At 50.6% G+C, this 56,502-nt stretch carries 51 protein-coding genes and 1 tRNA gene; 24 read left to right on the forward strand and 28 right to left on the reverse strand.

The window, feature by feature from the left end; genetic code table 11:
• Positions 1–273: 273 nt before the first annotated feature.
• A complete protein-coding gene (locus NTV65_03405) occupies positions 274–1,380 on the forward strand; it encodes a saccharopine dehydrogenase NADP-binding domain-containing protein (protein MCX6114251.1) in 1,107 nt (368 codons plus the stop codon).
• 11 nt (positions 1,381–1,391) lie between these two features.
• On the opposite strand, the gene rocD is transcribed toward NTV65_03405, so the two are convergent.
• The 3 genes from rocD to NTV65_03420 form a co-directional block, all read right to left on the reverse strand.
• On the reverse strand, positions 1,392–2,588 hold the full coding sequence (gene rocD, locus NTV65_03410; GenBank protein ID MCX6114252.1) for an ornithine--oxo-acid transaminase: 1,197 nt from the start codon (positions 2,586–2,588) through the stop codon (positions 1,392–1,394).
• A gap of 19 nt (positions 2,589–2,607) precedes the next feature.
• On the reverse strand, positions 2,608–4,005 hold the full coding sequence (gene asnS / locus NTV65_03415; protein MCX6114253.1) for an asparagine--tRNA ligase: 1,398 nt from the start codon (positions 4,003–4,005) through the stop codon (positions 2,608–2,610).
• A gap of 29 nt (positions 4,006–4,034) precedes the next feature.
• Positions 4,035–4,109, reverse strand: a tRNA-Pro gene (locus NTV65_03420).
• Between the two features lie 148 nt (positions 4,110–4,257).
• On the opposite strand from NTV65_03420, the gene NTV65_03425 reads away from it, so the two are divergent.
• Positions 4,258–4,830 (forward strand): hypothetical protein, encoded by a 573-nt coding sequence (locus NTV65_03425; GenBank protein ID MCX6114254.1) that lies wholly within the window; start codon positions 4,258–4,260, stop codon positions 4,828–4,830.
• Here the strand turns inward: NTV65_03425 and NTV65_03430 are convergent.
• Positions 4,822–6,411 (reverse strand): YifB family Mg chelatase-like AAA ATPase, encoded by a 1,590-nt coding sequence (locus tag NTV65_03430; protein ID MCX6114255.1) that lies wholly within the window; start codon positions 6,409–6,411, stop codon positions 4,822–4,824. The two genes, NTV65_03425 and NTV65_03430, sit on opposite strands and share 9 nt — an antisense overlap.
• A 171-nt stretch (positions 6,412–6,582) precedes the next feature.
• Here NTV65_03430 and NTV65_03435 point away from each other — a divergent pair, with 171 nt between their 5' ends.
• The 3 genes from NTV65_03435 to NTV65_03445 all read left to right on the forward strand — a co-directional run bounded on the left by NTV65_03435 (position 6,583) and on the right by NTV65_03445 (position 9,687).
• Positions 6,583–7,344, forward strand: a complete 762-nt coding sequence (locus NTV65_03435) for a hypothetical protein (protein ID MCX6114256.1) — start codon at positions 6,583–6,585, stop codon at positions 7,342–7,344.
• A gap of 102 nt (positions 7,345–7,446) precedes the next feature.
• Positions 7,447–8,652: an AMIN domain-containing protein gene (locus NTV65_03440; protein MCX6114257.1), complete on the forward strand. Its 1,206-nt coding sequence runs from the start codon at positions 7,447–7,449 to the stop codon at positions 8,650–8,652.
• A 255-nt stretch (positions 8,653–8,907) separates the two neighbouring features.
• The gene (locus tag NTV65_03445; GenBank protein ID MCX6114258.1) at positions 8,908–9,687 is read left to right on the forward strand and encodes a carbon-nitrogen family hydrolase; all 780 of its coding nucleotides are present in this window, start codon (positions 8,908–8,910) and stop codon (positions 9,685–9,687) included.
• A gap of 484 nt (positions 9,688–10,171) precedes the next feature.
• Here the strand turns inward: NTV65_03445 and NTV65_03450 are convergent, their stop codons facing one another.
• From NTV65_03450 to NTV65_03460, 3 genes are read right to left on the reverse strand one after another with little or no spacing between them, the layout of a single operon-like run.
• A complete protein-coding gene (locus tag NTV65_03450) occupies positions 10,172–11,629 on the reverse strand; it encodes a SpoVR family protein (protein ID MCX6114259.1) in 1,458 nt (485 codons plus the stop codon).
• A gap of 6 nt (positions 11,630–11,635) precedes the next feature.
• Positions 11,636–12,868: a DUF444 family protein gene (locus NTV65_03455; protein MCX6114260.1), complete on the reverse strand. Its 1,233-nt coding sequence runs from the start codon at positions 12,866–12,868 to the stop codon at positions 11,636–11,638.
• Positions 12,869–12,896: 28 nt separating this feature from the next.
• A complete protein-coding gene (locus tag NTV65_03460; protein MCX6114261.1) occupies positions 12,897–14,837 on the reverse strand; it encodes a serine protein kinase in 1,941 nt (646 codons plus the stop codon).
• A gap of 679 nt (positions 14,838–15,516) precedes the next feature.
• Between NTV65_03460 and purL the strand changes: the two genes are divergently transcribed.
• The 3 genes from purL to NTV65_03475 all read left to right on the forward strand — a co-directional run bounded on the left by purL (position 15,517) and on the right by NTV65_03475 (position 20,288).
• A complete protein-coding gene (gene purL, locus NTV65_03465) occupies positions 15,517–17,793 on the forward strand; it encodes a phosphoribosylformylglycinamidine synthase subunit PurL (GenBank protein ID MCX6114262.1) in 2,277 nt (758 codons plus the stop codon).
• A gap of 1 nt (position 17,794) precedes the next feature.
• The gene (purF, locus tag NTV65_03470) at positions 17,795–19,228 is read left to right on the forward strand and encodes an amidophosphoribosyltransferase (protein MCX6114263.1); all 1,434 of its coding nucleotides are present in this window, start codon (positions 17,795–17,797) and stop codon (positions 19,226–19,228) included.
• Positions 19,229–19,475: 247 nt separating this feature from the next.
• Positions 19,476–20,288: a hypothetical protein gene (locus NTV65_03475; protein MCX6114264.1), complete on the forward strand. Its 813-nt coding sequence runs from the start codon at positions 19,476–19,478 to the stop codon at positions 20,286–20,288.
• A gap of 9 nt (positions 20,289–20,297) precedes the next feature.
• Here NTV65_03475 and NTV65_03480 read toward each other — a convergent pair whose 3' ends face one another.
• Complete coding sequence (locus NTV65_03480) at positions 20,298–21,068, reverse strand: endonuclease/exonuclease/phosphatase family protein (GenBank protein MCX6114265.1); 771 nt, start codon at positions 21,066–21,068, stop codon at positions 20,298–20,300.
• A gap of 6 nt (positions 21,069–21,074) precedes the next feature.
• On the reverse strand, positions 21,075–22,253 hold the full coding sequence (locus NTV65_03485; GenBank protein MCX6114266.1) for a cardiolipin synthase B: 1,179 nt from the start codon (positions 22,251–22,253) through the stop codon (positions 21,075–21,077).
• Positions 22,254–22,653: 400 nt separating this feature from the next.
• On the opposite strand from NTV65_03485, the gene NTV65_03490 reads away from it, so the two are divergent.
• Both NTV65_03490 and NTV65_03495 read left to right on the forward strand, forming a co-directional pair.
• Positions 22,654–22,989, forward strand: a complete 336-nt coding sequence (locus NTV65_03490) for a hypothetical protein (protein ID MCX6114267.1) — start codon at positions 22,654–22,656, stop codon at positions 22,987–22,989.
• 85 nt (positions 22,990–23,074) lie between these two features.
• A complete protein-coding gene (locus NTV65_03495; GenBank protein ID MCX6114268.1) occupies positions 23,075–23,761 on the forward strand; it encodes an FHA domain-containing protein in 687 nt (228 codons plus the stop codon).
• Here the strand turns inward: NTV65_03495 and lpxC are convergent.
• Positions 23,751–25,115 carry a UDP-3-O-acyl-N-acetylglucosamine deacetylase gene (gene lpxC / locus NTV65_03500; GenBank protein ID MCX6114269.1) on the reverse strand — a complete coding sequence of 455 codons (1,365 nt, stop codon included), beginning with the start codon at positions 25,113–25,115 and terminating at the stop codon, positions 23,751–23,753. The two genes, NTV65_03495 and lpxC, sit on opposite strands and share 11 nt — an antisense overlap.
• A 197-nt stretch (positions 25,116–25,312) precedes the next feature.
• Here lpxC and NTV65_03505 point away from each other — a divergent pair, with 197 nt between their 5' ends.
• From NTV65_03505 to NTV65_03515, 3 genes are all read left to right on the forward strand, one after another.
• The gene (locus tag NTV65_03505) at positions 25,313–26,239 is read left to right on the forward strand and encodes an HDOD domain-containing protein (GenBank protein ID MCX6114270.1); all 927 of its coding nucleotides are present in this window, start codon (positions 25,313–25,315) and stop codon (positions 26,237–26,239) included.
• The gene (locus tag NTV65_03510) at positions 26,239–27,549 is read left to right on the forward strand and encodes an ATP-binding protein (GenBank protein MCX6114271.1); all 1,311 of its coding nucleotides are present in this window, start codon (positions 26,239–26,241) and stop codon (positions 27,547–27,549) included. Before NTV65_03505 ends, NTV65_03510 begins: the two co-directional genes overlap by 1 nt.
• A gap of 121 nt (positions 27,550–27,670) precedes the next feature.
• A complete protein-coding gene (locus NTV65_03515; protein ID MCX6114272.1) occupies positions 27,671–32,518 on the forward strand; it encodes a hypothetical protein in 4,848 nt (1,615 codons plus the stop codon).
• A 7-nt stretch (positions 32,519–32,525) separates the two neighbouring features.
• Here NTV65_03515 and NTV65_03520 read toward each other — a convergent pair whose 3' ends face one another.
• The 3 genes from NTV65_03520 to NTV65_03530 are packed head-to-tail and all read right to left on the reverse strand — an operon-like array spanning position 32,526 to position 34,767.
• Positions 32,526–33,302: a hypothetical protein gene (locus NTV65_03520; protein ID MCX6114273.1), complete on the reverse strand. Its 777-nt coding sequence runs from the start codon at positions 33,300–33,302 to the stop codon at positions 32,526–32,528.
• On the reverse strand, positions 33,299–34,066 hold the full coding sequence (locus NTV65_03525) for a hypothetical protein (GenBank protein ID MCX6114274.1): 768 nt from the start codon (positions 34,064–34,066) through the stop codon (positions 33,299–33,301). The genes NTV65_03520 and NTV65_03525 overlap by 4 nt, the downstream gene beginning before the upstream one ends.
• A gap of 20 nt (positions 34,067–34,086) precedes the next feature.
• The gene (locus NTV65_03530) at positions 34,087–34,767 is read right to left on the reverse strand and encodes a hypothetical protein (protein ID MCX6114275.1); all 681 of its coding nucleotides are present in this window, start codon (positions 34,765–34,767) and stop codon (positions 34,087–34,089) included.
• Between the two features lie 227 nt (positions 34,768–34,994).
• On the opposite strand from NTV65_03530, the gene NTV65_03535 reads away from it, so the two are divergent.
• The gene (locus tag NTV65_03535) at positions 34,995–35,294 is read left to right on the forward strand and encodes a hypothetical protein (protein MCX6114276.1); all 300 of its coding nucleotides are present in this window, start codon (positions 34,995–34,997) and stop codon (positions 35,292–35,294) included.
• A gap of 26 nt (positions 35,295–35,320) precedes the next feature.
• On the opposite strand, the gene NTV65_03540 is transcribed toward NTV65_03535, so the two are convergent.
• Positions 35,321–36,217, reverse strand: a complete 897-nt coding sequence (locus NTV65_03540; GenBank protein ID MCX6114277.1) for a FlgO family outer membrane protein — start codon at positions 36,215–36,217, stop codon at positions 35,321–35,323.
• A gap of 21 nt (positions 36,218–36,238) precedes the next feature.
• On the opposite strand from NTV65_03540, the gene NTV65_03545 reads away from it, so the two are divergent.
• A complete protein-coding gene (locus tag NTV65_03545) occupies positions 36,239–36,919 on the forward strand; it encodes a hypothetical protein (protein ID MCX6114278.1) in 681 nt (226 codons plus the stop codon).
• A 10-nt stretch (positions 36,920–36,929) separates the two neighbouring features.
• On the opposite strand, the gene NTV65_03550 is transcribed toward NTV65_03545, so the two are convergent.
• Positions 36,930–37,412: a peroxiredoxin gene (locus NTV65_03550; protein MCX6114279.1), complete on the reverse strand. Its 483-nt coding sequence runs from the start codon at positions 37,410–37,412 to the stop codon at positions 36,930–36,932.
• Between the two features lie 135 nt (positions 37,413–37,547).
• On the opposite strand from NTV65_03550, the gene NTV65_03555 reads away from it, so the two are divergent.
• Both NTV65_03555 and NTV65_03560 read left to right on the forward strand, forming a co-directional pair.
• Positions 37,548–38,348, forward strand: coding sequence for a hypothetical protein (locus NTV65_03555; protein MCX6114280.1), 801 nt, complete (start codon positions 37,548–37,550; stop codon positions 38,346–38,348).
• Between the two features lie 61 nt (positions 38,349–38,409).
• On the forward strand, positions 38,410–39,366 hold the full coding sequence (locus NTV65_03560) for an aldolase/citrate lyase family protein (GenBank protein ID MCX6114281.1): 957 nt from the start codon (positions 38,410–38,412) through the stop codon (positions 39,364–39,366).
• On the opposite strand, the gene NTV65_03565 is transcribed toward NTV65_03560, so the two are convergent.
• Positions 39,355–40,320: a hypothetical protein gene (locus NTV65_03565; GenBank protein ID MCX6114282.1), complete on the reverse strand. Its 966-nt coding sequence runs from the start codon at positions 40,318–40,320 to the stop codon at positions 39,355–39,357. The genes NTV65_03560 and NTV65_03565 overlap by 12 nt on opposite strands.
• Positions 40,321–40,716: 396 nt before the next feature.
• On the opposite strand from NTV65_03565, the gene NTV65_03570 reads away from it, so the two are divergent.
• Positions 40,717–41,724: a lysylphosphatidylglycerol synthase transmembrane domain-containing protein gene (locus NTV65_03570; GenBank protein MCX6114283.1), complete on the forward strand. Its 1,008-nt coding sequence runs from the start codon at positions 40,717–40,719 to the stop codon at positions 41,722–41,724.
• Here NTV65_03570 and NTV65_03575 read toward each other — a convergent pair.
• The 9 genes from NTV65_03575 to NTV65_03615 all read right to left on the reverse strand — a co-directional run bounded on the left by NTV65_03575 (position 41,721) and on the right by NTV65_03615 (position 48,514).
• Positions 41,721–42,464 (reverse strand): response regulator, encoded by a 744-nt coding sequence (locus NTV65_03575; GenBank protein ID MCX6114284.1) that lies wholly within the window; start codon positions 42,462–42,464, stop codon positions 41,721–41,723. The genes NTV65_03570 and NTV65_03575 overlap by 4 nt on opposite strands.
• 32 nt (positions 42,465–42,496) lie before the next feature.
• Complete coding sequence (locus tag NTV65_03580) at positions 42,497–42,826, reverse strand: hypothetical protein (protein MCX6114285.1); 330 nt, start codon at positions 42,824–42,826, stop codon at positions 42,497–42,499.
• A 17-nt stretch (positions 42,827–42,843) separates the two neighbouring features.
• Positions 42,844–43,452 carry a hypothetical protein gene (locus NTV65_03585; protein MCX6114286.1) on the reverse strand — a complete coding sequence of 203 codons (609 nt, stop codon included), beginning with the start codon at positions 43,450–43,452 and terminating at the stop codon, positions 42,844–42,846.
• 15 nt (positions 43,453–43,467) lie between these two features.
• Positions 43,468–45,336: a flagellar biosynthesis protein FlhA gene (locus NTV65_03590; protein ID MCX6114287.1), complete on the reverse strand. Its 1,869-nt coding sequence runs from the start codon at positions 45,334–45,336 to the stop codon at positions 43,468–43,470.
• A 44-nt stretch (positions 45,337–45,380) separates the two neighbouring features.
• Complete coding sequence (locus tag NTV65_03595) at positions 45,381–45,701, reverse strand: hypothetical protein (protein ID MCX6114288.1); 321 nt, start codon at positions 45,699–45,701, stop codon at positions 45,381–45,383.
• 88 nt (positions 45,702–45,789) lie between these two features.
• Positions 45,790–46,605 carry a FliM/FliN family flagellar motor switch protein gene (locus NTV65_03600; GenBank protein ID MCX6114289.1) on the reverse strand — a complete coding sequence of 272 codons (816 nt, stop codon included), beginning with the start codon at positions 46,603–46,605 and terminating at the stop codon, positions 45,790–45,792.
• Positions 46,602–46,907: a hypothetical protein gene (locus tag NTV65_03605; protein ID MCX6114290.1), complete on the reverse strand. Its 306-nt coding sequence runs from the start codon at positions 46,905–46,907 to the stop codon at positions 46,602–46,604. Before NTV65_03605 ends, NTV65_03600 begins: the two co-directional genes overlap by 4 nt.
• 19 nt (positions 46,908–46,926) lie before the next feature.
• Positions 46,927–47,751 carry a hypothetical protein gene (locus tag NTV65_03610; protein MCX6114291.1) on the reverse strand — a complete coding sequence of 275 codons (825 nt, stop codon included), beginning with the start codon at positions 47,749–47,751 and terminating at the stop codon, positions 46,927–46,929.
• Positions 47,723–48,514, reverse strand: coding sequence for a sigma-70 family RNA polymerase sigma factor (locus tag NTV65_03615; GenBank protein ID MCX6114292.1), 792 nt, complete (start codon positions 48,512–48,514; stop codon positions 47,723–47,725). Before NTV65_03615 ends, NTV65_03610 begins: the two co-directional genes overlap by 29 nt.
• A gap of 172 nt (positions 48,515–48,686) precedes the next feature.
• Between NTV65_03615 and hemB the strand changes: the two genes are divergently transcribed.
• Positions 48,687–49,670: a porphobilinogen synthase gene (hemB, locus tag NTV65_03620; GenBank protein MCX6114293.1), complete on the forward strand. Its 984-nt coding sequence runs from the start codon at positions 48,687–48,689 to the stop codon at positions 49,668–49,670.
• A gap of 29 nt (positions 49,671–49,699) precedes the next feature.
• On the opposite strand, the gene NTV65_03625 is transcribed toward hemB, so the two are convergent.
• A complete protein-coding gene (locus NTV65_03625; protein ID MCX6114294.1) occupies positions 49,700–50,317 on the reverse strand; it encodes an HAD family phosphatase in 618 nt (205 codons plus the stop codon).
• A 107-nt stretch (positions 50,318–50,424) separates the two neighbouring features.
• Here NTV65_03625 and bioB point away from each other — a divergent pair, with 107 nt between their 5' ends.
• On the forward strand, positions 50,425–51,417 hold the full coding sequence (gene bioB, locus NTV65_03630; protein ID MCX6114295.1) for a biotin synthase BioB: 993 nt from the start codon (positions 50,425–50,427) through the stop codon (positions 51,415–51,417).
• A gap of 155 nt (positions 51,418–51,572) precedes the next feature.
• Positions 51,573–52,031 (forward strand): hypothetical protein, encoded by a 459-nt coding sequence (locus tag NTV65_03635; protein MCX6114296.1) that lies wholly within the window; start codon positions 51,573–51,575, stop codon positions 52,029–52,031.
• A 3-nt stretch (positions 52,032–52,034) separates the two neighbouring features.
• Here NTV65_03635 and NTV65_03640 read toward each other — a convergent pair whose 3' ends face one another.
• Complete coding sequence (locus tag NTV65_03640) at positions 52,035–53,246, reverse strand: hypothetical protein (GenBank protein MCX6114297.1); 1,212 nt, start codon at positions 53,244–53,246, stop codon at positions 52,035–52,037.
• 75 nt (positions 53,247–53,321) lie between these two features.
• Positions 53,322–54,125, reverse strand: coding sequence for an NADPH-dependent 7-cyano-7-deazaguanine reductase QueF (locus NTV65_03645; protein ID MCX6114298.1), 804 nt, complete (start codon positions 54,123–54,125; stop codon positions 53,322–53,324).
• 574 nt (positions 54,126–54,699) lie between these two features.
• Between NTV65_03645 and NTV65_03650 the strand changes: the two genes are divergently transcribed.
• The 3 genes from NTV65_03650 to NTV65_03660 form a co-directional block, all read left to right on the forward strand.
• The gene (locus tag NTV65_03650) at positions 54,700–55,188 is read left to right on the forward strand and encodes a pilus assembly protein (GenBank protein MCX6114299.1); all 489 of its coding nucleotides are present in this window, start codon (positions 54,700–54,702) and stop codon (positions 55,186–55,188) included.
• A complete protein-coding gene (locus NTV65_03655; GenBank protein MCX6114300.1) occupies positions 55,185–55,850 on the forward strand; it encodes a pilus assembly protein in 666 nt (221 codons plus the stop codon). The genes NTV65_03650 and NTV65_03655 overlap by 4 nt, the downstream gene beginning before the upstream one ends.
• On the forward strand, positions 55,831–56,502 hold a 672-nt coding region (locus NTV65_03660), incomplete at its 3' end, for a Tad domain-containing protein (GenBank protein ID MCX6114301.1). The genes NTV65_03655 and NTV65_03660, both read left to right, overlap by 20 nt.

Below are 56,502 nucleotides of genomic sequence, written 5' to 3' on the forward strand. Positions count from 1 at the left end.
GCTCCGCAAATCGACCCCTGAGGGGTTGTTATCACCCCCACCGCATTGCTGCGCCAGCAGCTTGCGCTGCTGGACGGGCTCCGCAAATCGGCCCCTTAGGGGCTATTGAGTGTCATTACCGTAAGCGCACCTTTATGGCTCCCATCGCCCGAGCTACACCGGCGTTCTATTTATAGCCAGTTGATCATCCGCAATGCGCAGCGAAATGCCTGCGAGAGGAATCTATAGTAAGGGGAGGTCAACTTTTGGCCCCTTCTGTTTGGAACTAGCAGCATGCACACCGTCGCACTCTTTGGAGCAGGAAAGATCGGAGAGGCCATCTCGGCTCTTCTCGGCTCGTCAGGCCGTTATACCATCAGGGTGTGCGACGGCAGCCTTGCGCGCGCGCAATTGGTTGCCAAGGGCTGGGGTGCCTGCGAAGCGCATCAACTACAGCTCTCAGATCCAGCAGCTCTAAAGCAGCTTCTTAGTGGGTGCTCTCTTGTAATCAGCGCGCTTCCATTCTCCTGCAATAAAACGGTTGCACAGGCCGCTGCCGATCTCGGTATTCATTACGCCGACCTGACCGAGGACGTTGATGCCTCGCACTTTATCGCCAAGTTATCGACTAATTCCAACTCATGCTTTATCCCACAATGTGGAATAGCACCCGGTTTTATCAGTATTGCTGCTGCGCACCTCGCTAAGCTCTTCGATACCCTCGACACCCTGAAGATGCGGGTCGGAGCGCTTCCGATCTATCCAACCAATCGCCTTAAATACAACCTGACCTGGTCAACCGACGGACTTATTAACGAGTACTGCAATCCATGCGAGGTAATTCAGGATGGAAAGATGCTCATGGTTCCGCCCCTTGAGGGATACGAACACTTCTCACTCGATGGAGATGAGTACGAGACCTTTCACACATCAGGGGGGCTTGGCACCCTCTGCCAAACCTTAAACGGGAAGGTGCGCGAGCTTAACTATAAAACCATTCGCTATCCTGGACACCGAGATCTGATGGCGTTTCTCCTAGAGGATCTGAGATTTCATGACGACCGCGACACTTTGAAAAAAATTCTGGAACGAAGCCTTTCAACCACCACTCAGGACAAGTGTATGATCCTAGTAGAGGCAACCGGCATGGATGGTGGTCGATTCCGCCAGAAGACCTATGCCAGCACCGTCTACAACCAGAGCATCGCCGGACGACACTTCGGCGCGATCCAAGCGACCACCGCTGCTGGCATCTGTGGTGTAATAGATCTCTTACTGGAGGGGCGCTTTAAAGGAAGAACTGGCCTAATCAAAGCCGAAGATATCTCCCTAACAGATTTTCTTAATAATGAATTCGGAAAGATCTTCCGCGACGATAAAGCTTTACAGGGGATCTCCTAAACAACTACCCCCTATCCCAACACCCTGGCAATCTTGTCCAGCGCAAAATCAAGATCTTGGCGTGAGATTACAAGGGGCGGAGCAAATCTAATGGTCTGTGTGCGGGTATCCTTGCAAAGCACCCCTTCGTACTTAAGCTTCTTACAAAAATCCTTCGCAGTACCGTCTGCTGGATTGATATCGATGCCGATCATTAGTCCACGTCCTCGCACCTCTTTTATAGTGCGGGAGTTTATAGCTTTGAGTCGCTCGATAAAATAAGCACCCTGCTCTGCTGCATGCTCGTGCGGCTTCTCTTCATTTATAATCGCAATAACCTCGCGAGCTATCGCGCAGGCAAACGGATTCCCACCAAAGGTGCTGCCGTGAGTTCCAGGGGTAAAGACCTGCATAATGTTGCGGTTGGCTGCGATGCAGGAGATCGGGATAATTCCCCCTCCAAGCGACTTGCCGAGGATGTAGATGTCCGGATGAACCTCTTCGTGCTCACACGCAAAAACCTTACCGGTACGGCATAGTCCAGTTTGAATCTCATCTGCTACCATCAGGACGTTTTTACGGGTACAGATCTCTCGAAGCTGTCGAATAAACCCGTCTGGCGGAATAATAATGCCCCCCTCTCCAAGGATCGGCTCAAAGATAACTCCCGCCGTGTTCTCGTTTATGGCCTCCTCAACGGCACTCGCATTGCCGTACTCGAGGATCTTAAACCCCCCGGCGAATGGCCCAAACCCACGCTGGCTATCAACAGAGGAGCTAAAACCAACTATGGTTGTCGTTCGTCCGTGAAAGTTATTTTTAAACACAACTATCTCGGCATGGTTCTCTTGTATGCCCTTTACCTCGTAGCCCCACTTACGCACAGCTTTAACAGCGGTCTCGACAGCCTCCGCTCCTGAGTTCATGAGGAGCACCTTATCCATGCCGCACAGCTGCGCCAACTCCTTACAGAGATGGGCTACTGGCTCGGCATAAAAGGCGCGGCTGACAAGGGTTAGTGTATCAAGCTGTTGATGCGCCACCTTTGTAATGCGCGCATTACAGTGCCCAAAGTTAATTGCGCTATAGGCACTTAATAGATCGATGTAACGCTTACCATCAACATCCTCAACCCAGGCCCCATTACCGGATCTTATCACTACCTCAATCGGGGCATAGTTCTGCGCCGAGTAGGTTTCAGTCATCTCAATTAGCTCTTTGTAATACATAGCAATCGTTACTGCTTATTTAAAACTTCGCAAATCCTGGATAACGTGGGAACGGAATTACATCACGGACATTCTGCATCCCGGTGATGTACATTAGGAGTCGTTCAAAACCCAATCCGAAACCAGAGTGTGGCACCGTTCCGAATTTTCTTAGATCTAGGTACCACCAATACGATGCCTCATCGAGCCCCATAGCACGTATCTTGTGCAGCAACACATCGTGTCGCTCCTCCCTCTGCGAGCCTCCAATGATCTCTCCTAGCCGCGGTACAAGCACATCCATGGCACGCACGGTTTTTTCATCCTGATTGAGGCGCATGTAGAAGGCCTTTATATCCTTGGGATAGTTCGCAACTATAACTGGCCCCCGCACATGCTCGTCTGTTAGGAAACGCTCGTGCTCAGACTGCAGGTCTATGCCCCACGAAACTGGATACTCAAAAACCTTGCCACTGCCCTGAAGAATAGATATAGCTTCGGTATAGTCAATTATAGCAAATTTTGATTCCGATACAGTCTGAAGATTTTCAATGTGTCCAGGTTGCACCCACTCCTGGCTCGCCAGAAACTCGATCTCACTTGAGCACGTTGCTAGCGTCTGTTGAATCACGCTCTGCACGAACTCCTGTGCAAGCGCCATGTTGTCCTCTAGCTCATAGAAAGCCATCTCAGGCTCAATCATCCAGAACTCAGCGAGGTGGCGCGTTGTATTTGAATTTTCAGCGCGAAAGGTCGGTCCAAATGTATAGATCCTTGAGAGGCCGGTCGCGCACACCTCACCCTCAAGTTGTCCCGATACGGTCAGGCTCGCTGGCTCTTTAAAGAAATCCTGTGCGTAATCAACCTTGCCGTTTAATATCGGAGGAGCGCTTGGATCGAGCGTTGTAACGCGAAACATCTCGCCCGCCCCTTCGCAATCCGCAGTGCTGATAATAGGGGCGTTAATGTAAAAGAATCCGCGCTCCTGAAAGAATTTATGAACTGCAAAGGCTGCCGCAGACCTAACGCGCAGCACCGCACCTATAGTAGCTGTGCGTGGACGGAGGTGCAGCACCTCGCGCAGAAATTCAAGGGAGTGCTGCTTTTTTTGTAGTGGAAATTGCTCTGGGTCAGACTCGCCGATTAACTGCAGGGATTCGACCTGGAACTCGTACTTCTGGCCCTTGGCTGGAGAGAGTATTAACTGCCCTGAAACACGAATTGAAGCTCCGGTCGAGAGCTTGGCAGCAACCTCCTGGTATCCAGCGAGGTTCGGATCTATAACGAGCTGCAAGTTTCCAACAGAGGTGCCGTCAGACAGCTCTATAAACGAGACCCTCTTCGACTGGCGGTGGGTCTTTATCCAGCCACCTAACTCCAGCGCGCCCACTGGGATACGATCCTCAAGGATCTCTCGAACAGCTATTAACCTTGCCATATAGAATCCTGACAATATGGAAAAAAGAATCGGGGTGACAAGATTCGAACTTGCGACCCCTAGTTCCCAAAACTAGTGCTCTAGCCGGGCTGAGCTACACCCCGATACGTCTTTCCATTAGATTAGATTATATGCTCTTACGTTTAGAATCAAGTTACTATTGTGGTATTTAGGGGGTTTACGAAACATCCTGGGCTGAACTTCGATTATCACACCAATCTATTACGTTCATTATCAGCCTGCAAAAGCACCATGACACCAAAAAGCCTGGGCATCACCCTAACCTGCTTCGCCATCCTGTTGATTGGCTACCTCTTACAACAGCCTGAGCCGCCGATAACCGCGGTACAAAAAAGAGCTCCGGGCAAGCGATCAGAGCTAAAAAAAGCCGTGAACAGCGAGAAACAGGCCCCCGAGATCGAGCACGCCGCAGTCAAGCCTCCCCGACCACCCCTGCGACCGCCCATCCAGCCACAAAATACGAAGGAGCTGCGCGATCCCTTCCAGCCAAATCGTTATCGATCATTAAACCAGAACACCTCCACACTGCCTGCCCTTGAGCGCCTTGAACTCTCAGAGCTACGACTCGTTGCGATCATAAAAGATATTGAGGGGGTGAGTGCGGCGTCGGTCGAGAATAGCTCTGGACTCGGATTTATGATTAGAGAGGGCACTAAGATCGGCCCACGGGGCGGATACGTTAAACATATCGGTCGTGATATAGTCACCGTTCTTGAGCCGGTCAGTCCTCAAGATCCTTTATCAAGAGAGATAAAGGAGCATCAACTAGCTCTTCGTTCAGTCGCAGTCTCTCCCCTACCGTAACCCTCGGACCGGCTCTTGTGAACGTCCGACCGGCTGATCATGCGAGCGCACAAATGCGCCACCCTCATGAATGATATTGCTCAGTCTATCTAGGGAGCGATAAGAGACCGCCTCAGCCACTATCTCCTCATTTAACTCATCCTGCTCGATCAGATCTGCTATGGTAATAGCAACCCGCAACACGCGGGTGTAACCACGTGCACTCATTCCCAAACGCTTCATCGCCTCACCTAGGAGCGCTCGTGCCCCTTGAGTTATCCTTGTCTGCGTACGCAGCGTCGCATCGTGCACCTCGCTGTTAAGGACCCCATTGCGTGCTATCTGCCTATCGCGAGCAGCAAATACCGCTGCTGGTGCGATCGCTTGGCTGCGCATCTGTCTCGCATCTGTCCAGACAAGATCGTCAACATCAACCGCTTCAAGCTCTACGTGCAGATCAATTCGGTCCAAAATGGGCTGCGATAGCTTAGCTAAATAATCCCGGATAGCGCGATGCGAGCACCGGCACCCCCCAGCCTTTGTACCGAACCGTCCGCATGGACAGGGATTCATCGCGGCTATTAGCTGAAATCGGGCTGGATAATTAATAGACGCTTTGGCGCGCGCCACCTGGACCCACCCCGTTTCAAGAGGGGAACGCATCGCCTCAACCGTGCTACGCTTAAACTCAGGAAACTCATCTAGGAAGAGCACTCCACGGTGCGCCAAGCTAACCTCCCCAGGCCGTGGCATACCTCCCCCACCGATCAAGCCCGCATCGCTTATAATATAGTGTGGCGAGCGAAAGGGGCGCAGGCCAGAGAGCACCGGCGCCGTGGCCTGTCCAGCGATGCTATGAATTCTAAGCACCTCCAGCAGCTCGTTCGGATTCAGGGGCGGGAGAAGCGACGAGAGTCGCTCGGCCAACATACTCTTGCCACACCCTGGGGGTCCAATCATAAGGAGGTTGTGGTTTCCCGCTGCCGCGATCGCCAGAGCTCGTTTCGCCGCGCCCTGCCCAAGCACATCATCTAGGGTTTTTACTGCAACCTGAGCCTCAAAGGGCGCACGCACCTTATAGCATGGCTCTTCATCCCCCTTAAGGATTCGGATTGCCTGCGCCAGAGATCGTACCCCAATAACCTTAATCCCACCTACAACCGCCGCCTCTCCACTATTTTCTTCAGGCACAATAATACAAGAAATTCCCGACTGAACCGCCGCAAGCGCGTGCGCCGTTACACCCGGACTCCTCTTGACCTCTCCAGTAAGGGAGAGCTCCCCAACTATAGCAACATTTTCTAAAGCCCCTTGTGGAAGGGCTCCGAACGCCCTCGCCAACGCCAATGCAATTGGAAGATCGAACGCCGCGCTCTCCTTCTTAATCTCTGCTGGGGCGAGGTTTACCAGAATAATTCCGGGGGGATTGAAGCCGGCGTGTTCAAGCGCCGTAAGGATACGCTCTCGGGATTCCCTCACAGCCGCCCCTCCAAGCCCAAGGATAGTGAATCTGGGAGGAGCCCCATCTCTAACGTGAACCTCCACCTCAACCGGAACGGCGTCTAGACCTACGATACAACTTGAATGTGCACTAGCGAACATATCCTCTCTATTCGAAGTATTGTCTAAGTTGTTGCGCCACGAGAAACAAACACAGTCCCTAACATGAGAATAGCTACGGTACGGCTTGTGCTACCTTTACGGGACACCCCCAACCGGGGCTCTGTATTAGTTAGTTAGAGCCTTATTGCGGCAATATTTTCCACGAGTTGCATGGCATCTGAGATAGAAAGTAACGATTCCATTAGTGAGATCTGGCAGAGAATTCCCCCTGAGGAGCGGCTTGAGGTGCTGGCCTCTGCCCAGGCCAGGGGGATCCAGGCCTCCCTTTTACTACTTATTATGACGGGCAGCGCTGCCCTTGGTCTACGCGTGCCATGGGTCTTTTTCGGCAGCTTTCTGCTGCTTCCATTTGTATTCCAGATCGCAACGGCAAAGGCCTGGCACATCCTTAAACCACGCTCGATGCTTGAGTACATTACAGCTCGCTCGACCGCTCGAATCTATGCTTCATTTGCACAGGCCAGAGATCTCGATCTGAGCATTATCTTGCGGGGTGAGCTTGAACCGGTGAGCTCAGCCGAGACTATTGAGGGCCCTCTAGATGCAACCCTTGAGAGCCCTAGCCCAGTACCGGTCTGGGTTTCTCTCTTTCCGGACACTATGGTGATCGCCTCAGAGAGCCCTAGCGGAGCTATCCTTGAACTATCACATTCGATCCTCAATAACTTTACGATCTCAGCCGAGGGCTTCGATCTCTCTGAAGGGGGTACTAGGCGACTTATCATTGAGATCGAGGGGCACCCAGGCAAGATCTCTAAATGGCACCTTACAGGCCCCCATCCATCTGCGTTGCTGGCGTGTGAGAGACGGGCACACGGTTTTATTGCAAAGCATAAAAAAACCGTAGATGCGAAGGGGCTTACACACCAACGGAAAACAGCACCTCTTGGTCTTAGCGCGGCGCTAGCGTAACGGCGTTTCCATAAAAAAGATGCCCTATACCGTTACTAAGAAGCCTTTTTAGACATCCTAACTTCAGGCTATAATTTGCCAATTCTTAGGCGTATTCTATTTATGAAATTATTCAGCGATTTATTTAAGAGAACAAGCTCTTTTGTACGAACCACCGCAGCTGTGCTGCTCTGCACAATTGCGCCCCTAAGTTTTATTGTACTTATCAACTCCGCTCAGGCTGAGCGCCAACTTACAGGTGCAACAACCCTCTCCTCCAAAGATCGTGTCAGCATTATCCTCGATCGCGAACGGGCCGATGATGGTACCTACGTCGTTCTTAAGGTCGTACTTCCCAAGGATGTTAAGATAGATGCCTTTATGCTCCCTAGCCCGCCCAGGATCGTGCTCGATCTGGATGGTGCTAGCGTAAGAAAAAGCGAGACATTTTTGGCCCCTACTAACGGGATCGTTAAGCAGGTACGACTCGGATCGCACCCGGGCAAGTTACGAATAGTAGTCGATCTACTGCGGGCCGAGGCTCCAAAGTATGACTGGAAGGCAGGCAAGCGTCAGGTGATCCTGCGCATGCTAGAGGAGGCAGCTGAGTCAGTGCCTGCTCCTATTGCACCATTAGTTCAAGCCTTATCTCAAATCGAACAATCTGAGGCCCTACCCGCCAAAGACTCCGGAGCTCTAGATAGCTTAGCAGTTTTACCGCAACTCCCTGCGGGGGCTGATGTCGCTAGCGCTCCATCAGAAACACTTGGTTTAACCGAGCAGATAGCTACTATTGAGACGCCTGCGTCAGATAAAAAAGTCTCTGAACTAACTGCTCCAAAACAGGATGAGGTCGTACTTGAAAAAGAGGTGCTACCTGAGCCAATTAAGGAGCAAGCTCTGGATCTAGGCGGCGCGAAGCCTGTGGTAGATAGTAAAGCTGCCGCTTCTAACCTTGCTGCAATAGAGAAAAACGCCGCTGCTCCGCAAGCTCCAGCTGCAGCCATAAAGATAATCGGCTACCGCTTCGAGTACATGGAGCCGAACAAAACCCCGGTACTTAAGATCTCCCTTAATTCAGACAAGGCCAAAGCACAGATCAGTAAGGTCGATGGCATGACCTATAAGATAGTTATTCCAACCAGCAAGCTTGCCAACGAGGATCTAGTTTTGCCGCAATTTCCACCCGCAGATTTTGTCGGGTTTATTATGGTTGTAACTGAGGAGGTGTCGGACTCGGTTGAAATTACCGTTAGCGTTGAGGAGGGCACCTCAATTACAACCCTTGTACGGGGTGATGAAATCTGGGTGCAGCCCCCCGGCGTATAGCGTATCGATGCTCGTAAAGGGTAGCCTCCCTTTGTTCTAAAGGGTATCGTAACTATTCATCCAATCAGATACGTGTACGTTAGTCCCTATCAAGGGGCGAGTTTGCGGAGCAAACTGGGGTGAAAACAATAACTATTCACCCCTAAAATAAGCGTCCCCGATCAGGGAACGTCAAGAAAGGTGGTGTCCTTAGGGCCGATCGCAAGATCGAATCCTTTTAACTCTCGACAAGTTGATACTGGGGTGAATAGTTACATGAAGATTGCACTGATCCAAACTGATATCGCCTGGAATGATCCTGCTAAGAATGTAGGGGCATGTACTGAACTAGCAATTCAAGCGGTCAGTCAAGGGGCGGAGCTCCTCATCTTTCCAGAGATGTTTACCTGTGGGTTCTCACTTCCAGAGGGCGAACTGGCTCAGGCTAGCGCCGCAAGCGGCCGCTCCTTTCTACTCTCAACTGCTAAAGAACATGCTGTCTTTACGGTCGGCTCACTTCCAGAGGTTAGCGCAGAGGGCGCGCTTTTCAACACCGCTTATCTCTATCGACCAGATGGTTCGTTTGAAAGCTACCGCAAGATGCACCTCTTCTCCTACGGAGATGAAAGCCCCAGATACTCCCCCGGAGATCAAACCCTTTCGGTAGAGATCGGTAACCTACGTTGCTCAATCTTTATCTGCTACGATCTGCGCTTCCCCGTTCCATTCCACCAACTCGCCTCAAAAACTGACCTATATATCGTTGTGGCTAATTGGCCCGCAGCGCGGCGCGAACATTGGCTTACGCTCCTAAAGGCGCGCGCCATCGAAAATCAAGCATTCGTTGCCGGCGTTAATCGTGTTGGTGAGGGTAATGGACTTCAGTATAGCGGTGATTCGGTGCTCTTTGCTCCCGATGGTAGCGCTCTTACAGAGCTCTCCTCAGCTCAATCCGCAATCGTACACGAGCTAGATCTAAATCAGCTCTTATCGTTGAGAGAGAGATTTCCTGTGCTCCGAGATCGACGTTCAGATCTATATGAAAAGTTGTCGTAATGGTTACCACAAAAACCACTCACCCTACCCCCCTTTCATGGAAAGGGGTTCCTCATCCAATAAGTGTGGGTGGGAAGCTACTGGATGATGGCATAACTATGGGCGGCAGTTGGAAGAAAAGCCGGTCGAAGAATGTAAGATAATGGATGCTGAATCCCTACGCCGGAACGTGAACCGCTTCCCGCGCAGGGGTTTTCCAACTAATGTACCCACACTTATCGGTGAGGAACCAAAACTCCTACGAGTTTTTTGAGCAGCTTGACGGCCATGCTGTCAAAGCTGGTTTTTAAGGGTTAACCGGTATCGGAGCGGGAGCAGGTAACGGGAAGCGGTTCACGTTCCCGCGCAGGGGTTTTCCATCTAATGTACCCACACTTATAGGTGAGGAACCCGTTTCTTTGGCCCCTCATCCAAGCCCCTTACGGCACAAGATTCTAGGCTCTATTCTAGCCCCATATTTTATGGAGAATACTCTGTAGCTGCGCTATATCCGCTCAATCTTTAGCGACTCGCCAACGAGCTTAAGGAGTGATCCTTTGCCGTTAATACTTGTTTCAAGCACGACGTCCTTCTCCCATAACTTGGCCACATGCCGCAGGGTTTGCTCCGCGTACTCTAGTTGTAGATCTCGACTGTCGTGGTAGTGCTTAAGGTACAGGATTCTGTTCTTACCGAAATCTGCATCCTCCACCTTAATACATGGAATAGATCCGGTGCCCACACTCTTAATAAGGGTCTCGCGCATATCCTTCCAACTCCCCTCATCAGCAACCTTCGTTACGATCCGCTCCTTGCCACGGCGCTCATGCTGAAAGAGGTTAAGCTCCTCCATAATATCGCGTGTAAGAAAGCGCCTGAGGAAGGATTGATCACGATCCGCCTCACGAACCTCAAAGATCTTTCGTCTGCCTGGGGTATCGTTCTCATCCTGGCCCTCTGTTTTTACGGGAGGCGCGCTATCATCCCACTCGCGCCCGGTTTCCCCTGCATTCCAGCGCCGCTCAATTTCATGCCACAGTACAAACCCTAAATGGTATGGATTGAGCCCGCCAGGATGTGGGCGTAGCACCTGATTATGGCGCACAAGAAACTCAAGATGCATACCCTGCGGCAACTTAAGTTCGTTTAAGAGCTTATGATGCCAATAGCTGGCCCAGCCCTCATTCATGATCTTTGTCTCCATCTGGGGCATGAAGTAGCGGGTCTGATTATCTACAATCTGAAGGATGTCTTTCTTCCACTCACTCAGGTAGGGATTATACTTAGCGATAAACTGCAGTAAATTCTCCTGGGGTTCTATCGGAGTTTTGGAAAGATCCGGCGCGATATACTGTTGTGGTGTATGAATCTCTCGCCAAGGATCGGGGGTGCGCTGCGCACGCTCCCAGGCCGCCGTGCGCTGCTCCTCCTCTGAAAGCTGCTGAATTGCAAGATTACGCGATCGTTGATAGCAAACAGCATGCGCATGATCGAGAACAGCCTCAACCTGCTCAACTCCAATTGAGGGATCCTCCATATAGCCGCTAATGCGCCTGGCCTGATTCTTAAAGGTCTCAAGCACGTGGTGCGCCTCTGTGCCGGATGTAAATGTAAAGTTATTGGCGAAAAAATCGTTATGCCCATAGACGTGCGCAATAGTGAGAACCTGCAGCAGTAAGGTATTATCCCGCATCAGATACGCTAGACAGGGATTAGAGTTGATCACCATCTCGTAGGGAAGACCCGACACTCCGTAGTCATACATGGTCTTTTGTCGCTCGTAAGATTTACCGTACGACCAATGTGGATAGTGCGACGGCATGCCGGTATACGCCATGTATCCAAGCATCTCATTGTGATCGCAGATCTCGAACTCCTGCGGATAGCAACGCAGCCCAAAACGCTCTACAAGCGCCTTAATTTTCTCATCCCACTCTGCAAGCTCTTCTACGTTAAATGACATAAGCTCCTACGGTGCAGCCGATGCGGCGCCTTCACTTTCACCAAAGACCTTACCGTGCGCCGAAACGCCGCTGGCCCTGTCCTTCATAAGAAAGCTCCTAAAGCCCTCCCAGAGGTCCTCTTTCTTCTCAATTGTTATCATGTGAAAGTTCGGTGCCTTAATCTGACCAAACACCTCCAGCATGCTGCCGCTGTAATAAGCGCTTCCAGAGGGCTTAATCTCTCCATACCCGAAGAGGTTACAGACCTTACAAAGCTCCTCTGCTGCTTGCAGCGCACGCTCGTTATCTGAGTAGAAGTTATCACCATCCGAGCAGTGAAACGCATAGATGTTCCATAGCGAGGGGTGATACCTATCGTTGATAATATCAAGAGCCTTACGATAGCCAGAGGAGATATAGGTTCCTCCAGATTCTACCTTATGGAAGAAGTCCCCCTCGGTAACCTCCTTGGCTTCAGTATGGTGCGCGATAAATACGACCTCTACATTCGTGTATTTCTGCCGTACGAATTGAAACAGAAGAAAATAGAAACTTCTCGCTAGGTACTTCTTTACGGTCCCCATCGAGCCCGATGTATCCATGATACAGAACACCACCGCGTTTGAGGTCTCTTTACTAGTTGGCGCGATATGGAAGTAGCTCATATCGTCCTTATGGAATGGAAAGCGCTGCTCCTCATCCTCCATATCGATTTCGCGACTGCCCTTAATGGCGCGCAATCGCCGCACCCGGTTACGAGCCGTGGCGCGTTTGTCGAGGCGTGGTTTGATTCCTGCTTTTCTGTGCCCTTTGCGCTTACGAGCATCATCTGAGATGATCTCTTTAAGGGATTTCTTCTCAAGCTCTGGCAGCTCAAGATCGTCGAACATAATAGCGATTAGCTCCTCTAGGGTGATATCGGTTTCAAACGCGTCGACACCAGCCTGACTACCGGCGCCCTGCCCTGGTCCCTGCCCCTCCTGTCCAGAATCGACCACATCACCAGGCTTCTGATTGCCATCTCCCTGAGCTGCTCCAGGAGAGTTATCGCCATATATAAAGCGATACTCCTTTATGGAGCGGATCGGCACCTTGATGATCTTGTCTCTATCGCGGCCAATAATCGACTCTTCAGCGAGAATATCGCCGATATTATCGCGAATAGAGTCCTTAATCTTCTGGCGATGCCTGAGGCGATCGCGCGCGCTCCTGTCAGAGCGCTGAGATGTTGGCGTGTAAGATCTAAAGATCGTGGACATCAGCTATGCGAGTCCTCTCTATGCCTTGCTAATCTTTCCAGAGGTTGTTAGCAGCGTACTTCAAAATGATATCCACGCAGCTTGCTGGATATCCATTCTTCATAAGTTGCTCAACCATGCGGCCATATTTCTTGTACTGCTCATCATCACGGGTGCGAGCTTTGGTGATGATTCGAGAAACATCTCGAACGCTCGCCATAAGCTTCTTCTCAATCGCCTCCTTCAGAGGCTCGTAGCTCTCGTAGCATACCTTCTCGTTACGACGCCCAGCAGACCACAGGAAGGCGATCACCTCCTGTCGGAATCCATCACACGCCGTACCGATAATGGCTATCTGCTCCTCAATCGACTTCATAAAGCCTTCATCGGGCTCAAGCACCTCGCCGGTACTGCGGTCTTTAAACTTCTTCTTAGTTACATAAGACTCGGCGTGATCGAGGTAGTTCTGAAAGAGCGACTCTGCCTGCTCCTGATAGGAGTAAACAAAGGCCTTGGTAATCTCTTTTTCAAGCACCTCAAGATACTCTTTGTGCAGGGTATCCTGCAGGAATTCGAGATAGCGCTTCTTAACATCGTCCGCGAAGTCGCCCTCTTTTACCATTTGAACGAGGGACTCTCGTACCGAGATGGGATGAATCGCGTTGATCTCCATATTATCAGAGAGCGCGTTATCGAGCGCCTTCATAATAAATCGGGTTGAGATACCGTTCATGCCCTCGCTCTTTGCTTCCTCACGTAACTCAATGACATCGATCTTCTTAGTCTTACCCTTCTCAACGACCTCTTCTCCGTTGTAGAGCTTGAGCTTCGTCATAAGATCGCATTTGTTAGTTGGCTCTAACCTGGAGAGGATCGCAAACATAGAGACGAGCTCAATCGTATGCGGCGCTATGTCAGCAGTAAACTGAGATTGGCGAATAATTTTCTTGTAGATCTTGACCTCTTCAGAGAGCCGCAAATTGTACGGAACCTTCACGGTTACAATACGGTCAAGGATAGCTTCATTAGTGTGGTCGCTTTTAAACTTCTTCCACTCGGCCTCGTTTGAATGCGCTAGGATGCAGGTATCGACATAGATCATGCCGTGCCGCCCTGGTGCTGGAATTGACTTCTCCTGTGTGGCCGTAATCATCGCATGCAGGTACTCGGTCTCGTTCTTAAATACCTCGATAAACTCAACCATGCCGCGATTACCGACGTTCAAAGCTCCCGATAGGTCTAGAACACGTGGGTCGCCCTCTGAATATAGATCGAGTTTTGAAATATCCTCGCCGCCAATAAGCACGCTGGTATCCTGGTTATTGGGATCTACCGGAGGAACAACCCCGATGCCCCGTTTTGCGCGGATACTGAGCTCAAACGTTTTAACGGGAACATCCTCCCATTTGCCCTGGAAATCTTCTTTCAGTCGGTAACGACAAACTGGACAGAGGTCGCCCTCGATCTCAACACCGAGCATCTTTGAGAACTCCTTGCGTAGATGCCGCGGTACTAGATGCAGCGGCTCCTCGTACATCGGGCACCCCTCAATCGCAAAGATCGGCTCAAGCTGCTCTAACCCCTTTTTGATCCTCTCAACAAGGGAGCTCTTTCCTGAGCCCACCGGCCCAACTAGATAAAGCACCTGACGACTCTCCTCTCCCTTAAGAGAGGCGGAGTGAAAGTAACGCACGATTTGGTTAATTGTCTTCTCCATGCCGAAAAATTCGTCGGCAAAGAAATTAAATACTTTGAGTTTCTCGCCCTTAAATATGCGCTTGAGACGGGGGTTCTGTTCGAGATCGACCTCGACCATGCCCTGCTCAGAGATCATGTCATAGAGTCGTTTGTGAGAGAGTTTATGACCCGTCGGGCTCTCGCGTACCTGCTCAAGATACTCGAGCATGTTTCCCTTCCATGCTGATTTTTTGCGAATCTCTCGATCTTCCTGAATAAGTTTTTGAAAGTCATTATTGTTATCGCTGCTCATTGAACCTTCTCCTCAAATTCTTGAGACGCCTTAGCTCTAGGGTAATCGATCTGCGCCTTAACCGACAATCGGAATAACCTGGGGGTATCCGACCACCTAAGATAGCTTTGTGCCTCTTGTTTTGATGCCCAAAGACCCTAATTGGATGGCCTAGTAGGTTATTTCGGTAGAAAAGCTGCTTATCTTTAGGAAAAGTCGCTAAATTCCTCCATAATCAAACTCAATCGCAGAAAGAGGGTAAGCTCACCTTCACTGCACTTACCCGTTGGAATCCACCCTGAGTAATCTGCCTAATCTGGCGAACTGTCTAACTTCGCATAAAACTTGCCCCTATAGTCGCCAATTTAGTGACGCCGTTCCATTGTTATCGAGATGCCGTATCTATAATCTTGGTGCCTCTGCATTGAGTGCAAGCGTTTAGAAGTATACACTTTCTGTAACTAGTCAGCATATTACAGAAATATTCGCATACGGTAATGACACTCAATAGCCCCTCAGGGGTCGATTTGCGGAGCAAATCGGGGGTGATAACATTAACTGGTCACAAAATCTGCCGTCCCTGATCAGGGGACGACCAATCGAATTATCTATGAAACTTCGCCGTAATTTCAGTAGCTTGAATCGCGACATTAAACTACGGTGACCAGTTACCACTTTCCGTGTTTTTAGGAGTCCGACTATGAGTAGTATCCCGTTGAGTGATATCCCCACGTGGAAGCGCGTTGCGACGGCTGCTGATGCCACGCAGCACGGCCTAAGACAAAACGAATTTGAAGCGGTTACCAAGGCGCTAGGACGTGCCATCAATATAGTGGAGCTCGGTATCTGCTCGGCTCTTTTTTCAGAACACTGTTCATACAAGAGTACCAAGGTTCATCTCCGCACACTGCCAACAAAGGGAGCACGGGTTATAGTAGGCCCCGGCGAAAATGCATGTGTAGTCGACATCGGTGATAATGAGGCCGTTGTCTTTAAAGTTGAGAGTCATAACCACCCTTCGTTTATCGAGCCGTTTCAGGGTGCCGCAACCGGCGTGGGTGGAATTCTGCGTGATATTTTTACGATGGGGGCGCGTCCGATAGCGCTCTTAAATTCATTGCGCTTCGGCGACCCCGCTCTCGCTAAGAGTCGCTACTTACTGCGTCGTGCTGTAAACGGTATCGGATTTTACGGCAACTGCATGGGTATTCCAACCGTAGGTGGCGAGCTCTCCTTTCACCCATCCTTTAACGGCAACTGCCTCGTTAACGCATTTGCGCTCGGAACGGTAAAGCAGGATGAGGTATTTCTCGGTAAGGCCGCTGGTGTTGGCAACGTCGTGCTTTACGTCGGATCAAAGACCGGGCGCGATGGTATACATGGTGCGAGCATGTCCTCTGAAGCTTTCGGTGATGATTCCGAGGCTAAGCGCCCAACCGTTCAGGTTGGCGATCCATTTCAGGAGAAGCTGTTGCTTGAGGCCTGCCTTGAGGCTTTTAAGAGCGGTCGCGTTGTCGGTGTTCAGGACATGGGTGCAGCTGGACTTACGAGCTCCTCCTTTGAGATGGCCGATCGCGGCGGTAACGGTGTCAGGATGCATCTAGACCGAGTACCGCAGCGCGAGAGCGGGATGAACCCGTACGAGATTATGTTGTCCGAGTCTCAGGAGCGGATGCTCTTTATCGTTGAGGCTGGGTACGAGTCGACCTTAATCGAAATATTCAACCGCTGGGAGCTTGATGCCGTTGCCATCGGTGAGGTTATTACGGAGGGTAACGTTGAGCTGTACTGGCATGCAGAGCTTGTCTCATCCATACCGGCGCATCTTCTTACCAGTGCGGTGCCTGAGTATAACTGGCCTAGCATAGAGCCATCAGATAAATCGCTTACTGCGCAGATCGAGCTTGCCTCTCTACCGCTTCCACAAGATCTCGCGCACACATGGCTAACGTTATTAGAAGATCCGAACCTGTGCTCACGTCACGCCGTCTATAATCAATACGACTCAACGGTTAGGGGTGACACCGTTGTTCATCCGGGGAGCGATGCCGGGGTAGTTCGTCTTAAGTCCTCGAGTGGTCGTGAAAAAGGAATCGCGATCTCACTTGATTGCAACTCGCGCTACTGCGCTATCGATGCTCAGCGTGGTACGGCGCTCTCGCTGGCGGAGGGGTGTCGAAATATCGCGGCAACCGGTGCCACTCCGATCGGCATCTCGGATTGTTTAAATATGCCGAGCCCTGAGAATCCAGAAACGATGTGGCAGATAGCACACAGCATCGCAGGTCTTGGAGAGGCTGCGCGGGCCTTCGATATCCCGGTCGTAAGTGGTAACGTGAGTCTTTACAATCAAACTCGTAGTCAGGGGCAAACTCACGACCAGGGCATTCAGCCCACACCTTTACTGGCTGTGGTTGGACTTCTTGATGATGTGAGCAGGGCGCGCCCCGCTCAGTTTAACGCCCCCCTGGACGTTGTATTTCTGATAGGCACGACCTCAGAGAACGATCTCGGGGGCAGCGCCTACCTAGCTCAGATACATAAGATAGAGAAAGGTGCCCTACCCGCCCTGGATTACGCCCTTGAGCAGCGCACCTGTAACTGCGTCCGTAAGTTGATTGCACAGGAGCTTTTAGTTTCGTGCCACGACATCTCTCAGGGTGGGCTAGCTTTAGCCCTTGCTGAGAGTTGCTTTAAGGATTACGAAGCACCCCTTGGTGTTTCGTTAGAGCTCTTTCAAAAAAACCAACGCCCAGACGTTACGCTCTTTGCAGAGAGTGGTGCGCGCTTTCTTGTAAGCGTCTCACCAAAGGACGCTGCCACTGTACGTAGCGTTATAGCAGCAGCGGGGCTTACTATCTCAGGTGAGGGGGTTGTTGGGGGCTCGCTAATAAATATTGAGGGGGTCGCTCAGATCCCTAAAGATACTGCGTTTAAGTGCTGGTTTAATGGGCTAGATCAACTCTTTGAGGCATAAGATGAACGTTTCTGATAAATTTCATGATGAGTGTGGCCTTATGGCGGTGTGGAATCACCCGGAGGCTGCGAATTTAACTTACCTGGGGCTATACGCACAGCAGCACCGTGGCCAGGAGGGCGCAGGAGTCGTCTCTATTGAAAGAAACAGCGCCGATGAGCCAAAATTCTCAGTACATAAGGGCTTGGGCCTGGTGGCGGATGTATTCGGTAATTTTGATTTTAGTCGGCTCCCTGGAAGCACTGCTATCGGGCATGTCCGATACACAACGGCTGGTGGCAACAAGCTAGCTAACGTTCAGCCCTTCGTTGCTGATATCGCACTAGGTTATACAGCGGTTGCTCATAACGGGAATCTTATTAACGCAGATGAGCTTCGGCGTAACCTAATCGATCAGGGCTCCATATTTGCCACGACCTCAGATACCGAGACGATCCTGCACCTCCTTGCACGCGGGGATAAAAGCCAACCCCGAGTTGAAGCGGTAATAAGCACGGTTCAGCGCATCATGGGGGCCTTCTCACTCCTACTACTCTTTGAAGACCGCCTAATGGTAGTGCGCGACAGGCATGGCTTGCGCCCCCTTGCGATGGGAAAGCTAAACGGCGCTACGGTGTTTGCTTCAGAGACCTGCGCATTTGATCTTATCGGTGCTACCTATATTCGTGATATTGCGCCAGGGGAGCTACTTGAAGTATTTCGCGACGGCACAACGAAGAGCTACTTTCCATTTGGATTTGCGCGTGAAGCTCCCTGCATCTTTGAGTTCGTATATTTCGCCCGTCCAGATTCGAACGTATTTGGTAAGAACGTCTACCAGCTCCGCAAAAACATGGGAGCAGAGCTAGCAAAGGAGAGCCATATTGCGGCAGACCTGGTAACGGCGGTTCCTGATTCCGGTGTAGCCGCTGCGATCGGATACGCCGAGGCTTCCAAGGTCCCATTTGAGATGGGGCTAATACGGAATCACTATGTAGGGCGTACCTTTATCGAGCCAAAGCAGAACATCAGGGACTTCGGTGTAAAGATTAAGTTGAACGCTAACGCTGCTGTGCTGAAAGGCAGGTCCATCATTGTAGTTGATGACTCGATAGTGCGCGGCACTACGAGTAAAAAACTTGTAGCGATGCTACGTCTGGCCGGCGCGCGTGAGATCCATCTGCGTATTTCCTCACCTCCAACAACTAATCCCTGCTACTACGGCATCGACACTCCGGACAAAGACGAGCTAATCGCTTCTCATAAGTCAGTTGAGGAGATCGCACAGTATATCGGCGTTGATTCCCTCTCCTACCTCTCCATGGAGGGGCTCTACCGCGCAGTGGATTCAACCCCTGGTAAGTTCTGTGATGCCTGTTTTAGCGGTAATTACCCCGCCGGAACCCCTGTTACGATCTCGCCTAAGAGGCAGCCGACCCTCTTTGATATCAAGTAAAAGTGCTACTTAGCCCCCTCCCACCCCAAAAAAAGTCCGCCATAAAGATCTATAAATAGCATTAAAAGCTTTGCTTTATCTTATAATATGTCTTCATTAGCTCCTATATTATGCTTAATGTGGTCTAAGACCCACATATTCTGTTACTAAGAAACTATTTGATTAAGACTCCGATACACTGTAATAGTGTAAGAATTGCATTAGAATTACTTAATTAATACTAACTTATTATTAATTAGTCATAGTTATGAGCGTAACAGCACCTATACTTACCTCTAGAACTAACCGCCAGCCAAGGCGGTCTAATCCTGTTCCTACTGACAGCGACGTACTAGCTTTCCCGCTACCCCCTTCTCAAGCTACGTTTTCGAAAGGAGAAATTCAGGGCTTTAGAAATATAGACAAGCACCTTAGCGAAGTTTATAAAAAAGAGAGTCAGATTGAGGTCTCGCTCTGCAAACTCCACAAAAAGTTGCCACCACTAAGTACGAGGCCAGCGTCTGGCATGCTTGGACGTGCACTTACTTGGATCTCTTCAGGCTTTGGACTCGTAAACTCTATAGACACTAAAAATAGAGAAAGCATTCAGGAGAAAATCTCAGAAAAGGTCCTGAAGCTAAAAACTATCCATGAAGACAGCCTAAAAGAAATTGAAAATAAGATTCGAAACGAACACGCTGGTAAGATTTTTAAAATAACTGCTAAAACTCCTGAAATTTTAAAGCGTCTAGCAATACCATCCGATAAGAGCTCCATGTCTTACAGCTCTCTGCGGTCAGCTATAGAGACCAAAGTCTCTAAAAAAGACACCCATATTAAAATTGAGCAGCCTAGTAGCGAACGCACGATAATACATCGTCAACGAGCTGATAAGACTTGGGAGTCACTTGAGCTCTCTTGGCGCCGAACTGGCAAAGTCGATGTAATCCTGAATGGTTCTGTTATCGGCAACCTTTACAACGATGACGCTCTAAAGGGCGCAGCAGCATTTATCAAAGGCTCGCCAGTTAGTCTATCACCAAAAAAATATCCCCCTGATACACTCTGGAAGGTTGTTTAGTACCCTTAATTAAACAGGGATATCTGAAATAATCATCTGCACATACAGAGGAGCATGATCTGAGAGGTTCCCCCAAGGGGACCCAGAGAGGATCTCCCCTCCAACCGTTTCAAGACCACGCGCATATACCCGATCAAGACGGAGTAGCGGGAATTGGGTTGGAAAGGTTTGGGCATGTTTCCCGTGAAGCTGAAGGAATACCTCCTGTAGGCCTACATCATCAAAGAGCAACTTCGAGGCGCTCTCCTGCCAATCATTAAAGTCCCCGGCAACTATTATTGGATCGGCTTGCGACACACTCCGGATCACTCGTCGACATAGCTGCTTAAGCTGCATATCGCGTCCCTTACGCAACATATTAAGGTGCACACAAATACAGTGCACCGGCATTGCTACGCCAGGCACATCCAAAACTGCGTGTAATATTCCACGTGATTCAAAGGCGTTCGTTGAAACATCGATATTCTCAAAACGCACGATCGGATACTTGCTTAGAATTGCGTTGCCGTGGTGTCCGTGTGAATAGATTGCGTTCTTTCCATACGCCACGTAGGGCCAGATACCCTCGGCGATAAATTCCGGTTGCGGTAGATCCGGCCACTCCTCAAAGCGGCTCGCGTATTTATCGTGCTGCCCGAGAGCCTCTTGAAGAAAGACGATATCAGGTTTGAGATTAGCGATCGCTTGACGGATTGAGGGCAGTACAAAGGCTCGATTACCTAGATCGAATCCTTTATGGATGTTGTAAGAAAAAACTTTTACGACAACTCTATCCGTCATATCGCCTTACAACATATAACGAAAAGCCAGCAATATTCTTCCAATGCACCGTTCAATCCATGGACGTTGCTGCCAGTTATCGATCGTCACCTCACTCGCAGACTTAAGATCGATCAGAAACTGCCGCTCTAGGTCTACCCTATCTCGCTCTTGCGGCAACACAACATCGGCCTCCAGATCGTGCAGCAAGCTGCGGTGATTTAAGTTGCTCGATCCCACGAGTCCCCACTCGTCAACCAGCATTGTCTTGGCATGCAGTACAGCTCCAGTATACTCAAAAATACGCACCCCCGCTCGCAGTAATCCCAAATGAAAGGCCGCTGCCACCCAGGGAATAAACACGATATCAGAGAAATGTGGTACAAGTATCCGAACATCCGTACCCCCCTGTGCAGCAACAGATAATGCGCGCAACAAAGATCCATCCGGAATAAAATAGGCATTCGTTATCCAGACCTTAGTGCGAGAACCAACTATCCTGACTAACAGATCGAGGTAGTTATCCTGGCGCTGCCTACGGCGCGTATTTAACCTAATTAACTCGCTTGATTGCGCCCTACGCCCCTTAAGGCGCAGCTTTAACTTTAGGCGCCGAAATGAACCAAGCCATACCCCTTCAAAGGTATCAACAAGAGCCTTAACATCTGCCCCCTCAATAAATACACCAGTATCGCGCCAAGATTTAGCGCCAGATACGGATGTCACATGATTATCGATAATATTCATGCTCCCTACGAACGCTTGCTGAGAGTCGATAATGCATACCTTACGGTGATTGCGGCTGTTAATCAGTCTCAATAGGTTAAATAGCTTGCCCCAGGTAGAGCCAGCTCGTTTACTATACCACCATCTCTCCCATGGCAGCTCGTGATAGACCTTGAATAAGATCTTGGCCTCTGCTGCTCGTGTTCGAAGTGTCCGTGTCCAGGTGCTTGAACCGATGCCATCAACTAGCACCCGCACCCGAACACCACGTCTAACGGCACGCGTTAATGCGCTCAAAATACGCTCTCCAAGCCGATCCGTTGCAAAGGTATAACTTTCAAGGTCGATACTTTTATGTGCCTTATCGATCGCATCCTCAAGGGCAGCAAAAAACCTCTCCCCCTTATGATAGACACGAGAGATGTCCCATTGTGCCTGAATCCGACGAGGTGTGGCGCGCCGCGCTCTTCTTATTCGCATGGGTGTCTCTTCACTGTACAGTTGTCCATCAACACTCCACCCCTTAACCATATGATTATACAGGAGTTAGCTCTACAGAGCTGCTACGAACTTACTATGCATTTAAAAACATGATTTAAGTCAGCTAGTTATAGTATGGCAGCACCCTTGCATTATCTCCACTCAAAAGCGCCTAAGGAGAGCTCAAATAGCTCTGGTTGAGCTAGAGAACCTTGGTTAGGATCAACCGCAGGAACGCGAGATCTTCTTAGGATAATAATGCAACAGATTAGGAGGACCTTGTAATAACACTAGTGAACGTTATGAATAGCTGAGTTAGTCGCTGAAATAGTGCTCCAATTCATCAATCAGAGCGGAAGTAACTTAGAGAACAGAATTTAAAGATACGGGAGATACGCAGATGGAATCAAATATTATCGAAAGGCTCTTTGAATCCTTTACAGAGTTGGAGGGCGCAATTACTAAGGCCCGCAACACCCTAAAGTCTCGTGAGTCGATACCGGAAGGTGTCGTACGCCGCCTTGAGTCATACGATACCATCTTAGCTAAGCAACGCTCACTTGCAGTTGCTCTATGTGAATCGATAGCAAAAAAGAATTGGGACGATGTAAACCGTCATGTAACGTTAATCAACGGCTTATCGGCGATGATCCGTGATGATGCAAAGGCTATCCTTGAGGCCCTCTCAACAACAGACGACTCCCCAACGGATGCGGAGACAGCTAATTTCTGTTAGTGCTGCGTCTAGTTATGAAATAGTCCTGTTGCTAAGCATGTCAGAGTAACGTTAGAAGTAAATAACGTTATGCTTAGACAACATCATGTGGAATAAGTTTAGAAATATTATTAAGTCCGCTATTGGTCAGAATTCGCATGGCGTTATCGCGAAGGCTCCATCATTCAAGACAAAACACCTGCCAGAGCTCAGCATCTCACACTCTGGAAGGATTCAATCCACTAGCCTGTTTAGCATAGCTAGGTCGTGCGACGCGGTAACCTTTATCACTATAGTTACATTTCCTGTGTTGGTCGGCTCCTCTATCAAAGAGGGAACCTTATCCCCCAGAAAAACCGATGAGGATCCACGTAGCAGGCCGGGAAAGCTGCTACCAACTACCATACTAACCCAACTGTTCCGAGCGGATCAGGTCTCGGAGCTGGCTGAGGGCACAACGCTAGAACATGCTATCTACCCGATTAAACGGGGGCCAACCTCTAGCCACACAGAGCTGGGGCAATTCTTTATAGGACGCGCCTCGGGCAACGACCTCGTGATGGTTGATTTCGCTATATCAGATCAACACGCCTGCATAAGCTCCTCAAGGGTGGGCTTCTCAATCGCTGACCTACAATCAACTAACGGCACCCACCTTAACGGTAAAAGGATAAATAACAAGCCGCAGTTACTCAAAGACGGCGATATTGTAAGGCTTGGGCGCTTTGAATTTACTTTTTTAACTCCAGCTACGCTCCACGAGATCTTTAATGAAGGAACCCCTACTGCGTAGCGCGCTGCAACTCGTCGCGCACCTTCTTGAGCAATGCGATATTGTCAGAGTGTCCAGTCATGCGCGCAGTGACCTTTCCGCGTAATCTACGTCCAAGCAGAAAGAGATCCCCAATAGCATCGAGGATCTTATGTCGTACTGGCTCGTTCGGAAAGCGCCACTCATCGTTAATGGCACCCTCAGCTCCTATTAAGAGGAAGTTATCAAAACGACCTCCTAGAGCGAGTCCTTGCCGTTGCAGATGTCCAACGTCCTTCACAAAACTAAAGGTACGGCACGCTGCGATCTGATCCCGATATGAAGCCGGATCGGAGAGTGTAAAGATAAAGTGTTGCTCTCCAACTGGCTCCGGATATCGCAGAGTATAGTCCACGCTGAACTCATCAGCAGGCTCAATCCGAATCGACTCCTTATCATCCCCAACCTCAAGCGGCTTTTTGATATCGATCTCGTACCACTCACCATCCTGTTCAACCAGTCCAACCTCATCAAAGAGGCGGCAGAACTCACGCGCAGAGCCATCCATAACGGGAACTTCACCGTTACACTTAATCAGCATATTCGATATGCCGTACGCACACAGCGCCGACATAAGGTGCTCAATCGTTCCCGCCTGCGTCTGTCCCAACCTGACGGTTGTTGCAAAGCCGGTAGATTCAACGAAATCAACGTGCGCTGGAACTACAGTTGTCTCCGACACCCCAACGAAGTGAATCCCTGAATTAGGCGGAAGGGGCTCAAGTATTAATCCGCTCTTGCGTCCAGAATGAAGCCCCTGTCCGTAAAGTATTGCGGCGTGCGCTAGGGTCTTTTGCGGAAAAGCTCTGCCGCGCAACGTCTGTCTTGCAAATACAACTGGATTAATAGTTACCGACTCCCGAAGCGGCCCAACCGATGCTGATTCTATAGCCTCCCACTGCGCATCTTGGCGATCGGTCTGAGGATCCTTCTTTGCAAGGACACGTCGGACAAGCTGAATGGTACCTGAGAGATCAAGGGGCTTCTCAAGGAAATCCATAGCACCGAGCCTGGTCGCCGCTATAGCGGTTGAGATCGTAGCGTGACCACTCACCATTACAACGGGGAGATCTGGATGAAGCTCCTTAATCTTTCGCAGGGTCTCAAGCCCATCCATTCCGGGCATCCAGATATCGAGCAGGACCAACGCCGGACGGGTCGTCATCAGAAGGCGAATAGCTGACTCACCGTCCTCTGCCAATACCACCGGGAAACCCTCGTCCTTTAGCACCCCCTCAAGGGAGCGGCGAATGCTGGCCTCATCATCAACCACTAGCACCAACTGATTGGTGTCGCTGGTCTCCTGGAATTCATCTGAATTATCTAGGTTATGCATCTCGAATTGCCTTCTATATTAGGTGCTACATAATACCTGCCTCGCTCTTCTAACACAACTATCGGGAAGTATTACGAATCTTACCTAACACCATAGAACCACATATGATTTAGTCATTGCCTATAAGCGCAGCACCAAGCGCCTAAAGCAACTCATCTTAAGGTGGGGGGATCTACCCCCACAGAGAAGGGGCGCAGATGCTTTCAAAGCTTTTTGGATCAACGAAGGGGGAATCGGTCAAGGGGCTCGTGCCGCTACCGGACGCTCTGCGACAAAGCATCCTGGCCTCTCTCGGGAACAACGCCATCCCCTCGATGCCCAAAGCCGCCTACCAGGCCTTTCAGCTGGCAACTAACCCCAACGCCGAGGCGCTGGACTATATCGAGGTACTTGAGGCTGACGAGGGACTCGCGGCTAGGGTTCTTAAGATCGCCAATTCGGTCTTCTATGATCGTGGGGGCGGAAGTAAAACTATCTTAGACGCCGTTAAGGTCATCGGCACCTCTGAACTTAAAGGGCTCCTTAACGCTACGGCGCTGGCAGGACTCTTTCCGGTTAAGCACCCCCTGCGTGCCCAATTCTGGGCCCATAATATCGCCTCAGCGCTAACTGCTCGACTACTATCTAAGTTGCTCCTACCCTCTCAAACTGACCAGGCCTTTCTCGGAGGGTTAATGCATGATGTCGGCAAGCTCCTCCTGCTTCAGAAACACACTGATATCTATGAGCGTCTCTACCGCAAGGGGCTCTCCTCTGACCTCGATTCGATTAGCTCCGAATCGGCCGAGTATCCATTTAATCATACCCATGTTGGTCACGCGATCGGAGAGCGCTGGAACTTCTCAGCTGAGCTTATTGATATTATCAGAAATCACCACGAGCCGTGGCAAAACATCCCCGCAAAATCCCTAATAGGCATCGTAAAGGCCAGCAGCGTTATCTCGCACGTACTTGGGCTTGGCGCAGAACGCGATGCCTATCCACTACGTAGAATATACGAGCCGCTGCTAGCTGAATGCTTTGAGTCGCTCGGAATCCATAGCAGCAACCAACAGAGCCTCCTACGTGAAGCAGAGCTATTATTTAACTCAGAGTTCGAACTCTATGAATCGTGGGGGCGCTGATGATTGAATCTGCGCTGACGCTTTCTATGGGTTGCCTTGCAGCGGTTTTGCTATGCGCTGCCACCCTCTGCTGGCTTGGAGTACACTGCGCAACGAAGCTTCTAGATCAGTCGCTGACGGCGAATCAGATATCGTGGAGCTATCGGCTACTTTGCTTTATTCCCCTGCTTGGCGACAAGATTAAACGGATAGCGGCTCTATCAAAGGAGCTTAAACAGTCTGAGCTTGATCATCAGACCCGCTACAAGATCTTAACGGAGAACGTTGCGGCGGCCGTACTTCTACACCAGGCAGATGGCACCGTTTTATGGGGCAGCCCCTTTACTGAGGTGTTAACAGGCTTTGCGCTCTCTGAGATCTATAAGAACCGCGCAGAGTTTTTTCGCTCGCAGGTGCATGAGGAGGATAGAGAGCTCGTCGAGAGGTCGCTGGCGATAGTAGGCACCGGTGAGCCATTCCAGTATCGGTACCGCTTTTACCATAAATCAGGTATGACGCTCTGGCTAGAGACCCGCACTGTCCCGATCTTTGATAACTCGCTTAACGGTTATATCGCTCTCTCTATTACCCTAGATGTAACTGCAAACGTTCTTAATCAGATCCAGATTGAGGAGCAGAACCGCGATCTAAATGAATTTACCTATATGCTCTCGCACGATCTGAAAAATCCGATCTGTACCATCAAAGGCCTGATTGGAATTCTGCAGGGGTCCCCCGTTATCAATGGTGCCTCTGTACTCAGTGATGCAACGAACTATATGGCCAAGGCCGCAGCACGCCTTGAGCAGTTGGTTAGTGGCGTGCTGGAGTTGGCACGCGTGTCTGCAACGGAACGTTCGCTTGAACCTATTAGGCTGGGCGAAATTGTCTCAGAGGTCGTGGAGGAGTACAAACAGCAACTTGATCAGAACTCTGCAAAGGTTACAACGCTAGCGGAGTTGCCCTACGTACTCGGAAACAGAACCCAGCTCTATCAGGTTTTTAGTAACCTAATCGGTAACGCCATTAAATATCGGATACCGGATCGCCCACTAATTATCTCAATAGCACCGGAAAAAGCGAGCTCTCGCCGCCGCGCCTCCGTCAGCGTGCGGGATAACGGGCGTGGCATCTCGCCAAAGAACTTAGATCTCGTATTTAAACCGTTCAATCGTGCTGGAGAGAGTGCAATTGATGGCAGCGGCGTTGGCCTAGCCTGCGTGCATCGATTGGTCGGAAAATTAGGCGGCTCTATCGACGTTGAGAGCGCAGAGGGTTGTGGCACCGCCTTTACCCTTGAGTTGCGACGCGCCCCTGAAAGCGGTACATAAACCCCCTTTCATAACAGCCAATTAGTCCTTATCTAGGGCTAGAGTGTTACATATATAGAGATTCTAGTCATAACTAACTAGTTATCATACATAACTATATAATCCTGACTCTTACACCTCTATGAGTATTGAAGCTGTTGCAGTAGTAAACAAAGGTGATAAGTTCCCTGCGACCGCTCACCATTCCCCCAACACACACACCACCTCGTTAGAGCAGGAGCAGCTCACCCTAAACACCACTCCACCTAAGCCCTCACCCCCCCTAATAGAAAGTAAGATGCCAGTTTTGGATGCGATCCAGAGTGGCCTTATTCCACCGGAGTTATCTGAGTCCTGGCGCCTAGTGGATCCGGCGAGCCCAGAGGGGATGCGCTTTCAGCAGCTTGTAGAGGGATTTGCCCGACAACTATACACCGATAAAGAGGTAGTAGCCGGAAGAAATAAGGATCTCGAACAACACAGCGACCTCTTTAAGCACGATTTTGATGCTAATCCTGTTCGCTACGTCCTCTCAAACCTCACAGAGCCGAACGCCTGGTATGTAAAAACAAGTAATCCCCCCCTGATCGTTCTTACAGCGGGGCTATTTGCCTCAAGCAAACCCTCGCAACTCCCCCCTGTTCTTAGCGAACAGGATCTACTCCTAGTTATCGGACACGAGACAACCCACGCCAAGCTGCATCAGAGATTTAATCACAGCTCTAATTCAAAAGCTGAGGAGGCGGCCTGCGACGGTATTCCGATGAAGCTACTGCACTATATGGGGCAGGATCCTAGGGCACAGCTCACCTTTGATGAGCGGCTCCGTGGAAAACGAACCAACCCTATAGAGTGGCATAGTATTATCGATGCTCATCTAGTCGGCCCATCCAGGCAATCTCTCTATGAAGGCGTGCTAACAGCGCTCAGCATCTCTATGGGGGGCGTAGCTCAGGCGCAGAAAACAGAGGTGCCTCTACAGCGCGAAGTTATAGAGATACTTAGAAGTGGTAATCATACGAGCTTTCTTGATCAGCTACTTGCACAAAATCCCGACTATACCGCCATGTCCCCCCATCAGAAGCTAGATCTACTCTTTGAAACCGTGCGCTCTCTAGACCACACTATTCCAATTCGTATTAAGGATATCGCCAAAGAGATCCAACGCCTTGGTATTACCCTGGACCGCAAAGCAGACAGAGGGGCGATTGATCGATGGGTTGAGTGCCTCCATGATTTTACAAAATCATATGACTCCTCACAGGATAATGCTACAAGCCCAGAGAAAGGCGTTGGCCTTCTATATAAGGTGCTATCTGATGCTGCGGGGGCCTCTCAAAAGATCTATCCCCTTGGCGCCTCTCTTCGAGAGATAGCTACCACCATGCGGGCGATAGTTACCGCAAATGATGAGCAGGATCAATCCGAATTAAGAATGCAGTGCTCCAAGCTCGTAACCCTCTACAACTCAGAGCCTTGGGCTCAAACGAAGTGGGGAATCTCGTTTCTGCGCGACGTTGCCTGGCCAAACTTTAAACTACCAAGCCTAGAGCTTATTATTCAACGAGATAAGCCTAAGGCTGCGCCCTGGGATTTTCTTGTAGATAACTCCTCACTGTACAGCACGGTCGCTTATGCTGGTGTTATTATGGGGCTCTCTCCAGACCCTCGCATAAGAGGTGCCTCACTTGGACCCCTGTCTAGTGGTGATGGAATCCCTCTTGCACAGCTAATATCATTACGCGGCAAAGCCTCGATCTCTGCCATAAGCACGGGGCCCTCAGATCGGGATGGTAATCGTCTTGTTGACTGCGACATCTCCAAGGGTGGCCTAATCACTGCGCTATCAGATCGTTATAATAGGGAATCAGCTCTTACTGTCACCAGCTCGGTTAGCTCCGAAGAGCTTTATGCTATCGTAACTAAACTGGCACATATCACCACTAGCCCTACTCAATCTGAGGGAACACTTAAATCGTCTCAACTATCAATAAATGAGCTGCATTCTATTCTGGAATTTAAGGGGGTATCAGCCAGTAAGATCCTACATGACATTATGAAAGCGCCCCAGGTACCCCTTAACCCTACCGTGATCGGGGTACTACTGGAACATGCCGAGTTTGTAATTATCACAAGGGTTGCCTTGAAGCTGGCAAAAAAGGGTTCATCACTAGTGCTTGAGGAATCAAGTCTAGATTTTCTACAACAACTAACTGGGCTTAAAGCATCTAACGCACCTTTGTACCAAACCATTATAGAGCATCTCCCCCCAAGAATATTTGAGCTCTATCATAAGACCGAAACAGATGGGCGGAATCAGCATAGTAGTGGCAACTGCTCTGCCCTTAATCTATTTGTACGCGAAATCGCACCGGATCTTTCAGCAAAGAACCTCTGGAAAACAATGAGCGGCTCTGGCAGCGACGATCGCCGATTTGTTCCCCCTGCGCTTCGCTCGATCCTGGAAGAGCGTTTCGAATACCCAAAGACCCCCACTATGCCGGCACTAGCAGCGTGGCTCGAAAAGAATCCCCTTGAAAACTACATGGCGTACTCGACCGGGATAGTGGGTATTGTTACGCACTCAGGAATAATAAGTCTATGCACCCAGGATATATCACACCTAATACAAGCAGGGGGCAAATCTAAGACTGACCTAATCTTAACTGCAAAGATAACTACCCTCCTTGCTCCTTTTATCGGTGGTGACTCTGGATTTCTTCGTTCTGAAGAGCTTGCTCATTCTATCTCAGCCCTCTCCTTTAAGGCTCCCGAATATGCAACGCTTGATCTAGCATGCGCATGGAGAGACCTGCGCGCCATAGGCCTACTTGAACACACCTATGAGGCTGAGTTTCTCTCTCACGTTATTAAACGGTGTAGCAAGGAAAAATCAAACTTTGATAAAGTGCGCGCTATTGCAGAAACTGTTCTTAATGGCGACCGCATACGTAACGTCGAACTGCGAGATAAAGTGCTTGATATCTGGGTGTCCGCCGCATCTAAAATATTAGGGTGCGATGACAACTCAGCAGAATTTAGTACCCGAGTAGAGCAACTACTAGCCCCCCTTGTAAACAAAATTCCAGGTATTGACCTTGATCAGATCGGTTTCGACCTTGCTACCGCTCTTAACACTCAACGTGCATGTTCATACCTAATTGAAGAGATCTGCCTATCTGGACACTCAGCTCTGGCAAGGGGTCTTCCCGTGGGCGGCTCCCTTGCTGAATCTATACTTCATGTTGCTCGTAAAGATGAGACTGCTCGAGAGCACTTACTCAGCTACATTCTCGGGAAGGGAACGAACCAAGAGACACTAACTTTTGCCGCACTCTTTACCTACTTACTGGAAAATACCGCACTTGCAAATATATCGTGGGATTCTGATAAAGACGACGATCATATTATAAAGGACAAGAAGCTGGAGACCCTTGCAAGTATCAAATTATTGCATACTGAGTTCTGGCGTATGCCGTTAGAGGGGCGCGCCCTAGTTGCAAAGGAGCTACTGCCTACTGAGATGCGCAGCTCTGTGAATAGCTCCTTTGATTTCGTTGTGGAAAAGGTTCTCCCTGAGACCATGCCGCATTACACAAAGACACGAGAGTTTCTCAAATGGTACGTGAATGCCCTACCTGAGTACTCACAACATCTAGCTATGGCGGCTCTACTGACGGCCGGCGAGCCGGGCAACGAGAAGACCGCAAGCGCTGGAAAGATCCTAGCATCCTTCGCAGAGAGTCAGGGGCCTGCCGAGATTAAATTCGTGCAGGTGTTGATGGATACTCCAGGATTGCCTGATGACTTTAGACGGGACCTGATCGAAAACGCTAGGCATCTAAAATACAAAACTCAAAGCCCATCTCGGGCTCAGATCTTTCGAATCCTGGATATGATAGAGGCTCGCGATCAGGTCTCCTTTGGCGCTATAGGGGCACTACGGGGGTGCGGCTCTATGAATATCGTTCTGGAGGTTGCCGACGAGAAGAAGAAGAAAGTTGTGCTCTGCCTTAGAAGGCCTCATTGCGAAGCGCGCGCTATCGATGGCTTCGATACTATGCTGCGAATGTTAGCGCAGATGCCCTCTGACGATCCTCTAGTTGAGTCCCTAAGACCAATCATAGATGATGCTCAGAAGCGCGCATCAATTGAAGCCAACTTTTTTATCGCACAGTATCAATACGAGCGCGGCGGTAGCAACTACCGCGGGTATAAGGCGCTAATCGATGGGGTCGTTATCCCAATGGATGCTGCGGAGGTGCTTCGCTCCGGAGAGGATTACTTTACAATGACTGAGATGCCGGGTGAGCATTTCGTCTCATTACTTACGCGCGAGGGGCAAACGGATAAAGTAAAAAGGATCGCTAAGGTTATCCTGGCGCGCGAGTTTAATGCCATTCTGCGCGGAAACTTTGATTGCGATCGACACGGTGGCCAGATCGCAATTGGAGAGAAGATCGGGCACTTTGATTTTAAAGCGATGGCGCTCAATACCTGGCCCGACGAAGACCACCGCCAACTTGCTAAGGTGCTAGTAACAACAGCTCTATCCTGCAAAACCCTCTCGGATATGCCCTCGGCATTTGTTAAAACTACAGGGGAGCTTAGGCGGTCCTCGAATGATGTATCTCAGATGGTAACCGAGGCACAAAAGGCGATCCTCTCACTAGGGGATTACTTTAAGGCGCTCGAACCTTTTTCGCGTGCCGAGCTGCTTCAATTAGTTTTTAGTGCAATGAAAACTGAGGTGCCTGATAATTTAAAGACAATCTACGCAGATGAACTAGCCTCGGTTGCGATGCCCATGATTAATGCCAGTGGCAATCCCTTTGCGAGCATGCTTTCAAAGCAGGTGGTATCGGAGTTTATTAAAAAAATACTCAGTGGAGATCCGATCCCTAGTATGATTAAAGGCCTGTTGCCCAAGAATCTCTTGGAGTTACTGCCTGACGTTGATAATGGGATTCAATTTATAAGGACCGCATAATGCCGTACTATAACACTCGGTCGGGCTCATAGCCGATAAATGTCAGCAGTTCATGAACGACCGCTGTTACCTCAGGCGCCCATGTGCGGGGCTCGTTTCTCATCGACGTAATGCCATCAAGGATAAGTTTTGTAGTGTAGCTCTCTGCTGAGCTTAATGATCCTACCACAATAGAGTCATCTACGGACTGATAGGAGAACAACGCAACCTCTGAGCCAGCTTTTCTAGCCTGCGTCACGTAGGCTTGAGTTGCCTGATCGCTTGGACTCGCAACTAAACTAAGGGTCGGGCTCCATGTGCTGACAAAACTCTCGGCTGCAAGACAGGTTTGTACGTATGTAATGTAAAGAGTGCGCAGATTATCCTCGTGCTGGACGCTCATCTCCTGGCCAGCCTCAAGCCCCCAGCGCGCTAGAAACTCAGCACTGCAGACTCCCCAGAGATTATTGCCCCTAAACTCAACATTAAATAAATCTGCGCTCTTTACTGAGGAGATCCACTGTGCGCTCTTGAGCACATCCTCCGCTACGATGAACGAAGAGAGCTCCTTTGTCTTTACCCCAGCCCACTGCGTAAGGGCTCTCTGCTCTGACATGCACTCCGAGCATGAGAATGGGGTTCGCCCACCCGGATGAAGCTTATCACGACTACATGCAGGCTGCGCGCCATCACAGCGGAGCTGTACAACATCCGCACCGTTTTTTTGCAGAAAATTAGCCACTAAATAGAGCAACCCGGATTCACGCGACAGGAGCCCATACGGAGTAAAGAGCGCTAGCTTCATATTGAACACACAGATATGGGACGTTTAGTTGCGGGATCGCGGTAGAGCAGATAATACGATGAATCCTCTGAGCGCGCAGACTCAGAAAGAGATATTTTCTCGGCGTAGCTGGCTCCCCATAAGCACTCATGCGGGGCGCTCTCTTTAAAAAGCGCCTCCTCAAGCGGCATCTCAATAACCGATTCAGGCGAAATAGTTCCGACGTGTAGGGGCTTGGCCGCCTCACCACCTCGACGCATCATCTCAGGACGCAGGGACTCCTTTCCAGCATTGATAATAACTAACGATGAGGTCAGAAATGAGTCCTGCATCGCAACGGCTGAAAGAGCTCGCTTACGCGGCTCCTGCAAACTAGCCGCAATTGAAGTGCTCCCCAGACCCTGATCCTCACTCTTCATCGGAGCAAATGGCGCTCCGCCGTACAACATCGAGAACTGCGGTGAGACGAATTCTACCGCGCTCTGGGAGCCCATCAGGTTAACCCTCCCCTGCGGAGATGCAAGTTGAATCTCTAGGCCAAAAACTCCAGATAGATCTCCGCGTAGCGCTGGAAAGGCGTCCTCAAGACGCAGCCCATCAGGTTGATTAACTCGGCCGCCATCGAGCACTATAGATCGTGTCTCAACCCCCTTTCCGAATAGGGTTAACTGGCAGGATACAGCGTGGTGCCCACCCCCGGTGCTAGCAGTTGGAAAGAAGTGAATACGGGTCTTAATTGCTGCCGTCGAGATACAGAATACCAGGGTTCTTACTGAACTTGTCACAACTCGCTCCATCTCATCACCTACCACGATGCTAGACAACGAAAGGCATCCTGCTCTGCGCTCTCGCCTGGAATACGCTCAACGATATGACACGATACGGTCGCTTGCTGCCGTACGGCAACACGCATATAGGCCTGCAAAGCACCCTTCTCCCACGAGGTATCCTCAGAGGTGTTTAAGAGCTCCTGCTCTAGGGAGATTAGCTTGCTTGCATTTGCAGGGATATTTACGGTCCATTCTGGAGCGCGATTTGCATAAAAGAGGCGCACTAAAACCTGCGCAGCCTCAGGCGAAGCATTTACAAGCACAACCTGGTGCTCCCGTTGTGCCCCGATAATAAGGGGGATAAAGGAGCTCTCTCGACCCTTAATCATAATAGGGTCCTGCATCATTGCGATGCTGCCACCGATCGACTGTCGACAGAGGTGACGCGTACCAACTGGCGAAGATACCGCGAGGTGTCCATGCGCTACTCCCCCCTGCATTTTAAGTGCAGCGCTAAAGGGCTCTAACTCGACTATGCCGACCTCTCCAGCAGGGAACTCAACCTCAACCTCGTTAACCTGCACACCATCGACATCGAACAGGGTCAGGGTCGTAGTAACACGTCCCTCACCTTCATCACACGCCAGCAATAGGGTTGAAGAAAAGAAAGGTGGCCTTGCAACCCAAAAGTGGCTGGTGACCTCGGTAATGCTCATAAGAGCTAGCCTCTTGAAAGCCTAAATGCTGGGGAAGTTCAGCTGGTTAGTATATAACATAATGGGTAAGCTCAAGTAAGGAAACCCTACCAGAAAAACCCCTATTTTACACCACAAAGTTTCCTGATCCAAGGGGGATTCCGGCTATATGAGATACTAACCCTTAAGAGCTTTGCGCTCTATGCCGTCTTACACTCCTAGAGCAGAGTATTTCTAAGAGTTAATTAATGAGCACACAAGCCCAAACAGAGAAGAGGTTATTACCCTTTCTTCAAAGAAATTGTGTAATGATCCTCGTTGCTACCGTCGGCCTGATCCTTGTGGTCGGAGGACCGATCATTATTTTTCAAGATATCTTGCAGAGTGAAAGTTGCAATTCGGGAGATCCGTTGATCGATGCGTCGTGTCGCGCACGGCAGCAACAAATAAGGGATAAAAAACTACGCAAGGGCATGAAGATAAATATAAGACCTAAGCAGCAGCCCTTTAAGCTCACTGAAAACCCGCTTAGTAGCACGCCCCCGTAGTTTATGCGCTTAGTGTGGTGCTGCTATCACTCTACAGGACTATCTGCAGATACCTTCGGCTTGTTATTAACTACCGCAGGCTCTACTTTAATCTTAGGAAGTGCGGCTTCCAGTCCTGACTGAGCCGCTGGAGCGCTCCAGTCGGACTCCTCAAGGGCCCAGCGTTGACGAATCGGATCAAAGGCGCTGGCGGGCTGAGATGTGTAGCCAACCTGTTTTACGGGGATACGCTCAAGAGATCCCATGCTAGATCCGCCGCGTAGCAGCTTGGCTAGCTCCTTGGTCTTTGACATCTCGACTGAACCAGCAGAGAGCACCAGAGAAGTCGATGGCTCTACTAATCTAGCGTTCAGATAGACCCTCTCTGGAGAGACAGTATAAGTGCCAACAACGATGGCTGCCAAGGTTCTCTGAGATCTTACGGCCCTTACGTCCCGTGATAAGGCGAACTCCCCGGATGAATCGAGGAACTGCAGCGCATCGGAGTGTCTAAGTTCAATCACATCGAAGCCCTTCATCGCTAACTCGCTCATAAGTTGCTCTCCAACCATGCGACCAAAGGTCGAGGAAGAGTAGAGATCATCGATATTAACGAAGGTGGTCACGCCGATCGGCCCCGTGCTCGCCCCACGATAAAAGTGCTCGATCTGGTCAGCAAGTAGGGTGGTCTTGAATCGACCGGGCCCGTAATTGACGTATTCATCGGTTGGAATAGGCCAGTAGGCCGGCATATCGTCGTAGCGGGCGCTACACCCCGATACCATAAGCACGAAGACCGTTCCCCAGAGCGCTGCAGAGTGGCATACTATTTGGACGCTCTGAAGCATCTGAAATAATCGCCCAGTTATGCCCTGTTGTGAGCTGCTTGTAATCGGAGCAACCGGAGTAGTAACCGGAGTAGTAACCATAGTAACCTTATGCATATAGCTTTTATCAGGAACTCGATGAACCCAAACCGCCCCCTAAAACGTGTCATCATGTTGACGCTAACAACCGTAATGCTGACAAGCACACTCTCTAGCTGTGCGTTCCTAGGGGACCACCTTGGTGAGTCGTGCAATACTCGTGCTTGGGTACGAATGGATCTAGAAGCCTCAATACATCAGCGGGTTAACGTTCAGAGCCCTGTTCGGCTAGGGGTACTTCCCTTTATTAGCCCGGCAAATCTTGCCACCCGTGATGATGCGCGCCCCGGCCTTGGAACTCAAGTAGCATGGGCCGTGCAACGTGAGCTACTAGCAAGTGACACATTCCCGATCGTACAGATGTTGGCGAGGGAGGATTGGCCAGGGTGCAAAGAGGAGTTCTTTGCAGGGAACTTCGGCTCACTTGCCTTTGCGCGGGATGCCGGGTTTGACCTGATTATGATCGGCTACCTAGAGCAAGCGGACCGCCTTGATACATGGGTCGTTCATACTAAGTTGCTCGAGGTATCTTCTGGCGTAACGCTCTGGTACGGAACCTCTACGATCAGAAATAATCAGCCTGACATGCTAGAAATCAGCTCCACAGCGGGACTGACCGATCGTCGTCCAGATATCTATAACACCCGACAGATGAAGGATTCGGTGGCATCATGTATAGTGCATGATATGTTGACTGATCCGGAGATAGATGAGGGCTAGGCAAATGGGCCTACTTTTCACTCTCTTCAAGCGCATCGATAGAAGCCAATAGCTGCAGCGCATGCCCTGCGGGCTTAACCTCGTTAAAGATACGCACGATCATGCCCTGCTTGTCGATCAGAAATGTCTTTCGAAATATCCCTTGATAGCTTCGCCCCATAAACTTCTTGTCACCGTATGCATTATACGAATTGGCGACGCTAAAGTCAGTGTCGGAGAGTAACAACAAACTAAGTTTATATTTCGAACAAAACTTCCCCTTTGTTTTTTCCGTTCCTCCAGATATGCCGATAACACGCACGTTGCGCGCATGAAACTCGGGGAGTGCTGCATTAAACTCCTGCGCTTCAATAGTACAACCAGGGGTATCATCCTTCGGATAAAAATAGAGTACGGTATATTTAGCCGCCCCTGAGCTTAATTGATGCGTCGCGCCCTCCTTGTCGCTAAGGGCGAAGTCTGGAGCCTGTGCTCCCTCTAGTAGTTTAATCATAAACAATCCCCTACATATATCGACTAAATAATACTGAAACGACCAGCATGCTCCATAGATATGTCACCTTTCCTACCATTTGCGCCATATTAGAGTAAGTGCCCTATTAGAGTAAGTAACTGGGTAGGTATAATTATGAACAAAGAAGAAACTGTAATCCTAGTACCAAGATCGGAGCGGTCCTTAAAGACCAAATCATCAGCTACAGCTAACGGCCCTGGCGTTATAGCACCTGAGTTAACTCCACTAGTAGGCTCCGTTCCGCAAGGCGATCGTGTCGCCGCCCAACGGGCTTTCCGTAACGGCGCTAGTGAGTCTATTCATAAACCAAGAACTACCCTAGAGCAGCTCACCCTATTTTTCACAGCCGGCCAGGAGCCCTCTCCTGATATAGCGGTAAAGTCTACCCCTCTGCCGAGCGGATACCTAAATATATTTAACTTCATCTCTGAAATCGCCATCTTTACATACAAAGGGGCTAGCGAGATCGTATCATCGGTCATCGCGCTGTTTAAACCACGTAGCTCAGTTCTCACCTTTAACTCTGGCCACAGCGCTCAGATCCCAGAGCAGACCTCCCTAATACAGCTGCATAAAAAAGATAGCAGCTCACTGCACGGTACCCATACGATATTCGATCTCGCTACTCCCAAGAATAGCGCCCCTGCATCTTTGCAAACTGCCCTGGAACTAGCAGCCACAGAAGCTAGGCGTGCCCGTACAGAGGAGCGAGCTATAACCGAGAGAAAAGCCGATCATGAGCACGATCTAAAGGTCGCAGTAACACGCGATAAGATTCACGCTATCGACGCCCGAAATGGAATCAAAAATTCTATGACAGAGGAGATTATTAACCAGCTTGAGGGCCCCTTTGCGATCTCTCCCGAAAGCGCTATTGCCCGCATCGAGGAACTACAGCGCTCAGAGAAGTCGTAATACTAGGCAGCTCATAAAAAAGCACCTTCCTTTCTTCCCTGCTTTACCCTATGTCATGGGTATGCACACGCCCCCATTAGAGATCATACACTCGTTGCCTAATATCGCCCCATGCGAGCATATCGCCGGGAACGAAAAATTTGCCCTCAAGGCTTTTGGCCTGCAGGGGCGCTATCTCTCCTCGCAGGGTAGTTCGCTAGTTGACGTAACACTTGATCTTGAGGACGGTGCTCCGATCGGGCAGGAGGATCTCCTGCGTAAGCTCTTTGTAACTATGCTGCACTCATCTGAGAACGCCTTTGGACAGGTTGGCGTGAGGATTCATGCCCCCAATTCATCTGAGGTTACGCGTGACATTGAGCTGCTTATTAGCGGCGCTGGGGCGCGCATCTCATACATCACCATCCCCAAGGTGCGCTCGGTTCGTGAGGTACTGTGGATAGCTGGTCTGATTGAGCATTATATGAAAAATGCGGGCCTCTCACGCACCATCCCCCTACATCTACTGATTGAAACACCTGAGGCGCTCGCAGTGCTTCCACACCTTGCGGCGCTCCCGCAGGTTGAATCGCTGGATCTTGGGCTGATGGATTTTATCTCACAGCTCGGTGGTGCCGTTCCTGCTGAATGTATGCGCAGCCCTGGACAGTTCGATCACAAGCTTATCAGCTCCATCAAATCACAGATCGTATTGGCTGCGCTCGGTGCCAATAAGGTCGCTAATCATAACGTGACGGTTGATGTACGGGACCCGGAACAGGCTTATGCAGATGCCTACCGCGCGCGCCATGAGTTTGGATTCCTGCGCATGTGGAGCATCCACCCGGAGCAGATAGACCCGATTATTCGTGGCATGACTCCATCACATCAAGAGCTAGAACATGCCAGAGAGATCATCACAGCAGCATCAGCCGCAAACTGGGGACCGATCCAGATTGATGGCAAACTGCACGATCGAGCCTCCTTTCGCTACTACTGGGGCGTGCTGCAACGTAGCGGTGAGCCCCTACTCAAGTAATCCGACCTCGTCCTTAAGAGAGAGTGAGAGACGCTCATTAAAACCAACGGTATCAAGTACCAGCTCAATCGCGTTCTTCGGAAGCCCGTGCTCCTTTGCAACGAGCTCAAAACGTTTGCGCTCAACGTACTCCTGAATCACCTCAGGCGCGAACTCCGGAAAGCGTTCCCTAACCAGTCCTGGATTAATCTCGGTGCGCTTAACCTTCGTCAGTGAACACCTCCCGTATTGACCATCGTAAGCAGGGGCGCCATCAACTAACCTCTGCCGGATAGCCTCGCGCAGCTTATTTTCACGCGCCTGTAAAAAGGCGAACTCATGTGCGATCGATGCAGTAATATCGTAACGATTCTGAGAAACCCTTGAGAGCTCTCTGATTAACTCCGGCACATCGAGATCAAGCTCCTGAGAGGCGCGTACCTCAATTGCATTTAGATAGTCATAGAGGGAAAGTGCAACTTCAGCATCGAGCCGTGCGTACGCAATCTGAGTATCGGTCAAGGGCCGCATGGCCCAATCACTTACCTGCTCCTCTTTGCTCAGTTCGAGCCCAAGTAGTAATCGACAACAGGTACGCAGGGTGTGATTTGGAAGATCGGGCCGCAATGCGCGTGACATGACTAAGGTATCCCGAATACCCTTAATCTTCATATCATAGCGAGCGAACTGGCGCTCCTCGAACGGGGCGTTATGCGCTATAATAAGCGGAGTGGGTGCTGCAAGAACGGCCTCTAGCGCCTTCGGAGCTCCGGTACCAAGAACATCAACTAGCAGCACCCTTCTGGTTGAGGGAATACCGATCTGAATAAGGCACAACTGCTCGTTACCGGTCTGCCAACCGCTAGTTTCGGTATCAACTGAAAGTACCGCTTCACTGCCAAGGCTCTCTACGGCCTGCCCCAGCTCCTCAGCCGTTCTAACCCAGTCGAACTCATAGCAGGGTATAGCGATCATAAGTTACAACTCCAAAAATTGTGCAATAGACTAAGATATATGGACCAAAACGCGCAGCTTGGCGTTTCCCCCCATACTTGGTAACCTCTCGGCAACGTAGCTAGCTTTTGCCAGAATACGTGTTTGTGCCCAAGCTAAAAAGGGGGTAACTGGTCACCGTAGTTTAATGTCGCGATTCAAGCTATTGAGATTACGGCGAAGTTTCATAGGTAATTCGATTGGTCGTCCCCTGATCGGGGACGGCAGATTTTGTGACCAGTTAATGTTTTCACCCCCGATTTGCTCATTACCGTATGCGAATATTGCTGGAATATGCTGACTAGTTACAAAAAGGGGTTGAATCGATAGCAACGTTTATCGTTCATTCGTACCATTAAAAGGCATCCATTAGGCGTCATGAAACGGCTTGTTTTAAAAATACTGCTCCCCTGGTTCGTCACAGTTGTGGCGCTTTATTTTGCGTTTAGGGGGGTCGATTGGGGGCTGCTCTGGGATAACGCTACGAAGGCTCAGCCGCTCTACGTACTTGCAACGATTCTACTAACCGTCATCTCATACATCCTGCGCGCTGCGCGCTGGCCCCTACTCTTTCCCGATACCCCGTTACCGCTTGGGTCCTCTTACCGTGTTCTGGTATTGGGGTTCTTTATGAACAATATCCTGCCGGCGCGCGCCGGAGAGCTTGTACGGGCACACCTCGGCGCAAAGGTGGTTGGAAAACCCCGCACGCTTGTCCTTGCGACGATAGCCAGCGAGCGCCTAGCTGACGGCCTCACCATTAGCTTGATGTTCGCCGGAATTATCATGGTATTTGGTCAGGGACATCTCGACCCTGAATACGCAACCAACCTAATGTATGTAGCCTATCTCTTCATCGCAGTTGCTATAGGGGTAATTGCAGTACTCTCAATGCGAACAAAGATCTTTTCCATTACGGACAGATATACAGAGAAACTTGACAACAGGGCCTCCACCTACACCCTTTCGCGCCTTAAGATATTTATTCACGGGCTAAGCCCCCTCTGCGTGCCGAGCCGCGCGTTTAAAATCACACTATGGTCGTTAACCATCTGGCTAGTGGAGCTGGCAGCCTTTGCCTGCGTAGCTGCTGCACTGCAAGCCTCGCTCTCGCTCTCAGGAACGGTAATGTTTCTAGTTGCGGTTAACTTCAGCTCCCTTATTCCGGCCGCACCTGGTGGATTTGGAGTTATTGAGCTGGTTGCCAAAAGCGTGCTGATGTCAGTTGGTGTTGCCAGCAGCGAACAGGCCTTATGCATGGTGCTGATGCAGCACGTTATTCAGTACGCGGTAATCGGTATTCCAGGCGCGTTCCTACTCTCAACGTTGCGCTCTCAGCTAAACGATATGACGGAAGATTTTCAAGCTACTGAACCTACGTCCTAATCTTTCTGCTTTTTATCGGTAACGCTGCGCTCTAATTTTAATATCTCTGTATCGCCGTAGTAACCCTGACGCTCAGAGGCCTTAACGGAGCGTAATTGAGTAATCAGATCTGCCATGCGTGTTGCGTCGCTCTTGATAGCAGCTAAGGCTCCGATAAATTTGACGTCGTTCTTCTGTAGCTGCTCAATCAGGTAACAGTTAAGCATAATCGCCGAAAGGGGCTGACCCAACTGGTGCGCGGCTGCGCCAGCTAGTTGCCCAACCGCTAGCTGTCGCTCCTGCTCTATCAAGCGCTCCTGCATGCGCCGGAGCTCCCTGTTTGTATCGCGCAGATCGTTCGTTAGGTCCCGCACGCGCAGCAACGCAGTTACCCGCGCCCGAAATTCCTGATAGTTAAAGGGTTTTGTCAGGTAGTCGTCCACCCCCTCTTCGAAGGCCGCCAACTTGTCACGCACCGTATCGCGCGCGGTCAACATAAGGATCGGTACAAATTCGCCAGCTGAATTATTCTTGAGTCGGGAGCAGAGATCAGCGCCGGCTAGATCGGGCATCGTATAATCGAGGATAGCTAAATCTGGGAGATTACCCTGACACTGCTCAAGCGCCTCTCTCCCATTGGTCGCAATAATCGGTGTGTGCCCCATCAGGGAGATAACGCTCGCTACGATTATTCGAGAGTCTGGATCATCATCCGCTATGAGGATTCTACGGCTGCTGGTTTCGAGAGGCTCCTCTATCATGCCTATTAGATTGCAGAGCAGCTTGATTCGACTCAGCTTCTGATGGCGACCCCTGCCAATAAATCATCCTTAAGGGCTGGGTCGGTTTCAAGCAAAAGCTCAAGGAACTCGTGCACCTGAGCACGTTCCTCGGACTCACCCCCGAGCTTATCAAGGACGCTACCTACAAAGAATTCAAGCGCTTGCTCCCTAGAGCTAAAGAGCTGTTTCTGCTGATCAACTACCTCAGCGCCAAAGCTCTGCTCGACAGCACTACCAGCCCCGACTACCTCGGTTACCCTCTGCGGTGCGCCGGATCTTAAACTAGGTCCCTTGCGGATGGACTTAACGCCCTCTTTTATCTTCGTTGCCTTCTTTACCATATCAATTCCTTACGGCTCTATTGAGCCTTTGGGGCTCTCCCCAGGTTAGTCAGATTATCCCTAATAACGCTATCTTCTGATAACAACGCAGCCTTCGCTAACTCCTGGGAGACCCATATCTTACTCCCCCCCATGTCGTACTCAAGTGCCGCCCTATTATTTCTGGCCCGCACCCCATCCGGGTACTGCTCTAAGTAACTGGTATATAGCTGCATGGCCTCCCTATGCCTGCCAGTTATATCCATTAAAATCGCGAGGTTAGCCAGGGCCTCCCCGTACGTCCGGTCGCTTTCGTAGGCTTTTCTAAAAAACCCCTCCGCCAGCTCCATCTCTCCCCTAAGCAGGGCTACACACCCTTCACCATCCAGCGCCGCTGCCAGGGGCGCCAGATCATATGCCATTGAAAACGAGGCCTCGGCATCATCCAGCCGCTCCTCTCGCAACAACCCAATACCCTGCTCAACTAGCTCCTCAGCCCGTTCATAGCGCTCCTCTGGTATCCCTACTGAATGAAAACACCCAGAGAGAGCTACCACAAGGGTTAACAGACATAACGTAATCGTGGCTTGCCCATACAAAGTTGCGTGGTTTTGACCCTTTTTTTTATCGCACCCCAAAATAATCATCTCCCCACCCTCCTATTAGGCAAACGTAGCGCTAAGGAGCTGCTCACGTTGCGCCCCCTCTTCCATCTCAACCCTGCCAATAATTGCGAGCTGATAGCGTGGTGCTACCTCCTCATGCGCCATTACAACAGCTGCTGGGTATCGCACCCGCAAGATATCCCTTAAGTAAGCCCTCGCCCGTTTCGACGCGATCAATACCGTGCCGGCCTTAATTGACTCACAGGCTCGCTCGCAGATCAGATCCATTAGATCGCCCGCGATAATAGATCCGCTCTCCTCGGCCTTCGAGAGCACAAGGTCCAGCAGCGGATCAAGTGCTACCGCCCGTATCGAGCGCCCCTCGGCAACCGAGGCGCTTACCACTGGGGCAAGTGCGCTACGAATCTCGGCCAGCATGGCTCGATCTGAGATCTTGCCCCCGTACTCTGCGATCGTCTGAAGGATCACATCGAGGTGCTTAATCGTAATCTCCTCCCTTAAGAGAGCTCGTAATATCGCCGTCATCTGCGTTAGTGACATCGTGGCAGGAACAACTCCCGTCACAAGATCTGGAATCTGCTTCTCTACGTAATCGAGCCCACGCCGCGTTGCACCGTCATCGATCAGTTCATTTTTATAAAGGTCAATAATCTCCTTTATCTCAACCTCAAGCTCCTGCCACGCCTCCGCTCGACACGCACCATCACAACGCGCAACCTCCATACCACGCACCAGTATGCGATAGACCCCCTGCGGAGCATCCCAGAGCTCCATTCCAGGCCTTTGTAGCACAAGCCCCCAACGTGAAAAGGCATACGATCTAAACTCCTCTAGCATCTGATTAACCAGATCGAGCCGCGGTATTAAAGGTACCCACTCTTTATTAACCTCAATCTGGATTGACTGTGCCAGGGATGGCTCAAATGCCTTAAATACTATTTCCGTATCATTATCCTTCGTCGATTTCACAAGGAGCAAGGAACATGCTAGTGCGGTGCTGACTGATAGTAGCGCAAGGTGTGGCATGCCAGGTAAACACCCAAGCACAAACGCAGCCACAGCAACAAAGACCCGTGCAGCCTTAAATTGTGATAATTGCGAGATAAGATCCGAGGAGAGGGTCGATGATTCATCCACCTGTACGCGGGTTACGATCAGCCCAGCAGCAATGGAGTTAAGTAGCGAGGGGATCTGAGAGAGCAACCCGTCACCTATCGTTAAAACGGTATAGCGTCGCAGCGCTACGTCGAACTCAAGTTCGTGTACCAACAACCCGATCAGGAGTCCCCCGCAGATATTAACAAAGGTGATAACGATGCCCGCTATCGCATCTCCCTTAACGAACTTCATAGCGCCATCGAGCGCTCCATAAAATCGAGATTCCATCTGAACATCTAGCCGTTTGCGCCGCGCCGTCTCGGAATCAAGTAAGCCACTCCGTAGCTCAGCATCTATAGCCATCTGCTTGCCAGGCAGGGCGTCGAGGGTAAAACGTGCCGCTACTTCAGCCACTCGCTCTGCGCCCTTCGCTACAACTATGAACTGGATCAGGGTAATCAGGAGAAAGAGTACGAAGCCCACCGCTACGCTACCCTGAATAACAACGGATCCGAAGGCCTCAACCGCCTTTCCAGCATGCCCCGATCCGAGCACGGCTCTCGTCGTTGCCAAATTAAGTGATAGACGAAAGAGGGTCGCCATCAGAAGCAGTGAGGGCAACGTAGCAAGTTTTAAAGGATCCCTAATATGAAGCGCCGAGATCACTAACAAAAGAGCGAAAAGCAGGTTTGAACAGAGCAGGATGTCTAGCACTGCCGGCGGTAGTGGGATGATCATACATCCCACTACCAGCAGAAGTCCCACCGGCATTACTATATCTCGTGCTCCTATCTGGGGCGTTTTCACACTCTCTTTAGCCTCGCTTTTTTGTCAGTTATTCGGGCTAAATATTATCCAACGCGTAGATTTCGCACCGGTGCCATCGCTATCTCGTGGGCCGATTTTGCAATATTGGAGCGCATTGAATACTCCTGCATCTGTTGCTGAATCAAAATCTGCTGTGAAAGAAGATCCTCAAACTGCTGAACCCCTCCTAGTCCTGGCATAGTTGCTTCAGCGGTAGATACAACTTGTGACATAGCTGATGTGGCTGTCTTTACAATATCACCGAATACACTACGGGGCTCAGGTGCAAACCTAAGCATCTGAGAGGCCCCGGAAGTTACGGTTAATGAGCCGCTAGATGTTGGACGAATTGGATCAATAGACATGACGTTCCCTCCATAGGATTTAGTTAGAATCGGTCGCTAATGAATATTCGAACGCTGCGGTAAAAAGTTGTGCGTATTAAACATATCGCTACAACGTCGAGATAATTTGCAGCTTAAATCCTTCCTCCACCGGCTCAAGTTCCCCCTGCGCTACAGAGGTTGCGCCGATACGTAGGCCGCATCGGATCGGTCGGGTGGCTCCTAGATCGAGCACGCTGCCCGGCCTCAGTGCAATCAGATCGCTTAACTCAAGCTCGATCTCACCAAGCTCTATCGTAATCTTAACCCGCTCGCTTATCTCCTGTGTAGTAACGTTATCAACATGAATACTCATAGCTTTATCCTTTGCTCCTATAAAACGACCCGCAATACCTAACTCTGGTAATACGACCGATATCTCTAAAAGTACCTGCTGTTCATCTCCAATACGCTCAATCACTCCATACATCCGAGCAACTATTGGGCGGGCGCGCACACGCGGCTCGCTAATCCATAAACCGCTCTCATGCAGCTTGGCTGCACAGGCACACTCAAACTCACCTGAATTGACCCCTATCCTAAAAAAACACCACTCGTGGGGAGGTCGTATCATCTCGCTAATCATAAGCGGAAATACGCCGGTACCACCAAAAACCTCAGCTATCTGTTTGGCGTAATGCAGATAAACTAAAGACCTTCTAAGCGGAGTTGCGCACGGCACAAGTTCATCGCAACACACCGCCAACCCCTCGCCACCCGCTGCCTGAAGCACGAGCCACGGTGTAGCGGCGCTATGTTGCGCTTCAACAATAGAGATCTTCAGTACAGGTTCAAGGGGTACGATGGCCCTAGATACACGCTCTAAGATCGGATGTAGTTGCGCCTGTTCCCGTAGCTGTTGAATATTTCTCACCGCTATGGTCATAACTTGCCCTGTAGCTTTTCAAGGCAGAATAGATAGGCTTCCAGCGCCGGTCGTTCATGCAGCCTCTCGATATCGCGCACAACCAACTGCGCAACCTGCGGACTAAGTGGCAAACTATGCGGATCTAGCTCTTCAAGAAAACAGAGCAGCGCTAAATCGTGAATCTCCCCATCTACTAAGCCAGTTTTTGTTTGAACTATACCCGCTGTAAAGAGCGCAGAGCCGCTCAATGTATCAGGGAATACCTGTGCATGCGGAGCTTTAAATGCTGCAAGCCAGCTTTTAACGATCTCTAGGACCATCGTAACTAAACCTTTACTATTACTCCTCGCTATCAAATGAGCCGGGTCGAGTAAACTTAATCGGCTTTGTCCTGCGCCTGAGAAATGCCGCAACACCAACAGCTCCAAGCAATCCCAACGCAGCGAATCCCAATCCGGCCGTACGCACCGAGACCCCTGCCCCTGGAACGGTCGCCCACTCGCTTGAAGCTTCCTGCTTTAAGTTCACCTGCTCCCGTATGATCTCAGGCTGCTCTGGGGAGGCTGCAATGCTGCGCAATACCGTAATACGGCTAGGAACAACACCTGCCGCACCGCCAACCAGAGCTGAGATATCTTCGTTTGATGAAGAGAAGCGTTGGTCGATCAGAAGTAGTACCGAGCCGGTTCCACTCTCGGCTTTCTTTGTTCCAAACAACGGATCCGTTTCGGGCAGGTTCAGGTGCACACGCGCCTCAAGTACCCCGACGATCGCCGACAAGCTATCCTCAATAGATTGGGATACGGAGCGTTCATAGCGAAACCACTGCTCCTCTCTGCTCGGTATGAGCCCGCCCTTAGCGCTTAAATTGTTTTGTGAACTACGGGGGGAGAGAACCCGATTGGTCTCAAGGAAGGAAAGCGCTGGAACGATAAAGTCCTTAGGAACGGCTATCGCCCAACGACCATCTGATTGAATAACTTTATGCGCTCCAAGATCTGCACTACTCAGTCGACTGAGCACCCGATTGGCATCCTGTTCAGAGAGGTCGTGAATAATCTGCTCATCACATCCGGTAAGAAGCAGAAGGAACAGGGCGAGAAGATTGATATAGATCCGAGCAGGCTTACGAACCCTATTGGATAAGCTCTGGGGCCGTTTCATGGATTTTTTGTCGGAGAATTTCAAGTGCCCGATCATGAAGCCTCGATACCCAAGATTTTGATAGTCCGGCGTACTGCGCCGCAACATCGGTTAACTTCCGATCATGGAAGTAATATTGTTCAACAATAGTTCGCTCTTTTTCGGGTAAAGTTGCTACGATCGCTCTTATTTTTTGCGAAGCACGCTTCTCTTCAAGTTTCTTTTCCGGATCGTCCGGCGATTCGCCCTCGGCCTTTATTTGGCCACCCTTCAGCGCGGTAAGTCGAAATGCTACGGCGCTCTTTGCAAGGTGCTCAACAGCATCAGTCGTGCGCTGGCGCGGGTCGCGTGGCACACGAATAGAGCGGTCCAACTCCTCTGCCCGCATCTCATGCGCGGCTTCGAGCGCTTTAAAAACCCTATAAGCGGCCCCAGAGAGCTCACACGAGGAACGGATATAATCGATAATGGATCCCCGAATTCTGAGAAACGCAAACGATCGGAACTCATACCCTTTACTGGGATCGAACCTAGTTGCAGCTTCAACCAAACCAAGAAAGCCCGCTGAAACAAAATCCTCTCGCAACGAATGCGGAAATCCCATCGTGCGAATAAGGCGCCCGACAACCATGTCTACAAAGTCGTGGTACTGCTCGATCAGGGCATCACGCTTGGTCAAGGCATCATTATTGAGCACAGCGGAGCTTCCCACCCCACTGGAGCGCCCCTTCCCGGTCGTTGTGCCGGTTACCGCCTTGCTGGCCTGTGTCTTGCGTTTGGACATCCGAAACCCCCTAAGGTATCTTCTCTTGCTGTACCTGTGTTCGAAAGTTAGACAAAATAGTTTCGCTCTAATAGCTGCGCTAGCCTAAAAGGCCCTTGTCTCAGTTGCAATAGCTTTACTTTACCGAGATATTACAAGTAATCTCAAGGCATTAACCATTAGAGGCAGCCCTATGTCATTCCCACTTATCCGCCCCCGCCGTCTCCGTCGTACCGATTTTCTTCGCGATATGGTGCGCGAAACCCGTGTTGAGGTATCGAACCTTATCGCCCCGCTCTTTATCGTTCCTGGAGAGAAGGTCGAGCGCGAGATCAGCTCAATGCCGGGACAGTACCAATTAAGCATCGATACGGCGGCTAAAAAAACGCTGAGATTCCAAGAGCTCGGAATCCGCTCCGTACTGCTCTTCGCTATTCCGGAGTCTAAGGACGAGATCGGCTCCTCTGCCTGGCACCCACAAGGAATCATCCCGCAAGCTATCAAGGCACTTAAAAAGGTAGCCCCTGAGATGATTGTAATAACTGACCTGTGCTTCTGTGAGTATACCTCGCATGGGCACTGCGGCGTTATGAAGGACGGCCAACTACAAAACGATGCGACGCTCTGTAATTTAGTAAAGCAGGCGCTCGTTCATGCCGAGGCCGGTGCAGATATAATAGCGCCGAGCGGTATGCTCGACGGTATGGTGCACGCGCTCCGTAATGGACTCGATGAATCAGGCTATTCAGATCTGCCGATTATGAGCTATGCAGCGAAGTTCGCCTCAGCGTTTTATGGCCCATTTCGCGAGGCCGTTCAATCAGCACCTGAATACGGCGACCGCAAATCCTACCAGATGGACGCAGCGAACTTTAACGAGGCGATGCGTGAGGTAGAGCTCGACATTCAGCAGGGCGCGGATATCGTAATGGTCAAACCGGGGCTAGCGTTCCTAGATGTCGTACGCGCAGTTAAGGAGCGCTTTAAGATGCCCACCGCCGTTTATAACGTCAGTGGTGAGTATGCGATGGTTAAAGCCGCCGCGCAAAATGGCTGGATCGATGAGCGCCGAGTCATGCTAGAGATCTTAACTAGCATGAAGCGCGCCGGCGCAGACCTTATTATCACCTACTTTGCTGAAGCCTTTGCCGATCTTAGGGCTAAGGGCCAGGTCTAAGCGGCCTAGCGCAATTTAAGAAAGCAGCCCTATGCCAAGCTAAACTCGCGCAGATCTTTACGTAGCTGCTCAGCTCCTACGTAAAGACGCGCGTTCCAGCCAAGCCTTGCTGCGGCATCTATATTTTCCTGCCTATCATCAAAAAATAGGATCGAGCGCGCATCCACTTCGAGCATCTGCTCGACCTTCTCGTAGATTGTATTATCCGGCTTAGCGCATCCAAGCATCTGTGAGGCGAAGCGGCGATCAAAGTGCCCCATAAACTCGTACGCACTGAGAAGCTTATCCCAATGAATCGAGTTGGTATTGGAAAGGCATCCCACTTGAACTATTTTCCGTAATCCAGGCAGAAGCTCCGCGGTCGAGGTGATAGTAGCACCGAGCTCTGCGTTGACCGCCTCGACGACCTCACCCTCTGAGAGCTGCGTCTTTAAAAGCATATTAAAGAATCTAGCAAGCTCTTCTGGCGAGATCTCGCGCTCCATAAAGCCGCTCCAGAACAATTTAGCCGATCTAATTTTAGCCTCGACCTCGGCCGGAACAAGGAGGCATCCAGGGGCACGCGCAAACGCCTCAAAGATCCTGGACTGCTCTACCTCAAGCAGCACCCCACCTAGATCAAATAACACCCACTTTATACTAGCCATCACGCCTAACCCCCTGTTTTTTGATAACCCTAGTCCATCTCTACCCTAGTCTCTGTACCCGCCTTGTAAAGTACAGTATGATCTTAGGATACATTTTTGGAGCTGCTATGCATAATAATAACAACGAGATACGTCGCGATTGGACACCCGAGCAAGCTCTGGCCATATACTCTCAAGCCTTTCCGGAGCTACTCTATCAAGCTCAGACCATCCACCGCTCCAATTTTAATCACCTTGAGGTTCAGCGCTCTACGTTGCTGTCGGTAAAGACCGGCGGATGCCCGGAGGATTGCGCATACTGCCCACAGTCAGCTCACTATAAGACCGGCGTTGAGCGCCACGGCGTGCTGCCACTCGAACTTGTTAAGTCCAAGGCGCTAGAGGCCAAGGACGCCGGCTCGACCCGTTTCTGTATGGGTGCTGCCTGGCGTGAGATTAAGGACGGTAAGGACTTTGACGCTATCCTTGAGCTAGTGCGCGAGGTACGGGGTGTTGGTCTTGAGGTCTGCTGTACCTTAGGAATGCTGACCGAATCACAGGCAACGCGCCTCAAGGAGGCTGGCTGCTACGCATACAACCATAACCTCGATACCTCCCCTGAGTACTACGGTAAGATTATCTCAACCCGTACCTATGAGGACCGTCTAAAAACCCTTGAGAACGTGCGCCGTGCAGGCATGACGGTTTGTTGTGGTGGAATCGTCGGCATGGGCGAGGGGGTTAAGGATCGTCTCGGCCTACTCATCCAGCTTACGAATCAGGAGCACCATCCAGAGAGCGTTCCCCTTAATATGTTAGTTAAGGTAGAGGGCACCCCGCTCTCTAAGGAGGAGCAGGTTGACCCGCTTGAGTTCGTACGCCTCGTCGCAACGGCTCGTATTATGCTCCCTCAGTCGATGGTGCGCTTATCCGCAGGCAGGATGGAGATGTCCGATGAGATGCAGGCGCTGTGCTTCGTTGCGGGTGCAAATTCGGTCTTTGCAGGCGAAAAACTTCTTACAACCCCTAATCCGGGCGATGATCACGATAACGCCTTAATGAGCCGCTTAGGGATGCATTACCTTGAAGCTAAGCAGTGCTCTACCTCTATAGCAGCATAAAGCTTAAGTCATTATCGCTCGGCTATGCGCAAAAAAAATAGCCCCCGACTATTAAGCTTACCCGCCGTTATGACGTTTCCACTCTTGTAGCCGAGGGCACCCGTTTATAGCGGGCCAAGCCCTGACGATAGGAACCTATCTAGTGGGAGCGTAATATGAACAACTCGCAACACGACAATCCTCGCAGCAAGTCCCGCTTAATGGAAGCGCTGAACTACGCTGCAGAGGCTTCCGCAACCATGATCCCACTAGTAGCGCTTATTCTCGGCATCGGAATGATGCGCTTTCTTCCTGCCAACGTAACAACCCCGCTTTTTAAGTCAGATCAGGAGGCGCGTAAGTTTTTCGAGGATAATGGTATAGGGATACCATCAAAATCCCCGATCCTGCTCGTGAGCGCCACATGCGTTGCGTGCGACGAGCTGCGCGCTGAACTATGGAAAGATGGAGTTGGTTTTGAGGAGATTGATATCCAGAGCGAAATTGGGCAGGCGCTCTACAAACAGGCGAAGTATATGACCACCTCCCCAGAGCTACCGAAGATCATAGTCGAAGCTCAGATAGTTGATCCCAACGTTGCTGCCGTAAAGAGGGTTATCAAAAACAACAGATAGCCCCTACGCTAGATCAAATGGATCGCTATCACGCAACGCTTTAGCAAGAAAAACCTGCGCCCGTGGATTACGGGTATGCTCTAACGCTTCAAGAAATTCCCCCTGCTTTGCTGCCCCAAGATACCACGCTAACGATGTAATCTCGATACTCTCCTGTCCATGCAGAGTGTTCGGAGAACGCAGCTCCTTAAAATGGATTGCGGCTATTCCAGAGAAGCGCTCCCTCGCGTACTCAACACCGAAATTAATAACGTTATTAAGAAAGGCCGTTCCCAAACAAGATGTCCCTTCGTTCCAAGGCAGATTCATCTCCCTGACGACCTCGAGATAGTCCTCATTTACTGTAACGAGTACCCCGGTCGCAAGGCTTAGTAGACTCCTTACCCCTTCAAACTTATCCCGTTCCTCTGCCCCGAAATAAGGCCCCGGAAATCCGAACGGTCGCCGCAACAACCATTCAACGCTATCTAGGATCTGATTCATTACCATTATATCAGAGTCTTCTTCACTCCTTGCAACGCTCGGCAAAATGGTTAGCCAATAGGTGGTGGCTATATTAGCACAAGAAAGAATACCGAGAGCCTCTGAAAAGGTCTCGGGCTCTGCCTCTGCTAACGCTTGAACTGAGACCTCCATAAGTCTGAAGATCGCCTGTAGGGAGTACGACTTTGCTGTCTCACGAATGTTACTATCCTCCCCAAAGGAGAGCGTACGAAACGACTCCTCAAAGGTCGCTAGCGGCGCAAGGAGCCCGGGTAACAACTGACCCTGCACCCGGGCATGCGATACCATTGAGAGCAGCACCCTATCGATCAACCTCTCGTCGACCTTAGGTGAGATCTGCGAGAGCGCCAGGTTTCTACCCAACCTTAACTTCCAGCCAGTACTATCTTGAGCACTCTCAAGAATGGGTGACATAAGAGCTGGCACTAGCCTCTGATTAATTATCTCCCGATCGAATGAGAGCCCGCAGCGCCGCGCAATTTGAGAACCGATCAGCTGACAACGATAGGCCGCCTCAGGATCGTTCCCATTTGGCCTCGTGCTACATAGATCAGCGGTCGGACCAGCAAGAAAGGCGGCTTGCGATGTAGGGAGTTCACATATCCTTTTGAGATAAGGATCGATCTTATCGTCCCCGGCAGTCACTGCCTTGAGGAGCTCATGCCATAGTGTTTTTATCTCTTGCTCTTGGGATACAAAGGCGGGTTGCACAGATCTAAACTCCTACGGCAGGATACATCGTTCTCCGAACACTGTATCCTGCTCGCCTCGCTGAAACAATTCATATTATTGCCGTACTAATCGACCACCTAGCTGCACGCGCTTGCTCCCAGCGAGCCACCGCTCCGGATTAATATCGATTCCACCACGCCGGGTATAAAAGCACCCTACCCAAAGCGAGGTGGGCTGAAGCGCCGCCATCAGGTCTGTAAAGATAATCTCGCAGCACTCCTCGTGGTACCCCTGGTGACTCCTGTGGGCCCTTAGGTAGCTCACTAGGGAGGCGTGGTCGAGCTTATTCCCTCTGTACGAGATAATAACGGTTCCCCAATCCGGCTGTGCGGTTACTGGGCAGAGCGAGCGCAGTAGATGCGAGTAGAGTATCTCTTCTGTAACCTCCTCCCCACCACGTAATCTGCCAGGATTATCGGCCTCAACTAAGGCCCGATCAACCGAGCTGCCGGGGGGCGCTGCAATAGCTATATCGCCCCAGGACTCTGTCCCTAGCACCACTACAATAACCTGCTCCGTTTCCAGTAGGGGCTTAAGATTCTCTGCTATCGTGCGCTCTACCTCCTGCGCTGAAGCGTAGCGCACAAAGTTCATGCTCCCCAGAAAGAGCTTAAGGCTCTTCGATTCAACCAGATTAGGGGAGGTAGCGGGATACTCAATTGAGGCTATCCCCACCTGAGGAACCCCCTCGCTATTAAGCCAGGAGAGCTCATAGCAGCTCCAGCGATCGATGCCCTGAAAGGGAAGGGGCTCCCGAATTCCAAGCTGTGCCCTAGAGGGGGCGCGCGCGATCGGAAAAAGGAGGGCAGGATTAAAGGTATCGCTATGCGAAATCTGTCTTCCGAGGGGGTTTGTCATAATGTGGCTACATTAACGTGCAAAGGTATGCTCAGGTAGACGATCTTTTTCGGTTCCTCACCGATAAGTGTGGGTACATTAGATGAAAAACCCCTGCGCGGGAACGTGAACCGCTTCCCGTTACCTGCTCCCGCTCCGATACCGGTTAACCCTTAAAAACGGTTCCCCACCGATAAGTGTCGGTACATTAGATAGAAAACTCCTGCGCGGGAACGTAAACCGCTCCCGTTACCTGCTCCCGCTCCGATACCGGTTAACCCTTAAAAACCAGCGTTGACCAAACGTAACCCCGTACCAATGTCTTCTATAGGCGTGAGCCCTGGGACCGCCGGTATCTCACCGGCCATGAAAGGAGTCGTCCACCTGAGCATTTATACCTAGCCGTTCTGGAGAACGGCGGTCCCAGGGCTTCGCCGCATCGTGGATCAAACGTAACCCCGTACCGATGTGTGTTAAGATCATGAAAACATCCAATCACATACAGCTTTAATCTCTGCTGCCCTTACCTCTCTGCTCCGCACAGTACCCTGTACAGCTTTAGTTTTTCTCACGTTATGCCGACTCCTTATGACGTATGCTACAGAGCAAAAAAAAGCGAGCTGAGATAGGTGCGGTATTCGTGGAGGCGGCGATCATCCTTCCACTGTTTTTCATACTTCTCTTCGCCTCTATGCAATTAATCGTAATCTCCTGGCGACAGCTACAGGTGCAGTTTTTGGCCGCTCGGTTGGTGCGAGAATTAGCGATACCGCGCAGCGGGACGACACCCGGAACCTACGATGCTGACCGCAACGACAAGTGCCTTAAGAAAGTCCAGGATCCGGCTAATAGCAGCGCTACGGGATTCAATTCAACCCTACCTACTGGAGGTCAAGCCGCGGCTATCTCGTATCTAACTGGCGCTGTAACTACTCAGGGCTGTGCCTACAAACCTGGATCAATAATTATCCTTACCCTTACTTACGATATGCAGCTATTCTTTCAAAAGTTCCTAACCTTTGGCCTGCCAAACATTAAACTAAGGGGCACCGCGGTGGGCGTTGCACAGGGAACCATAACATGATGAGGCGCAATCGGGGGGAGCACGGTAGCGGTCTAATCGAGTTTATCTTCGTTGCTCCAATTATACTTCTACTTGCAGGCAGCACCCTTGAGGTCGCAAGATTTCTGCGCTTTCGCCAAATTGCGGGGGTGCTTAGCCAAGAAGCCGCTAACCGCGCCTATAGTCAGTGTGCGGATATAACGTCGGTATCGGCCGCAGGTACCTCATTAACGGTAAACACAACTACAACTACCACCAATATCTCCGCCTGCTTAACTACCGTAAAAACAGGGATCGACGCCGCGGCCGATGCTGCGGGCCTTGCGGGTAGCGCACTAACCATCTCCGTATACCGACATAATTTAGGAACGGTAGCACCGACTAATCCGATGGGTTGTGCCAGCTCTACGGCCGCAGTTACTCGGATATTAAGTGCTGTTCCAGCTTCTAATTTTAAGCCTACTACGGGCGGTAATACTACGGGCGGTGAAATAACAACCACCAGTAATGCACTGGTCGTTTCCAAACTTGATGTCTGCAAAAGGGGAAGAATAGTAATAGCGGAGCTAGTTTTTCCCTATACCACTATTATTAACTATCGGGTATTTGGTTTAGGGTTTAATACTGATCTGAGCAGTTCTGAATTAAAAAGTACTAACCTCCGTGAAACAACGATACTCTAAATCATCAGGCTACGTTCTGGTCTTCTTCACCCTGATACTGGGGGTCCTGGTCTCTATCGCAGGGGTCGCTGTAGATATCGGTAACCTTTACATCATCCGCAACCGTCTTGAACGCGCAGCAAAAGCTGGCGCTCTGGCTGGTGTTGGATATCGCTCGCTTCGTGGTTGGGGCTACTTTGCAACTTATGTGGCAGGCACACCTACCCTTAAATCTACTAAGGATGAGCTCTTCGGCGTTATGTCAGGAGTTGTAACAGAGAATATGCGGGCGGCTTTTTCGGCCCCCACTGAAGCTAGTGAGTTTACCAGCAATCTTACCGTTACCAGTACCAATTTCTACGACCCCATGACCGACACCTTTACTATTAACGCCAAATACCAGGCTCCAACCTTTATAATCGGAAGGCTAGGCGCCGCGCTCGGTGCTGCAACGTGTCCTGAAGAGAAGAAAAATGGGATTGGCACTGGCAAATACCGCTGCCCAATAACCGTCACTGAAACTGCGCGACTTGAAAGGGCAGTTGTGGCGTTGCTGCTTGATGTGTCTGGGTCGATGAACTGTAAGGCAAGCGATCTAACTAACTGCGCATGCCGCACAGATACTACTGGCAATGGCTGCGGAACAAGTGGCCGGGTTATCGATGCTCTTGTA

The sequence above is a fragment of the Pseudomonadota bacterium genome (assembly GCA_026390555.1).
GTDB lineage: Bacteria > Bdellovibrionota_C > UBA2361 > UBA2361 > OMII01 > OMII01.

Excerpts from the sequence above, each read along its gene's own strand:
- bioB (MCX6114295.1), top strand. The coding sequence starts at position 50,425 with ATGCATAATAATAACAACGAGATACGTCGCGATTGGACACCCGAGCAA.
- NTV65_03515 (MCX6114272.1), top strand. The coding sequence starts at position 27,671 with ATGAGTATTGAAGCTGTTGCAGTAGTAAACAAAGGTGATAAGTTCCCT.
- NTV65_03610 (MCX6114291.1), bottom strand. The coding sequence starts at position 47,751 with ATGAAACGGCCCCAGAGCTTATCCAATAGGGTTCGTAAGCCTGCTCGG.
- purF (MCX6114263.1), top strand. The coding sequence starts at position 17,795 with ATGAACGTTTCTGATAAATTTCATGATGAGTGTGGCCTTATGGCGGTG.
- lpxC (MCX6114269.1), bottom strand. The coding sequence starts at position 25,115 with ATGCATAACCTAGATAATTCAGATGAATTCCAGGAGACCAGCGACACC.
- NTV65_03505 (MCX6114270.1), top strand. The coding sequence starts at position 25,313 with ATGCTTTCAAAGCTTTTTGGATCAACGAAGGGGGAATCGGTCAAGGGG.
- NTV65_03575 (MCX6114284.1), bottom strand. The coding sequence starts at position 42,464 with ATGATAGAGGAGCCTCTCGAAACCAGCAGCCGTAGAATCCTCATAGCG.
- NTV65_03535 (MCX6114276.1), top strand. The coding sequence starts at position 34,995 with ATGAGCACACAAGCCCAAACAGAGAAGAGGTTATTACCCTTTCTTCAA.
- NTV65_03645 (MCX6114298.1), bottom strand. The coding sequence starts at position 54,125 with ATGACAAACCCCCTCGGAAGACAGATTTCGCATAGCGATACCTTTAAT.
- NTV65_03550 (MCX6114279.1), bottom strand. The coding sequence starts at position 37,412 with ATGATTAAACTACTAGAGGGAGCACAGGCTCCAGACTTCGCCCTTAGC.
- NTV65_03510 (MCX6114271.1), top strand. The coding sequence starts at position 26,239 with ATGATTGAATCTGCGCTGACGCTTTCTATGGGTTGCCTTGCAGCGGTT.
- rocD (MCX6114252.1), bottom strand. The coding sequence starts at position 2,588 with ATGTATTACAAAGAGCTAATTGAGATGACTGAAACCTACTCGGCGCAG.
- NTV65_03425 (MCX6114254.1), top strand. The coding sequence starts at position 4,258 with ATGACACCAAAAAGCCTGGGCATCACCCTAACCTGCTTCGCCATCCTG.
- asnS (MCX6114253.1), bottom strand. The coding sequence starts at position 4,005 with ATGGCAAGGTTAATAGCTGTTCGAGAGATCCTTGAGGATCGTATCCCA.
- NTV65_03560 (MCX6114281.1), top strand. The coding sequence starts at position 38,410 with ATGCACACGCCCCCATTAGAGATCATACACTCGTTGCCTAATATCGCC.
- NTV65_03450 (MCX6114259.1), bottom strand. The coding sequence starts at position 11,629 with ATGTCATTTAACGTAGAAGAGCTTGCAGAGTGGGATGAGAAAATTAAG.
- NTV65_03445 (MCX6114258.1), top strand. The coding sequence starts at position 8,908 with ATGAAGATTGCACTGATCCAAACTGATATCGCCTGGAATGATCCTGCT.
- NTV65_03580 (MCX6114285.1), bottom strand. The coding sequence starts at position 42,826 with ATGGTAAAGAAGGCAACGAAGATAAAAGAGGGCGTTAAGTCCATCCGC.
- NTV65_03405 (MCX6114251.1), top strand. The coding sequence starts at position 274 with ATGCACACCGTCGCACTCTTTGGAGCAGGAAAGATCGGAGAGGCCATC.
- purL (MCX6114262.1), top strand. The coding sequence starts at position 15,517 with ATGAGTAGTATCCCGTTGAGTGATATCCCCACGTGGAAGCGCGTTGCG.
- NTV65_03625 (MCX6114294.1), bottom strand. The coding sequence starts at position 50,317 with ATGGCTAGTATAAAGTGGGTGTTATTTGATCTAGGTGGGGTGCTGCTT.
- NTV65_03540 (MCX6114277.1), bottom strand. The coding sequence starts at position 36,217 with ATGCATAAGGTTACTATGGTTACTACTCCGGTTACTACTCCGGTTGCT.
- NTV65_03430 (MCX6114255.1), bottom strand. The coding sequence starts at position 6,411 with ATGTTCGCTAGTGCACATTCAAGTTGTATCGTAGGTCTAGACGCCGTT.
- NTV65_03480 (MCX6114265.1), bottom strand. The coding sequence starts at position 21,068 with ATGACGGATAGAGTTGTCGTAAAAGTTTTTTCTTACAACATCCATAAA.
- NTV65_03545 (MCX6114278.1), top strand. The coding sequence starts at position 36,239 with ATGAACCCAAACCGCCCCCTAAAACGTGTCATCATGTTGACGCTAACA.
- NTV65_03585 (MCX6114286.1), bottom strand. The coding sequence starts at position 43,452 with ATGATTATTTTGGGGTGCGATAAAAAAAAGGGTCAAAACCACGCAACT.
- NTV65_03555 (MCX6114280.1), top strand. The coding sequence starts at position 37,548 with ATGAACAAAGAAGAAACTGTAATCCTAGTACCAAGATCGGAGCGGTCC.
- NTV65_03530 (MCX6114275.1), bottom strand. The coding sequence starts at position 34,767 with ATGAGCATTACCGAGGTCACCAGCCACTTTTGGGTTGCAAGGCCACCT.
- NTV65_03490 (MCX6114267.1), top strand. The coding sequence starts at position 22,654 with ATGGAATCAAATATTATCGAAAGGCTCTTTGAATCCTTTACAGAGTTG.
- NTV65_03460 (MCX6114261.1), bottom strand. The coding sequence starts at position 14,837 with ATGAGCAGCGATAACAATAATGACTTTCAAAAACTTATTCAGGAAGAT.
- NTV65_03615 (MCX6114292.1), bottom strand. The coding sequence starts at position 48,514 with ATGTCCAAACGCAAGACACAGGCCAGCAAGGCGGTAACCGGCACAACG.
- NTV65_03565 (MCX6114282.1), bottom strand. The coding sequence starts at position 40,320 with ATGATCGCTATACCCTGCTATGAGTTCGACTGGGTTAGAACGGCTGAG.
- NTV65_03485 (MCX6114266.1), bottom strand. The coding sequence starts at position 22,253 with ATGCGAATAAGAAGAGCGCGGCGCGCCACACCTCGTCGGATTCAGGCA.
- NTV65_03435 (MCX6114256.1), top strand. The coding sequence starts at position 6,583 with ATGGCATCTGAGATAGAAAGTAACGATTCCATTAGTGAGATCTGGCAG.
- NTV65_03475 (MCX6114264.1), top strand. The coding sequence starts at position 19,476 with ATGAGCGTAACAGCACCTATACTTACCTCTAGAACTAACCGCCAGCCA.
- NTV65_03600 (MCX6114289.1), bottom strand. The coding sequence starts at position 46,605 with ATGACCATAGCGGTGAGAAATATTCAACAGCTACGGGAACAGGCGCAA.
- NTV65_03440 (MCX6114257.1), top strand. The coding sequence starts at position 7,447 with ATGAAATTATTCAGCGATTTATTTAAGAGAACAAGCTCTTTTGTACGA.
- NTV65_03595 (MCX6114288.1), bottom strand. The coding sequence starts at position 45,701 with ATGTCTATTGATCCAATTCGTCCAACATCTAGCGGCTCATTAACCGTA.
- NTV65_03605 (MCX6114290.1), bottom strand. The coding sequence starts at position 46,907 with ATGGTCCTAGAGATCGTTAAAAGCTGGCTTGCAGCATTTAAAGCTCCG.
- NTV65_03655 (MCX6114300.1), top strand. The coding sequence starts at position 55,185 with ATGATGAGGCGCAATCGGGGGGAGCACGGTAGCGGTCTAATCGAGTTT.
- NTV65_03650 (MCX6114299.1), top strand. The coding sequence starts at position 54,700 with ATGCTACAGAGCAAAAAAAAGCGAGCTGAGATAGGTGCGGTATTCGTG.
- hemB (MCX6114293.1), top strand. The coding sequence starts at position 48,687 with ATGTCATTCCCACTTATCCGCCCCCGCCGTCTCCGTCGTACCGATTTT.
- NTV65_03635 (MCX6114296.1), top strand. The coding sequence starts at position 51,573 with ATGAACAACTCGCAACACGACAATCCTCGCAGCAAGTCCCGCTTAATG.
- NTV65_03570 (MCX6114283.1), top strand. The coding sequence starts at position 40,717 with ATGAAACGGCTTGTTTTAAAAATACTGCTCCCCTGGTTCGTCACAGTT.
- NTV65_03520 (MCX6114273.1), bottom strand. The coding sequence starts at position 33,302 with ATGAAGCTAGCGCTCTTTACTCCGTATGGGCTCCTGTCGCGTGAATCC.
- NTV65_03455 (MCX6114260.1), bottom strand. The coding sequence starts at position 12,868 with ATGTCCACGATCTTTAGATCTTACACGCCAACATCTCAGCGCTCTGAC.
- NTV65_03495 (MCX6114268.1), top strand. The coding sequence starts at position 23,075 with ATGTGGAATAAGTTTAGAAATATTATTAAGTCCGCTATTGGTCAGAAT.